This is a genomic window from Janthinobacterium sp. JC611, assembly GCF_018682595.1.
Taxonomy (GTDB): Bacteria; Pseudomonadota; Gammaproteobacteria; order Burkholderiales; family Burkholderiaceae_D; genus Janthinobacterium.
Genome location: NZ_JAFLJN010000021.1, coordinates 563,765 through 619,950 on the forward strand (window position 1 = coordinate 563,765; position 56,186 = coordinate 619,950).

General features: G+C 63.2%; 54 protein-coding genes and 2 tRNA genes (2 of these 56 running past the window's edge). 24 read left to right on the top strand and 32 right to left on the bottom strand.

Going from position 1 to position 56,186, the window contains the following annotated elements:
- From prpC to J0O65_RS16965, 4 genes are all read right to left on the bottom strand, one after another.
- A protein-coding gene (prpC, locus tag J0O65_RS16950; RefSeq protein WP_215408445.1) for a bifunctional 2-methylcitrate synthase/citrate synthase crosses the window boundary here: on the bottom strand, positions 1-568 show its start. The gene continues 587 nt to the left of window position 1, outside the view; 568 of the gene's 1,155 nt are visible here — the first part of the coding sequence; it begins with the start codon at positions 566-568; its stop codon lies off the left edge, out of view.
- Between the two features lie 76 nt (positions 569-644).
- Positions 645-1,532, bottom strand: coding sequence for a methylisocitrate lyase (gene prpB, locus J0O65_RS16955; RefSeq protein ID WP_215408446.1), 888 nt, complete (start codon positions 1,530-1,532; stop codon positions 645-647).
- A 365-nt stretch (positions 1,533-1,897) separates the two neighbouring features.
- Positions 1,898-2,146 (bottom strand): hypothetical protein, encoded by a 249-nt coding sequence (locus tag J0O65_RS16960; RefSeq protein WP_100873472.1) that lies wholly within the window; start codon positions 2,144-2,146, stop codon positions 1,898-1,900.
- A gap of 112 nt (positions 2,147-2,258) precedes the next feature.
- Positions 2,259-2,495 carry a hypothetical protein gene (locus J0O65_RS16965; RefSeq protein WP_215408447.1) on the bottom strand — a complete coding sequence of 79 codons (237 nt, stop codon included), beginning with the start codon at positions 2,493-2,495 and terminating at the stop codon, positions 2,259-2,261.
- A 181-nt stretch (positions 2,496-2,676) separates the two neighbouring features.
- Here J0O65_RS16965 and J0O65_RS16970 point away from each other — a divergent pair, with 181 nt between their 5' ends.
- The 3 genes from J0O65_RS16970 to J0O65_RS16980 all read left to right on the top strand — a co-directional run bounded on the left by J0O65_RS16970 (position 2,677) and on the right by J0O65_RS16980 (position 7,262).
- A complete protein-coding gene (locus tag J0O65_RS16970) occupies positions 2,677-3,534 on the top strand; it encodes an MBL fold metallo-hydrolase (RefSeq protein WP_215408448.1) in 858 nt (285 codons plus the stop codon).
- 139 nt (positions 3,535-3,673) lie between these two features.
- Positions 3,674-5,803: a T6SS effector phospholipase Tle3 domain-containing protein gene (locus J0O65_RS16975; RefSeq protein ID WP_215408449.1), complete on the top strand. Its 2,130-nt coding sequence runs from the start codon at positions 3,674-3,676 to the stop codon at positions 5,801-5,803.
- 130 nt (positions 5,804-5,933) lie between these two features.
- Positions 5,934-7,262, top strand: a complete 1,329-nt coding sequence (locus J0O65_RS16980) for a hypothetical protein (protein ID WP_251373788.1) — start codon at positions 5,934-5,936, stop codon at positions 7,260-7,262.
- A gap of 12 nt (positions 7,263-7,274) precedes the next feature.
- Here J0O65_RS16980 and J0O65_RS16985 read toward each other — a convergent pair whose 3' ends face one another.
- Both J0O65_RS16985 and J0O65_RS16990 read right to left on the bottom strand, forming a co-directional pair.
- On the bottom strand, positions 7,275-7,505 hold the full coding sequence (locus tag J0O65_RS16985; RefSeq protein ID WP_215408450.1) for a hypothetical protein: 231 nt from the start codon (positions 7,503-7,505) through the stop codon (positions 7,275-7,277).
- Between the two features lie 56 nt (positions 7,506-7,561).
- Positions 7,562-9,010: a M20/M25/M40 family metallo-hydrolase gene (locus tag J0O65_RS16990; RefSeq protein WP_215408451.1), complete on the bottom strand. Its 1,449-nt coding sequence runs from the start codon at positions 9,008-9,010 to the stop codon at positions 7,562-7,564.
- 174 nt (positions 9,011-9,184) lie between these two features.
- Here J0O65_RS16990 and J0O65_RS16995 point away from each other — a divergent pair, with 174 nt between their 5' ends.
- The 4 genes from J0O65_RS16995 to J0O65_RS17010 all read left to right on the top strand — a co-directional run bounded on the left by J0O65_RS16995 (position 9,185) and on the right by J0O65_RS17010 (position 13,183).
- The gene (locus tag J0O65_RS16995) at positions 9,185-9,715 is read left to right on the top strand and encodes a GNAT family N-acetyltransferase (protein ID WP_215408452.1); all 531 of its coding nucleotides are present in this window, start codon (positions 9,185-9,187) and stop codon (positions 9,713-9,715) included.
- Positions 9,716-9,883: 168 nt separating this feature from the next.
- On the top strand, positions 9,884-10,282 hold the full coding sequence (locus J0O65_RS17000) for a glycine zipper 2TM domain-containing protein (RefSeq protein ID WP_502793570.1): 399 nt from the start codon (positions 9,884-9,886) through the stop codon (positions 10,280-10,282).
- 265 nt (positions 10,283-10,547) lie between these two features.
- A complete protein-coding gene (locus J0O65_RS17005) occupies positions 10,548-11,894 on the top strand; it encodes a hypothetical protein (RefSeq protein ID WP_215408453.1) in 1,347 nt (448 codons plus the stop codon).
- A 338-nt stretch (positions 11,895-12,232) separates the two neighbouring features.
- On the top strand, positions 12,233-13,183 hold the full coding sequence (locus tag J0O65_RS17010) for a PP2C family protein-serine/threonine phosphatase (protein ID WP_215408454.1): 951 nt from the start codon (positions 12,233-12,235) through the stop codon (positions 13,181-13,183).
- Here the strand turns inward: J0O65_RS17010 and J0O65_RS17015 are convergent.
- Positions 13,164-13,583 carry a DUF2177 family protein gene (locus J0O65_RS17015; protein WP_215408455.1) on the bottom strand — a complete coding sequence of 140 codons (420 nt, stop codon included), beginning with the start codon at positions 13,581-13,583 and terminating at the stop codon, positions 13,164-13,166. The two genes, J0O65_RS17010 and J0O65_RS17015, sit on opposite strands and share 20 nt — an antisense overlap.
- 352 nt (positions 13,584-13,935) lie before the next feature.
- On the opposite strand from J0O65_RS17015, the gene J0O65_RS17020 reads away from it, so the two are divergent.
- The 5 genes from J0O65_RS17020 to J0O65_RS17040 all read left to right on the top strand — a co-directional run bounded on the left by J0O65_RS17020 (position 13,936) and on the right by J0O65_RS17040 (position 20,673).
- The gene (locus tag J0O65_RS17020) at positions 13,936-15,474 is read left to right on the top strand and encodes an FHA domain-containing protein (RefSeq protein ID WP_251373789.1); all 1,539 of its coding nucleotides are present in this window, start codon (positions 13,936-13,938) and stop codon (positions 15,472-15,474) included.
- A 427-nt stretch (positions 15,475-15,901) separates the two neighbouring features.
- Positions 15,902-16,504: a metal-dependent hydrolase gene (locus J0O65_RS17025; RefSeq protein WP_215408456.1), complete on the top strand. Its 603-nt coding sequence runs from the start codon at positions 15,902-15,904 to the stop codon at positions 16,502-16,504.
- Between the two features lie 105 nt (positions 16,505-16,609).
- Entirely contained in the window at positions 16,610-17,119 is a 510-nt protein-coding gene (locus J0O65_RS17030) for a sigma-70 family RNA polymerase sigma factor (RefSeq protein ID WP_353056209.1), read from the top strand.
- Positions 17,116-18,084, top strand: coding sequence for a FecR domain-containing protein (locus tag J0O65_RS17035; protein ID WP_215408458.1), 969 nt, complete (start codon positions 17,116-17,118; stop codon positions 18,082-18,084). The genes J0O65_RS17030 and J0O65_RS17035 overlap by 4 nt, the downstream gene beginning before the upstream one ends.
- Positions 18,085-18,198: 114 nt before the next feature.
- On the top strand, positions 18,199-20,673 hold the full coding sequence (locus tag J0O65_RS17040; RefSeq protein ID WP_215408459.1) for a TonB-dependent siderophore receptor: 2,475 nt from the start codon (positions 18,199-18,201) through the stop codon (positions 20,671-20,673).
- A gap of 6 nt (positions 20,674-20,679) precedes the next feature.
- Here J0O65_RS17040 and J0O65_RS17045 read toward each other — a convergent pair whose 3' ends face one another.
- From J0O65_RS17045 to J0O65_RS17060, 4 genes are all read right to left on the bottom strand, one after another.
- On the bottom strand, positions 20,680-21,567 hold the full coding sequence (locus J0O65_RS17045; protein ID WP_215408460.1) for a pirin family protein: 888 nt from the start codon (positions 21,565-21,567) through the stop codon (positions 20,680-20,682).
- Positions 21,564-21,962, bottom strand: coding sequence for an OsmC family protein (locus tag J0O65_RS17050; protein ID WP_215408461.1), 399 nt, complete (start codon positions 21,960-21,962; stop codon positions 21,564-21,566). The genes J0O65_RS17045 and J0O65_RS17050 overlap by 4 nt, the downstream gene beginning before the upstream one ends.
- 119 nt (positions 21,963-22,081) lie before the next feature.
- Complete coding sequence (locus tag J0O65_RS17055; RefSeq protein ID WP_215408462.1) at positions 22,082-24,424, bottom strand: SUMF1/EgtB/PvdO family nonheme iron enzyme; 2,343 nt, start codon at positions 24,422-24,424, stop codon at positions 22,082-22,084.
- Positions 24,425-24,443: 19 nt separating this feature from the next.
- Positions 24,444-26,765 (bottom strand): coiled-coil domain-containing protein, encoded by a 2,322-nt coding sequence (locus J0O65_RS17060; protein WP_215408463.1) that lies wholly within the window; start codon positions 26,763-26,765, stop codon positions 24,444-24,446.
- A 321-nt stretch (positions 26,766-27,086) separates the two neighbouring features.
- Here J0O65_RS17060 and J0O65_RS17065 point away from each other — a divergent pair, with 321 nt between their 5' ends.
- From J0O65_RS17065 to J0O65_RS17075, 3 genes are all read left to right on the top strand, one after another.
- Positions 27,087-27,344 carry a hypothetical protein gene (locus J0O65_RS17065; protein WP_215408464.1) on the top strand — a complete coding sequence of 86 codons (258 nt, stop codon included), beginning with the start codon at positions 27,087-27,089 and terminating at the stop codon, positions 27,342-27,344.
- Positions 27,345-27,543: 199 nt separating this feature from the next.
- Entirely contained in the window at positions 27,544-28,242 is a 699-nt protein-coding gene (locus J0O65_RS27930; RefSeq protein WP_251373790.1) for a YXWGXW repeat-containing protein, read from the top strand.
- 116 nt (positions 28,243-28,358) lie between these two features.
- Positions 28,359-29,387, top strand: a complete 1,029-nt coding sequence (locus J0O65_RS17075) for a transporter (RefSeq protein ID WP_215408465.1) — start codon at positions 28,359-28,361, stop codon at positions 29,385-29,387.
- 74 nt (positions 29,388-29,461) lie between these two features.
- On the opposite strand, the gene rnk is transcribed toward J0O65_RS17075, so the two are convergent.
- Together rnk and J0O65_RS28145 are read right to left on the bottom strand one after the other, a co-directional pair.
- Positions 29,462-29,869, bottom strand: coding sequence for a nucleoside diphosphate kinase regulator (gene rnk, locus J0O65_RS17080; protein ID WP_162835757.1), 408 nt, complete (start codon positions 29,867-29,869; stop codon positions 29,462-29,464).
- A 10-nt stretch (positions 29,870-29,879) separates the two neighbouring features.
- Entirely contained in the window at positions 29,880-30,005 is a 126-nt protein-coding gene (locus tag J0O65_RS28145; protein ID WP_285896799.1) for a hypothetical protein, read from the bottom strand.
- Positions 30,006-30,447: 442 nt separating this feature from the next.
- On the opposite strand from J0O65_RS28145, the gene J0O65_RS17085 reads away from it, so the two are divergent.
- Positions 30,448-32,340: a putative bifunctional diguanylate cyclase/phosphodiesterase gene (locus J0O65_RS17085; protein ID WP_215408466.1), complete on the top strand. Its 1,893-nt coding sequence runs from the start codon at positions 30,448-30,450 to the stop codon at positions 32,338-32,340.
- 48 nt (positions 32,341-32,388) lie between these two features.
- Here the strand turns inward: J0O65_RS17085 and J0O65_RS17090 are convergent, their stop codons facing one another.
- Positions 32,389-34,077: a peptide chain release factor 3 gene (locus J0O65_RS17090; RefSeq protein WP_502793571.1), complete on the bottom strand. Its 1,689-nt coding sequence runs from the start codon at positions 34,075-34,077 to the stop codon at positions 32,389-32,391.
- A 162-nt stretch (positions 34,078-34,239) separates the two neighbouring features.
- Here J0O65_RS17090 and J0O65_RS17095 point away from each other — a divergent pair, with 162 nt between their 5' ends.
- Together J0O65_RS17095 and J0O65_RS17100 are read left to right on the top strand one after the other, a co-directional pair.
- Positions 34,240-36,297, top strand: a complete 2,058-nt coding sequence (locus J0O65_RS17095) for a methyl-accepting chemotaxis protein (RefSeq protein WP_215408467.1) — start codon at positions 34,240-34,242, stop codon at positions 36,295-36,297.
- 226 nt (positions 36,298-36,523) lie between these two features.
- Positions 36,524-37,333, top strand: a complete 810-nt coding sequence (locus tag J0O65_RS17100; RefSeq protein WP_152250965.1) for a Crp/Fnr family transcriptional regulator — start codon at positions 36,524-36,526, stop codon at positions 37,331-37,333.
- Between the two features lie 71 nt (positions 37,334-37,404).
- Here the strand turns inward: J0O65_RS17100 and J0O65_RS17105 are convergent, their stop codons facing one another.
- The 12 genes from J0O65_RS17105 to J0O65_RS17160 form a co-directional block, all read right to left on the bottom strand.
- Positions 37,405-38,820 carry a sensor histidine kinase gene (locus J0O65_RS17105; RefSeq protein WP_215408468.1) on the bottom strand — a complete coding sequence of 472 codons (1,416 nt, stop codon included), beginning with the start codon at positions 38,818-38,820 and terminating at the stop codon, positions 37,405-37,407.
- 144 nt (positions 38,821-38,964) lie between these two features.
- Positions 38,965-39,597, bottom strand: coding sequence for a response regulator (locus J0O65_RS17110; RefSeq protein WP_215408469.1), 633 nt, complete (start codon positions 39,595-39,597; stop codon positions 38,965-38,967).
- Positions 39,598-39,798: 201 nt separating this feature from the next.
- Entirely contained in the window at positions 39,799-40,203 is a 405-nt protein-coding gene (locus J0O65_RS17115; RefSeq protein ID WP_215408470.1) for a MerR family transcriptional regulator, read from the bottom strand.
- A gap of 10 nt (positions 40,204-40,213) precedes the next feature.
- Positions 40,214-40,561 carry an integration host factor subunit alpha gene (locus J0O65_RS17120; RefSeq protein WP_010399205.1) on the bottom strand — a complete coding sequence of 116 codons (348 nt, stop codon included), beginning with the start codon at positions 40,559-40,561 and terminating at the stop codon, positions 40,214-40,216.
- A gap of 170 nt (positions 40,562-40,731) precedes the next feature.
- On the bottom strand, positions 40,732-43,158 hold the full coding sequence (gene pheT / locus J0O65_RS17125) for a phenylalanine--tRNA ligase subunit beta (protein WP_215408471.1): 2,427 nt from the start codon (positions 43,156-43,158) through the stop codon (positions 40,732-40,734).
- 78 nt (positions 43,159-43,236) lie between these two features.
- Positions 43,237-44,253, bottom strand: coding sequence for a phenylalanine--tRNA ligase subunit alpha (gene pheS, locus J0O65_RS17130; protein ID WP_215408472.1), 1,017 nt, complete (start codon positions 44,251-44,253; stop codon positions 43,237-43,239).
- Positions 44,254-44,523: 270 nt separating this feature from the next.
- On the bottom strand, positions 44,524-44,883 hold the full coding sequence (rplT, locus tag J0O65_RS17135; RefSeq protein WP_010399214.1) for a 50S ribosomal protein L20: 360 nt from the start codon (positions 44,881-44,883) through the stop codon (positions 44,524-44,526).
- Between the two features lie 26 nt (positions 44,884-44,909).
- Positions 44,910-45,107: a 50S ribosomal protein L35 gene (gene rpmI, locus J0O65_RS17140; protein ID WP_038493025.1), complete on the bottom strand. Its 198-nt coding sequence runs from the start codon at positions 45,105-45,107 to the stop codon at positions 44,910-44,912.
- A 227-nt stretch (positions 45,108-45,334) separates the two neighbouring features.
- Positions 45,335-45,895 (bottom strand): translation initiation factor IF-3, encoded by a 561-nt coding sequence (gene infC / locus J0O65_RS17145; protein WP_205711303.1) that lies wholly within the window; start codon positions 45,893-45,895, stop codon positions 45,335-45,337.
- A 12-nt stretch (positions 45,896-45,907) separates the two neighbouring features.
- Positions 45,908-47,815, bottom strand: a complete 1,908-nt coding sequence (thrS, locus tag J0O65_RS17150; RefSeq protein WP_215408473.1) for a threonine--tRNA ligase — start codon at positions 47,813-47,815, stop codon at positions 45,908-45,910.
- A 213-nt stretch (positions 47,816-48,028) separates the two neighbouring features.
- Positions 48,029-48,105 (bottom strand) — tRNA-Val (locus J0O65_RS17155).
- A gap of 80 nt (positions 48,106-48,185) precedes the next feature.
- A tRNA-Val gene (locus J0O65_RS17160) sits at positions 48,186-48,262 on the bottom strand.
- A gap of 148 nt (positions 48,263-48,410) precedes the next feature.
- On the opposite strand from J0O65_RS17160, the gene J0O65_RS17165 reads away from it, so the two are divergent.
- Positions 48,411-48,875, top strand: a complete 465-nt coding sequence (locus tag J0O65_RS17165; RefSeq protein ID WP_215408474.1) for a hypothetical protein — start codon at positions 48,411-48,413, stop codon at positions 48,873-48,875.
- Position 48,876: 1 nt separating this feature from the next.
- Here J0O65_RS17165 and J0O65_RS17170 read toward each other — a convergent pair whose 3' ends face one another.
- A complete protein-coding gene (locus J0O65_RS17170) occupies positions 48,877-49,989 on the bottom strand; it encodes an acyltransferase family protein (RefSeq protein WP_215408475.1) in 1,113 nt (370 codons plus the stop codon).
- Positions 49,990-50,128: 139 nt separating this feature from the next.
- Between J0O65_RS17170 and J0O65_RS17175 the strand changes: the two genes are divergently transcribed.
- On the top strand, positions 50,129-51,091 hold the full coding sequence (locus J0O65_RS17175) for a M14 family metallopeptidase (protein ID WP_215408476.1): 963 nt from the start codon (positions 50,129-50,131) through the stop codon (positions 51,089-51,091).
- On the opposite strand, the gene J0O65_RS17180 is transcribed toward J0O65_RS17175, so the two are convergent.
- Entirely contained in the window at positions 51,092-51,421 is a 330-nt protein-coding gene (locus tag J0O65_RS17180) for an SMR family transporter (RefSeq protein WP_215408576.1), read from the bottom strand.
- Positions 51,422-51,444: 23 nt separating this feature from the next.
- Positions 51,445-51,765: a quaternary ammonium compound efflux SMR transporter SugE gene (gene sugE / locus J0O65_RS17185; RefSeq protein WP_101481825.1), complete on the bottom strand. Its 321-nt coding sequence runs from the start codon at positions 51,763-51,765 to the stop codon at positions 51,445-51,447.
- A 208-nt stretch (positions 51,766-51,973) separates the two neighbouring features.
- On the opposite strand from sugE, the gene J0O65_RS17190 reads away from it, so the two are divergent.
- The 3 genes from J0O65_RS17190 (at position 51,974) to J0O65_RS17200 (ending at position 53,908) form a co-directional block, all read left to right on the top strand.
- Positions 51,974-52,336, top strand: a complete 363-nt coding sequence (locus tag J0O65_RS17190; RefSeq protein WP_502793572.1) for a DUF1304 domain-containing protein — start codon at positions 51,974-51,976, stop codon at positions 52,334-52,336.
- Positions 52,337-52,490: 154 nt separating this feature from the next.
- Positions 52,491-52,787 carry an ArsR/SmtB family transcription factor gene (locus J0O65_RS17195; RefSeq protein ID WP_215408478.1) on the top strand — a complete coding sequence of 99 codons (297 nt, stop codon included), beginning with the start codon at positions 52,491-52,493 and terminating at the stop codon, positions 52,785-52,787.
- Positions 52,788-52,843: 56 nt separating this feature from the next.
- On the top strand, positions 52,844-53,908 hold the full coding sequence (locus J0O65_RS17200) for an alkene reductase (RefSeq protein ID WP_215408479.1): 1,065 nt from the start codon (positions 52,844-52,846) through the stop codon (positions 53,906-53,908).
- Between the two features lie 124 nt (positions 53,909-54,032).
- Here J0O65_RS17200 and J0O65_RS17205 read toward each other — a convergent pair whose 3' ends face one another.
- The gene (locus J0O65_RS17205; protein WP_215408480.1) at positions 54,033-54,254 is read right to left on the bottom strand and encodes a hypothetical protein; all 222 of its coding nucleotides are present in this window, start codon (positions 54,252-54,254) and stop codon (positions 54,033-54,035) included.
- A 248-nt stretch (positions 54,255-54,502) separates the two neighbouring features.
- Here J0O65_RS17205 and J0O65_RS17210 point away from each other — a divergent pair, with 248 nt between their 5' ends.
- On the top strand, positions 54,503-55,114 hold the full coding sequence (locus tag J0O65_RS17210; RefSeq protein WP_152250980.1) for a 1-acyl-sn-glycerol-3-phosphate acyltransferase: 612 nt from the start codon (positions 54,503-54,505) through the stop codon (positions 55,112-55,114).
- Here J0O65_RS17210 and J0O65_RS17215 read toward each other — a convergent pair.
- Both J0O65_RS17215 and ureG read right to left on the bottom strand, forming a co-directional pair.
- Positions 55,111-55,671 carry a HupE/UreJ family protein gene (locus J0O65_RS17215; RefSeq protein ID WP_251373792.1) on the bottom strand — a complete coding sequence of 187 codons (561 nt, stop codon included), beginning with the start codon at positions 55,669-55,671 and terminating at the stop codon, positions 55,111-55,113. The genes J0O65_RS17210 and J0O65_RS17215 overlap by 4 nt on opposite strands.
- Positions 55,668-56,186 carry the 3' portion of an urease accessory protein UreG gene (ureG, locus tag J0O65_RS17220; protein WP_215408481.1) on the bottom strand. 120 nt of this gene lie beyond the right edge of the window, so 519 of the gene's 639 nt are visible here — the last part of the coding sequence; its start codon lies beyond the right edge, outside the window; it ends in the stop codon at positions 55,668-55,670. Before ureG ends, J0O65_RS17215 begins: the two co-directional genes overlap by 4 nt.

A 56,186-nucleotide genomic window follows, 5' to 3' on the forward strand; every position in this document is an offset into this window, starting at 1 on the left:
TCAGCGAGGTGTGCATGGCTTTTTCCCACGACGCCGACGGTTTTTCGCCGTGCAGCAGGTGCAGGAAGTGGCCGCCGATCGAGTCGTCGTCCGTTTCCACTTCGATGCGCTTGCCGTTATGGCTGTAGTGGTACCAGTACAGCAGCATGGAGCCGAACGATGCCATCAGGCGGTCGGCGATGTCGCGCGCGCCCGGCGCGTTATGGTCGTCCTTTTCCGGCAGGGTGCAGCCCAGCACGGACACGCCCGTGCGCATCACGTCCATCGGGTGGGCGGCGGCAGGCAGCGCTTCCAGCGCCAGTTTCACCGCCGACGGCAGGCCGCGCAAGGACTTCAATTTGGCCTTGTAGCCTTTCAATTCGGCGGACGTCGGCAGCTTGCCGTGCACCAGCAGGTAGGCGATTTCCTCGAACTCGCAGCTGTCGGCCACGTCCAGGATGTCATAGCCGCGGTAGTGCAAATCGTTGCCGGTCTTGCCGACCGAGCACAGCGCCGTGTTGCCGGCGGTGACGCCGGACAGGGCGACGGATTTTTTAGGCTTGAAAGTGGCGGCTTGCGGTGCGTTCATTGATTTCTCCAAAAATTGACTAGTCTCGGTTGCGTCACTGCGGGGCCGGCATGCGGCCCCTGCTTCTTTACTTTTCTTATTTCTTTTGCGCGGCGAACAGCGCGTCGAGCTTTTGCTCGAAGTCGTGGTAATTGATCGATTCATACAGCTCCATGCGCGTCTGCATGGTGTCGACGACGTTCTTTTGCGTGCCATCGCGGCGCAGCGCGCGGTAGACGTTGTCGGCCGCCTTGTTCATGGCGCGGAAAGCCGACAGCGGGTACAGGGCCAGGCCCACGTGGGCGCTGCGCAGTTCGTCCAGGGTGAACAGCGGCGTGGCACCGAATTCCGTGATGTTGGCCAGAATCGGCACGTTGACGGCCTTGGCGAACGTGGCGTACATCTCCAGGTCGGTGATGGCTTCCGGGAAGATCATGTCGGCACCGGCTTCCACGCAGGCGACGGCGCGCTCCAGTGCCGCTTCCAGGCCATCGACGGCCAGCGCATCGGTACGCGCCATGATGACGAAGTTCGGGTCCGTGCGCGCGTCGACGGCCGCCTTGATGCGGTCGACCATTTCTTCCTTGCTCACGATTTCCTTGCCCGGACGGTGGCCGCAGCGCTTGGCGCCCACCTGGTCTTCGATGTGCAGGCCGGCAGCGCCGAACTTGATCATCGATTTCACCGTGCGCGCCACGTTGAAGGCGGAGGAACCGAAGCCCGTGTCGGCATCGACCAGCAGCGGCAGGTCGCACACGTCGGTGATGCGGCGGATGTCGGTCAGCACGTCGTCCAGGCTGGAAATGCCCAGGTCGGGCAAGCCCAGCGAGCCGGCCGCGACGCCGCCGCCGGACAGGTAGATGGCCTTGTAGCCGGCGCGCTTGGCCAGCAAAGCGTGGTTGGCGTTGATGGCGCCGACGACTTGCAGCGGGGATTCTTCCTGGACGGCCTTGCGGAACGCGGCACCTGCGGAGTATTGAGTCATGTGTTCACCTTATGGGTTTCGGATGGTCGCGAATGTTTCACGGAGTGGCTATGAACATGGGTATTGCAAATGCCGTGCCAGGCCGGCGCGGCGCGGCGGAAAACCCGTGGCGGCAGAGTGAAAACAGGGGATAAAGGGCCAGCCAGCGCCGCTCCAGGACTGTTCCGCCAGGGAACAGCGAAGTCACGTTTAACCCGCACAATGTTTCATTTTTGTTTCAATATTTCATTTTGAAACATCGTATTGAAACATGCAACACAGCTGGCGGGCAAGGAGGCAGGCAGGCCGACGTGCTGCCGGTCGCGCGCAAAAAAACAGCCGGCGGATGCCGGCTGCGGGAACACAATGAATGAAGGAATAAAGAACTACGCCAGCCGCACCAGCGGGTTGGCGATGATGTTGTCGATCTGGCGCACGGCTTCCTCGCAGGCGGCGGCAATGGCGCCGTCCTCGTCATCGCGCACGAATTGCATGGTCGAGCCTTCGAACACTTCCAGTCCTTCCGCGGTGGCGCGTTCGATGTCGCAACTGGCCGACCATTTGCCGTCGGTGGTGGGCACGGCCAAGGGAACGATTTCCCAGCCTTTATAGTGAATTTTTGAACTGCTATCCATGGGGTGCCTCCTTCGTGACTGACTCAATAGTGGAAATCGTAGCATGAAGCGCCGCAGGCGGCGACGAGTTTCACGCGCCGCGTCGCAATCAGGCTAAACGATTTACGCTGGCTCAAGGACGCAGCAGATTATCCACTTCCGTCCTGGCCACTTCCAGGCCGGCCGTGCAAGCCGTCTCGGGCGCAGCATAACCACCCAGGGTGCGGCTGCGCGTGATCGCCCGCGCCTCGGACTCACCGTCGCGCTGCAGGCGGTAGGTAAAATCCCAAAGATCGTCGTTATCTTTTTGCGGGGTCACGGAAATCGTAAAACCACGGTACTGTTCGCTTCGTGCAGTGATATCGTTCATGAATTCCTCCTTGGAAAAATGAGGTTACCATGCTGCAAGCGGCAGGGTGCGCACGACTGTGACGGGCGCTTATCTGTTTTTTGCATGTCAAATGTCAATTTGCAACATTTTTTCAGCGAACTCTGGCGCTATAATGCCTTTCCCAGTCCCGTCCATCCCTTGCCCGTTCCTTGCCGCCGTGATGACTCCACAAATACAAGCTTTCTTCGACCCCGCCACCTCCACCGTCACCTATGTTGTATACGAGGCCGATGGCCGGGACTGCGCCATCATCGATTCCGTGCTCGACTACGATCCGAAGGCGGGCCGCACGTCGACCGCCTCGGCCGACAAGGTGATCGCCTTCGTGCGCGAACACGGCTTGCAGTGCCGCTGGCTGCTGGAAACCCACGCGCACGCCGATCATCTTTCCGCCGCGCCCTACCTGCAGCAGCAACTGGGCGGCGACGTCGCCATCGGCGCGGCCATCCAGACGGTACAGCGCGCCTTCGCCCAGGTTTACCACCAGGACGGCGCCAGGGCCGACGGCTCGCAGTTCGACCAGCTGTTCGCGCCCGACCAGGTGTTTCATATTGGCAAACTGGAGGTGCGCGCCCTGCACGTACCCGGCCACACGCCGGCGGACCTGGCGTACCAGATCGGCGACGCCGTGTTTGTCGGCGACACCCTGTTCATGCCGGACGTGGGTTCGGCCCGCTGCGACTTTCCCGGCGGCTCCGCTTCCCTGCTGTACCGCTCGGTGCAGCGATTGCTGTCGCTGCCGCCGCAGACGCGGCTGTTCATGTGCCACGACTACCCGCCCAACGGCCGCGCGCCGCGCTGGGAAGTGACGGTGGCCGAACAGCGCGCCAACAATATCCACTTGCGCGACGGCATCACGGAAGAACAGTTCGTGGCCATGCGCACCAGCCGCGACGCCACCCTGGACATGCCGACATTGATCTTGCCCGCCATCCAGGTCAACATCAACGCGGGCAAGCTGCCCGAGCCGGAAGAGAACGGCGTGCGCTACCTCAAAATACCGCTGAACGCCATCTGACCATCCCGGCGGTCCCCGCCCGCCGCGCCGCCTTTCTTGACACCACGCAAGTTCCACCTCAGGCAATCCGCATACAGTGCAGATTGCCTGAGTTCGCTTGGGCGCCGCCCTTCCTCTTTCACGTTGACGGAGCGCCCGCATGTCGCCCGACCCTACGCTGGATCGCCATTGCATCCTGCTCGCCGAAGCCGAAGACACGACCTTGTTCAGCCATGCGCTGCTCCAGGCCGTCACGCGCCTGCCCCGCCCCGGCATCGTCATCTTCGTGCATGGCGTCAATTCCGACGGCGAATGGTATGAGCAGGCCGAACAAGGCCTGTGCGCCGGCCTGAATGCGCGCCTGAAACGCCGCGACGAGGATCTGGCGATCCCGGGCCCGGCCGCCGGGCAGATGCAGGCCGCCACTTACGCGCGCGAATTGACGGATGACGGCTTCCTCAACCCCAAGCGCAACGCCACCACCTTCCTGCAGGCGGACAACGCCAATTCCCCCGTGATCCGCTTCCGCTGGGGCTACAAGGCCAACGGCGAGGAATTGCAAGCGTTTGGCGACGGCATCTATCTCAACGAAAAGAATTACTGGGGCGGCGGACCGTTCGCCAACGGCTGCAGCGCCCTGCCCGATCTATGGGGCAAGGGATTGTCCGAGGAACTGTTCCTGTGGATGCATATCCAGCACATGAACCCGACAAATGACCGACAAGTGTATGCCTGTCCGCCGCGCCCGTATTTCGTGTTCGCCGCCTGGCGCCTGGCGCGCCTCGTGCAATCGATCAGGGCTTGCCAGCACGACGCGCCCGTCACCATCGTCTGCCATAGCCAGGGCAATATGGTGGCCATGGCGGCCGCCTTTCTCGGCGAAACGCTGGGCGCTTCCGCCGTGGCCGACAGTTACGTGCTGTGCAACCCGCCCTACAGCCTGCTCGACAGCAATTTCACGGAAAACTGGGTCAGCGGCCATTTGACGGACGAACATGGCAACACGGGCCGGCAAAAATACGCGGCGCGCACGCAAACCTTGAAAGCGTTTTTCAACATCCTGCGCACCCGCTCCGCCATGCAGCAGGATGCCGCCTTGGTCGACGAATTCAGCGCCAATCGCAAGCCTGAACGCAAGGACAGCTATACGGCCGCGTTCGACCGCGCAGACTACGGCTTGCACGGCTCTACCTATGGCAGGGTCACCCTGTATTTCAATCCGCACGACCAGGTGATTTCGGCCACGCCCGTGCAGGGCATAGGCTGGCGCGGCATGTCGGCGCAGGAAATTGCCGATACGGGTGGCGAAGGCGTCTTCACGCAGCGCGTGTTTGCGCAAAACCACTTCGTCGGCCAGGAAAATGAACAGGACTACGATATCTGGCAGCGCAATGGCCAGCCCTTGACGCCGGACAGCCCCGATTTCTGGCACCCGCGTTCGCTGCTCGCCGAGTACTCGATCGCAAAGGGCATGCGGGCCAGCAAAGGCATCGGGCGCAAGATACTGACTTTTTTGTTCGCGCCCATCGTCATCATTCTCGCCAAGACTGCCGGCACGCGCATCAACGCCCTGCCACCCAAGTCCTGGCGGCTGCCGATGAAGGCACCCAGGCTGCCCGAGGCATTCCTGCCGCACTCGAAGCGCTTCGCCGACATCAGCGAACAATTTGACGAAGGCTGCGATGCCCCGGCCGACTCCCTGCACAAGGAACGCGCCGCCGATGCCGATGACGCGTATGCGCCTTACCGTTCCCAGGGCAAGGGCGATGTGCACACCGAGGCGGCGCTGCGCTACGAACAGAACGGCATGCTGCGCATGCAGGCCAGGCGCGACGGCTGGGTGGAAAAAGGCAAGCCTGAGACGCCGGTGGACCAGTCGGAGGAGGCTTCCAAGGAATTCAAGGCCTGGCGCAAGCAGGAAATCCGGAACTACCTGGCCGCCAATATCGACACCCACGCCACCGATCACTCGACCATCATGACCAATCCCGAGCATGCGGAAAAGGCGCTGGCGTATGACGTGGCGGTGGGGGTGTGCACGATCAGGCAGGAGGATTTGCGCGAATTAAGGGTTGCGGCGGATTGGAGCCTATTGAAAGGCGCCTCTTTCGAGTCTAGCGAGTTCTTTGAGTACTACGACAATGGCACATTTAAAACTGTCCCTTTATTTACTTGGGCAAATGACAAAGACAGCCCCGCCAGAAAGCCGAAAGGCATCATAGACGAACGCCAGAATGCCAAGCCCGCCAGCACTCCCAGCAACTTTGCGCTGAGGACTGACGGTGCGTAAATTCATTGCCACGCCGCGCCAGCGACTGGCCTGGGCCCTCGTCACATTTCTCTTCGTCATTTTCCTGGCATGTTGGTCCATCTGGGCGGGCTATGCCGATCACCAGAATGTCCATTCACCTGGAGACTTCATGAAACAGTTCCTCGCGCTGCCCACGCTCGCCGCCTGCTCCATGTTTGCGCTATTGACGGCCTGCGCCATGAAGCCGACGCAGAAAGAAGACGGCCTCCCAACAACCACTGTCCAAGCTCCCTTCCGGGCACAGGTCGTGGGCCTGCAGTGGCTCAACCCTCTGCAACGGCGCGACTATCCCACCGAGTGGCAACTGCTCTGGACGCTTGGCCTGGCCAAACCCAACATGAATGACGATATGGTCAGGACGGATCCCAGGGGTTTCAGCACCTTGCAGGCCGTCGCCCCCATTGCCCACGATCTCGATGGCAGGGAAACGTTCAAGGGCTATCACCATAAATATCTGCGCGAGCTAATGAGCAATTTCCACGACATTTACTATTCCAGCCCCACCTACTTCTACCATGTCTACCCCAAGGATAAAAAACAGAACTGGCGCGAACTGGCAGGCATCCGCGTCGAATATGCTCTGCCTGAAGGAAAATTCGATCTGGCAGAAGTGCACCAATTCACGCAGCAAACCATCACCAACACCTTCAACATCGGCAACCCCCACTTCCCCACCCTCTGGACCCGCGCCACCCCGCCCGACGTGCGCATCACCCTGGGCGGCAACAATGCGGGCTTCGTCTCCCTGCAAGCCGCGCTGGCCTACCTGAAAGCGCATCCGGATCAAACCGTGTGGGTCATGAACTGGGATGCGCCGAGCCGGCCGAAGACCATGCAAATCAATGAAAACCTGGTGCTGCTGGTGCTGGCCGGCCCCGATTACAAGACGGAGCGCGCGGCGCTGGCGTGGATAGGCTATCCGGCCACGAAGAACGTGGCCGATTTTGAAACGGGCAAGGACCAGCCTCCGCGCGCAGTGCAGGCGTGGCAGGCCGTGTTTGCCGAGGCGGCGCGCCATGGCGGCAAGACGGAAGAAGACATCGGCTACGTCATCCACGATGCCAATAAAACCCTGCCCACCTCCTCCGACCGGCTGGGCCAGCTGGCGCACGCGCTGACCCTGGAAGTGCCGGACGTCGACTTCCTGCCGCAGACCTTCAATACGCCGGCCCTGCTGGGCGAAATGGGCGCCGGCACGGCGCTGACCAACGTGGCCCTCGCCATCGCCCATGCGAACCACGTCGGCAAGGCCGTGCTGGTGGCGGGCACCAGCGATCCTGACGGCGTCACGGGCGTGCTGGTCACGCCGCCGGCCAGCGTGCGCCCCATCGATCACGACCAGCCCTGGTTCCGCGCGCGCGGGGAGAATAACGCCTATCTGCCCTGGTGGGGCATCCGCCACGACACGGCGGACGACATGCAGGGCTATTCCAAATAAGGCGCTGCGGTGCTACACGGCCCGCACGCCGCGCCACAGCTGACGCTGGCCCATGTTCACCCGTTCCATCTCGCCCGAGGCCAGCAGCCGTTCCAGCGCGGCCTCGACCACGTCCGGCGGAAAACTGCCGCCCAGCCACCACTGCGCCACGCCTTCGGGCGTGTCGACGCCGTGCGGGCGGATGGCCAGGTAGGCGCGGATCTGGCCGCTGGCGGTCTCGATGTGGGTGTCGTTTTGTGTCATATCAATCCTTGTGGGCAAAGTTGCGAAGATTCCGGCAAGGCAGTCACCCGCGTCCCTTACTCGCCCTGCTCCGGCGCCCGCCCGATCTCGCCATCGAGATTGGCCAGGAACCACGCCAGCGACGACATCAGCGCCACGTTGCGCTTCAGGTTATCCGGGTCGACCTTGTCCAGCGTGTCGGCCGGCGTGTGGTGGTAGTGGAAGTAGCTGTGGCTGTCGACCAGCGGCTCGAAACTGGGCACGCCGCCCGTTTCCAGGCGGTGCAAGTCGCCCGTGCCCAGCGCGTCGCGGCGCGTGAAGGCGTGCGCGCCCATCGGCTGCAGGGCGGCGCGCAGGGGCGCGAACAGTTTTTCCGACTTCGGCCCCACGCTGGCGAGGATGCCGAACGGGCGGCCGGCGCCGCTGTCCATCTCGATGGCGGCATACTGCTTGCCCAAAGCCTGCTTGTGCGCCTCGAAATACGCCTGACCGCCGCGGCCGCCATTTTCCTCGTTCATCCAGGCGATCACGCGAATGGTGCGGCGCGGCCGGTAGTCGAGCTTTTTCAGGGTTTCCACCACGCCCATGGCCGCCACCACGCCGGCGCCGTCGTCGTGCGCACCCGTCGCCAGGTCCCAGGAATCGAGGTGGCCCGACACCACCACCACTTCGTCGGCCTTGTCCGTGCCCGGCCAGTCGGCGATGACGTTGTAGCTGTCGGCGTCCGGCAGGTTTTGCGGCGTCAGGGTCAGGTGCATTTTCAGGGGGCCGCGCGCGGCCAGGCGGCCCATCAGCAAGGCGTCTTCCACGGTGACGGCGGCGGCGGGAATGCGCTTGTTCTCGTCCAGGCCCGTGGCGCCCGCGTGCGGGATGCGGAAATTCGCGCCGCCGACCGAGCGCACCAGCGCGGCGGCCGCACCCAGGTCGGCCGCCGCCTTCGGCCCGAGGAAGCGCGCGCGCGAACCCTGGCCATAGGTGACGCCGGCCAGGCCCCGCTCGGCCATCTCCTGGTCGAACGGCGTGTCGATCAGCACGATGGCGCCCTTCACTTCCGCCGCGCGCGCCTTGAGGTCTTCCAGGCTCTTGACGATGATCACGGGCGCCGTCAGGCCGGCGGTCGGCGTGGCGCCCGAACCGCCCAGGGCGGTGAGCACCACGCGCTGCGACACGCCCTGCGGACGGCCCGCGTAATCGACGATTTCCGCCGTTTCCACGCCGCGCACCCAGTGCGGCACTTTCACGGGCTGCAAGGTGACGGTGGCGCCCAGCTGGCGCATGGTGTCGGCCACCTGCCGCACGGCGGCGGCCGCGCCGGCGGAACCGGACAGGCGCGGGCCGATCAGATCCGTCATGTCGGCCAGGCGGGTGTACGCCCAGTCGCTTTGCAGCGCGGTGTCGCGCACCTGCGCCAGCGCCTGCGGCGCATTGCCTGGCGCGGCGGCAAAGGCGCCGGCGCTGACGATGCAGCCAAGGGCAAGGGATACGGCGGAACGGCGCAGTGGGGCGCCAGTCAGGATGCTATGCATGTGTTCAAATCCAGTCAACGAGGTCGAAGCGGGTACGCCGTGGCCATGGGCAAGGCGCGACTTTTTCCACGATAGCGTATTTATTCTGTCATTGCAGCAACTTTTAAGGGATCGATTGCCTGTTTCCCCCGGAGTCGATTACCATGCAGATCGTGATCGCTACCGGATACCGCCATGCTCAAGGGAACACTCTGTACCGTCAGGCATTTGCAGGCCGCCGACCTGAACACCTATATTTCCCTCGTCAACGACCTGCCCTCGCGCGGCGAGTTTTTCTCGATGCAATTCAAGTCGCCCGAGGCCATGCGGCGCGACTTCCTGCAATCGGGCTTCGTCACCGAGGACAGCGAACTGTTCCTCATTGAGGACAAGGCCCAGCACATCATCGGCACGATCACGCACTTCAAGAGCCGCACGCCAGCCGCGCGCGAGATCGGTTACCGCCTGTTCGACCGGCAGCGGGACGGACAGGGCTACATCAGCGAAGCGACGCGCCTGCTGGTCGACTACCTGTTCAAGGCTTATCCGTATCACCGCCTGGAGCTGCTGATGGACCCGCTGAACGTCGGCTCCGAACGCATCGCGCAAAAGAACGGCTTTACTCAGGAAGGCTTGATGCGCCAGGCCTTCTTTATCAACGGCGTGATGCGCGATGTCAAAATGTACAGCCTGCTGCGCCCCGAATGGCAGGCGCGCCTGCGCTGACTTGTTACCGCCGGGGCGGGATTGTAATAAGTTGTATTAGACGTGGAACAAGCGGGTAGCAGCAGATATAGTCCAGTTCATGCAGATCATTGTGATCTCGCCGGAATGGAAGGAAATGCCATGTTGAACAAGAAACTCCTGGGTGCGGTAATGGTAGCGGCAGTGGCTGTGTCTTCGGCCGCAGTCGCCGGTGACCGCGACTTCAATACCGTTGCGGGCGCCGTAGTCGGAGCGGCCATTGGCAACAGCACCGGCGGGCGCAATGGCGCGATCGTCGGTGGCGTGCTGGGCGCCGCCGTCGGCAACAGCATCAGCACGAATGACCGCTATTACGACCGTGGCGGCTATCGCGGCGGTTACCGCGAAACCTATTATGCGCCGGCGCCGCAACCGGTGTACTACGCCCCCGCCCCGCAGCCCGTGTACTACGCGCCGCCACCGCGCTACTACGGCCCGCCGGCTGTCGTCTACGTGCAACCGGGCCGCGGCTACTACCGCGACTATGACCGCCGCGACTACTATGACCGCGGCCACGGCCACGGTCATGGCTGGGGCCATCGCCGTTAAGCGCCGCCCTGCGCCTGCACCATGAAAAACCTGCGCCAGCCTGCTGCCGCAGGTTTTTTTGCAATGAAAAAAATTTGGCAAATTCCACACTACGGATGCGCCGTGCATCCGGTGACATCCCGATAAAGTTCCAATTTCTCCGGACGCAATACGTATATTTGACGCCACACTGATTTAACGCAGGCGGTATTGGACCAGCAATGGCGTCATCTGCCAGTTGCTCCTAATCTGGAAGCTGGCTTTGACTGCCTCCCGGATAACAGCCATGTGGGACCTCTCCTCCATCCGTACGCACCTTGTTTCATTGAGCAACGATTTTTTTGCAGGCCTGCCGAGCTATAGCAAGAGAGTGCGCGTCAAAGGCAAACACAAGAGCCAGCTCCGGCGAAGAGTCGACGGGTATCAGCTGGCGCGCTTCGTCCACGCCTATTTTTCCCTCTATTTCGAAGGCATCGAAGCCTATGGTGATGCTTTCAACGGGACAGCGCACTATTCTCACGTTGACTTCGGCAACCTGGATGTCAAGGGCGCATTCGAACTCACGGAACTCCCTGCCCATTTTGTCCGGCACTACGGCATGCTGCTGCAATTCCATGCCTCTCATTTTGACACCTTCGACGCCAGATACCCTGAAGAGGCAGGCATCGTCATGGATATCGCCTTTGATGGCGGCCATATCGAACGTCTTTGCACTGTACGCTGCCATTTCAATGCCCGCGACACCTGGATCGGCACGGTACATCCGGATACGTCGTTCCAGCTTAGCGCTTGCAAAATTGAGTTGCTGTACGCATCCAGGGTGCGGTTTTCCTCCTTGAAACTGATTGATACGGTGGTTGCCGACGAAATCCAGCTTAACTATTGCATAGTCGAAGAGGCCGTTTTTGACCGGCTCAGCGTCAACAGGCGCGCCGCCTTCCTTGCCTGTACATTCTTACAGCCGCCCAGCACGCATGGGGCGACTTTCCCCGGCGATACGACGTTTCATGCCAGTGAATTTGGTCCCCACGTCGGATTGCTTTCCCCATTTCGGCGCTATGGCGCCTGGGATGGGCTGTATCAGCGATACCGGGCCCTGCGTGTGATCATGAAGACTGCCGGCGCTGTCCGGGAAGAGGCAATGTTTTTCGGTATGGAAATGCGCATGCGGCGATTGGCATTCGCCGCACATGGCAATCCGTACGTCAAGCTGTTGCAAATAGATTTTTTGCTCTCTTATCTATATGACGTCGTGTCCGGCTATGGCATCTCGATCAGGCGGGCCATCGTTACACTGCTGAGTTGGAATCTTCTGTTCTTTTTAGCATTTCTGTTGCTCTTGCCTGCGAACTGCGCTAACACTGCAGAGTGCGCGAATGCCGGAGGATCCTGCCGGGCAATCGAAGTGAAGGACGGCAAGATCACCTCCGCTCAGGCTCCAGGAATATGTACGGCTGCAACGCTGGCAGTACAAAACGCTATCAGCCCTGCCTCGGTGTTAAGCAGCGGTTCGGCGGTGCGGGTACACAGCGGCCTCTTGATTGTTCTCTCTCTGCTGCAGTCCATCGGCTCATTGAGCATTGGCGCCCTCCTTCTGCTGGCGATTCGGAATAATTTCCATCGTGGCAGCTAAGTAATCTCCAGGAAATTATCGTGAATTTATAGCAAACAGAAGTGAATGTGATGCAAGGCGCCCGGCGCGACGCAGTGCGAGCACTGCAAGCGATGGGTAACGCAGCAGTGCGCCACTTATGGAAGCTAGAAAACACAAGAATTTATTGGGGCTTACTTAGCCTTGAAAAGAGCGGCCCGTCAATCAGCCGCCACCAATAAGATAGCGACACAAGATAGATACGCGCCAGGGAACGCGGCTTGATTATTTAATAGACAAGCAAGGTATCACCCCTGCACAATATCGGCTAAGCTGTATCCTATGATCAACATTGCTGGCCGCCCGGACCGCACCAACCGATGCATTTAATCAAAGACGCGCTCGATTTCGGCCCCTGGCTCGACGCCGCCGCCGGCAGCAGCGTGGGCGCCGGCCCCTGGCCGCGCCGCGAGAACCAGGACAACTTCCTGCTGATCGATGCGACGGGCCACGCCGTCTGCCTGTCGGGCCAGGCGCCGTTCCACTGCCAGGTACCCGGCTGGCCGCGCGGCCATGTGCGCGCCGCCGTGCTCGACGGCATGGGCGGCCACGGCCAGGGGCGCGAAGCGGCGGAAGCGGCCGTGCAAGGCTTGCTGGCCATCCCTGCCTGCCTCGACACGGCCAGCCTGGCAGCCAGGCTCGACGAGCTGCACACGCGGCTGCAGGACAGTTTCGCCAGGACCGCGCCCGACCAGGCGCGCCCGCCCGGCACCACCCTGACCTTGCTGGAAGTGCCGCCCGGCGAAGCGCCGCTGCTGTATCACGTGGGCGATTCGCGCCTGTATGAAATTGCCGACGGGGCGGCCGGCATCCTCACCGTCGATCACGTGCCGGCCACCGTGTACGCCATGCGCGGCGCGCTCGATGAGACGCGCTGGCGCGCCGCCGTGCACGGCGAACACCACCCGCAAATCTCGCAGGCCTTCATTTTAGGCAACGCCATCAGCGACAGCTTGCAGCTCGACAAGCCCCTGCGCGGCCTCGATGCGGCCACCCTGCCGCCCTTCCTCGCCCACCTGGGCGACCGCCGCGTGCTGCGCGTGCGCCCCGACGCCCATTATTTGCTGGCCAGCGACGGCTTCTGGGCCTGCGAGGACCCGCTGGCCCACACGGCCCGCTGGCCCGCCTTGTGCGCCGGCAAGACTGCGGCACAGGCCGTCAACGCCCTGTTCGACGATTTTCTTTCGCATCCGCCCAAAGGCTTGTATAGCGACAACATCACCATGCTGGCGCTGCGCTTCGATGCGGCGTTCAGCGCCCCAGGCGGCTAGCGGCCAGATAGCCGGCCGTCGCCGACACGGCCGACAGCACGGCGCCCCAGGCCATGTCGATCGCCGTCAGGGCCAGCGGCCAGTCGCGCAAGGTCGCATAGTTGCTCAAATCATAAGTTCCGTAGGCCAGCAGGCCGAGCAGCGCGCCCAGTGTTGCCGCCGTGCGTACGCGCCGCGCGCGCAGGCCTGGCAAGATGGCAAAGACCAGCAGCCCAGCCACGTACAGCAGATAAAACAGCACGGCCGGCGCCCAGCGGGGAGACTCCGCCAGCAGCGGCCCCAGCGCCGCGGCATACACGGGTTTCATCAGCACCGCCAGCCACAAGGCGTCGATGGCGAGGAAGACGCACAAGGTGGCGCCATAGGCAATGGCAAGCTGGAGCGGGCGTTGGACAGGCATGGTCATCTCTCGGCGTCAGGCCGCGCATGGGGGTAGCGCTTGCGCCAGCATAATGCAAAACGCCGCCACGCTGCCGGCGCCCCGCAAAAAATCAACCACGGCCACGGCGCACACGCGCATTGATGGGAAGCGACGCCATGCCATATCAAAATAACATATCCAGAAAGATATTAAATGTGCTTTTGAGCAATAGTTTCCATGGCATGCATGACCAGCTGTGACCAGGGGCATGAATTTGGGCAAAAAGAGCGCATTCCGGCGCTGCGGAAGTTGCCAAGCGGGCGCAAAAGCGCGTAAGCTCTCATGTATAACAGAGGGCAAAATATCGCCGCTCGATTCGAGTCAGAATGTCATGAAAAAATGCAGCAACCCGGAGCACCCGCACTGTACGTTCTGGGTCTTGCCTGGGGAAACAGTCTGCGCGGGCAACCACCCGCAAGCGACGACCGCCCCCAGCAGCTACGACCTGTTGACCGCACTGCGCAGCACCCGTTCCGAGCCCTCGGCAACGGCGCTTCCGCGCGCCCCTGCCCATGACGCCGTCTTGCAAGCCGTGAACCGCGATGTGCCAGCCTGCGCCGCGCCTGCGGCACCGGCGGCCTACCAGCCCGTGCAAGCCCATCTGCACATCAGCGGCTTCGATCCCCGCGCGGCGGGCGGACGGCAAACCCTGAAAATGGAACTGCGCGGCATGAGCGCCGCCTGCGCGCCGCAGCTGACCTTGCGCCTGCGCTCTGACCTGATCCCGCGCGGTGCCGTCCAGCATGATTTCCTGCGCACCACACGCGGCGACTGGCGTCCCGTGTTTGTCGAGTTTTCCTCACGCAACAAGGAACACGGGCAATATCAGATCGACGTGGAAGTGCGTAGCCATGTCGATGGCGCCGTGGCGCAAAAATGGGTATGCACCTTCGTCATCCTCGTGCCGCGCCGCGACGCCACCCTGACGGAAATCCACCAGATCTTCCTCAGCACGCACAAGAACGTGCGCGTGATGGCCGACGACGCCTCGATCGCCCGCGTGACGGGCGGCGACGGCTGCAACCTCGACGTGACGGCGCGCAATGCCGGCATCGCCCACGTGGATTTATCCGCGCCGCAAGGCAAGATCGACATGGGCTTTACCACCATCGCCTGGGACGAGGAGCTGATCGAAGTCGACCTGCCCGCCGCCAGCCACTGCCATCCGCACCCGAGCCAAGCCGCCTGCCTCGTCAATGCGGCGCCGGAAGCGGGCGAGCAGCGCCAGATCCGCCTGTTCGCGCTGGAAGAATGCATGCTGGGCCGTTTCGAACTGGTGGACCCGGAAGCCGACGTGCTGCTCAGCCATTTCAGCCCGGACGGCCAGGATAACAATGGCTTGACGCGCCGCCTGTCAGGGCGCCATGCCATCATCCGGCGCGGCCAGCAAGGCTTTGAAATCGAGGACGTGTCGCGCTACGGCGTGCTGCTCGACGGCGTGTGGCCCGGCAAGCACAAGCCCGTCGCCCTGCGCCTGGGCATGCGCATCGAATTGTCGGCCAGCATCAAGGGCATCGTCGTGCTCAGCGTCACGGCCCTGCTCGCGCATGGCGTGATCCTGCACCGCATCGACCATGGCGCCCGCGCCGAGTGTTTTTATTTGCTGCTGCCCGAGGCCCAGCCTGCACCGGCCAGCCACCTGGCCACGCCGCAGGCCAGCTGCCTGCCCGTGCTGTTCCACCGCAACGGTGGTTTCTGGCATCTGGACACGGCCAGCGGCAAGGAAACCGCGCTGGCCCCGTCCACCGCGCTCGACAAGCTCAGCGGCTTCGCGCGGCACAAGCGCTTCGCCAGCGAACCGTATCCGGAATGCTGGATCATCCGCACCGAAGGTGCTGCGCTGTGCGAGAGCAGCGCGCTGACAGCATAGCAATCCCCCCATACGCCAGCGCCTGAAAAATAGTCAATGCAACGCAGCTATGGACCTTCGGACGCTAGCGCGGCACCAGTACGAGAAAAATCATCGACAAGCCCAGAATAAACACCGCTTCCAGCGTAAACACGATGGCGGGAATCTGCAGTTCGCGCGGGATTTTCATGGCGACACCTCTTCAAAACGTGGGACTGCCTTCAGCATAGCGCGCCGTGCGCCAATTGCATTATCAGCCACACAATAGACTTGACCGCCCGGCATGACTTGCCGCCTTAGCTGCCCAGGCCTTCGCTACACACAATTTAACAATTTCATAGCAGATATTCTGCAATTAGCACCCCTCCACCTCCCTCAATACTGTATATTTGTCCAGTTAATTTCCTCCCTGCATTTCACACAACGCCCGCATGGCGTTTTACATTTTATGGCTTCCAATAAAGCGCATCATGCGACCGGTTGGGCTGCCGGCGTGATCGCCGCGGCCCTGGTCGCGCACGCCGGCGCCGGTGGCCCCTATCAAGTGCTGAGCATGCTCGCCTTTATCATGGGCGCGCTGGGCGGCACGGCGCCGGACTGGCTGGAAGTGGCCTGGTGGGCGCGCACGCACCGGCTGTGGATCACGCACCGCACCTGGACCCACTGGGGCCTGGCCTGGATCGCCCTGCTCGTCTACACTTGGATGCAGTTGCCGCATCACCTGTGGGCGCCGCCCCTGTTCGGCTTTGCCGCCGGCGGCATCATGCATTTGCTGGCCGACTGGCCCAATCCGCTGGGCGTGCCGTGGATCTTCCGCCGTCACTCGCTGCGCTGGTGGAAAAGCGGCCGCCACGACATCATCGTCATCATCGCCGCCTGGCTGGCCGCCACCGTCGTGGCCGACCACGTGTTTTTTGACGGCATCCACCTGCGGCGCACCGTGCTGGCGTTGCAAGGCTTGCTGCACTGGTCCGCCACCGCGCTGCAGCAAGCCTGGGCGGATCTGCAACAGTGGCAGGAGCGCTGGCGCCTGGGCGGCGACGCCAATTGACGCCGGCGCCGTGGCAATGTGATAATGAGTATCATTCTCAAACAGCCCAGCCAGCCGGCACCCCGCGTTCCGTCAGCCCAGCCCTTCCCTTGCCTGGAGAACGCAGTGAGTACCGTCCGCCCCGTCCATGCCATCGACCTGAGCAAGCTGTACAGCGAGCACCACGGCTGGCTGTATGGCTGGCTGCGCGGCAAGCTGGGCAACCGCGCCGAGGCGGCCGACCTGGCGCAGGACACCTTTTTACGCCTGCTGGGCAAGCGCGAGGTGACACCGCTGCGCGAGCCGCGCGGCTACCTGGCGACCATCGCGCGCGGCTTGCTGATCGACCGCTACCGGCGCCAGGCGCTGGAACAGGCTTACCTGGAAGCGCTGGCGCAGCAAGCCGAGCCGACATCGATGTGCGCCGAAACGCATGCCATCATCATCGAAACCCTGCTCGCCATCGACCGCCTGCTCGACCGCCTGGGCGCGCGCACGCGGGCCATCTTCCTGCTGGCGCAAATCGAGGAGCTCAGCCATGCGGACATCAGCCGGCGCCTCGGCGTCTCCCTGCCGACGGTGAAAAAACACCTGGTGCGCGCCTACACGGAATGCCTGATGCTGGCGGCCACATGATGTCTGGCACGGTTACCGCTTCCGCGCCCATCGCCCGCAAGGTGCTGGCCGCCGCCGCCCACTGGCATGTGGAACTGCAGGGCGGCAGCGCCGACCCTGCCGCCCTGCAGGCATGGCGCGACGCCAGCGCCGAGCATGAACGGGCCTGGGAGCTGCTGCAACGCATGGATGGCCAGCTGGCCGCGCTGCAACCCGCGCTGGCCCTGCCCGCGCTGCAGGCGGCGCGGCAGCGCCGGCGCGCGGCCGCGAAAGTGCTGGCCATGCTGGTGGCCGCCGGCGGCGGCATCGCGCTGGGCCAGGCGGGCCTGCAGTCCGGCGCATGGCAAGCCCTGACGGCGTCCTTGCGCACGGCGCCGGGCCAGCGCCGCCACGTCACCTTGGCCGATGGCGGGCGCCTGGAGGTCAATACGGATAGCGCCCTGGACGTCGCCTACAGCGCCACGCAGCGCCGCATCCGCCTGCACCATGGCGAAATCATGATTACGACGGCGCCCGATCCGCGCCCCTTCCTCGTCGACACGCCGCACGGCGTGATACGCGCGCTGGGCACGCGCTTCGGCATACGCTGCGACGACGATGGCGGCACCGTCAGCGTTTTCGAGCACGCCGTGGAGGTGCGCTGCGCGGCGCGACCGGACGCCGTGCGGCGCCTGGAAGCGGGGCAGCATCTGCGCTTCGGCGCCACCGGCGCGCAGGAGATATCGAGCATGCCCGCGCACCAGGACAGCTGGCTGCGCGGCATGCTGGTGGCCGCCGACTGGCCGCTGCAACAGTTGGTGGCGGAGCTGGCGCGCTACCGGCGCGGGCGTCTCGTCTGCGACACCAAAGTGGCGCGGCGCCCCGTCACGGGCACCTACCGCCTTGACGATATCGACGCCGTGCTGGAAAGCCTGTGCGCCTCGCACGGGCTGCAAGTGACGTACTTCACGCGCTACTGGGCCACGGTGGCGGCCCGGCCGGCATAATTATTTGCAGTTTTTTTGCGCCAGGGGTTGGTGTTTCGCTGCGCTGCTTCGGCTTGACAAGTAAGACGCCGATTCATAGGCCAATTCTTATCCCTTAGAGCAGAAAGACCGAGCATGCAGCTGACCACCCCCGTCCTTCATCCCGCCGCGCGCGCCATCCGCCTGGCCATCCTCGCCATGGCGTGCACCGTCCCCGCCGCCTTCATCGCCGCGCCCGCACTGGCGCAAGGCCAGGCCGCCGCCGCGTCACAAAGCTACGCTATCAACGCCGGCCCGCTGGCCACCGCCCTCAACGATTTTGCCGTGGCCGCCGGCGTCAGCCTGTCGACCGATCCGGCGCAGACGCGGGGACTGCGTTCGTCCGGCGTGCGCGGCAGCCACACGGTGGCGCGGGGTTTCGCCCAGGTGCTGGCCGGCAGCGGCCTGGAAGCCGTGCAACTGCCGAACGGCGCCTACGTGCTGCGCCAGGCGGCGCCCTCCTCCGCCTCGGCATCCAGCGTGGAAAAGACCATGGCGCCCGTGACGGTCAGCGCCAGCATGGAGCGCGACCCCGTCAGTGAACACAGCAACTCGTATGCGGCGCGCGCCGTCACCGTCGGCAAGGGCGTGCAAACCCTGCGGGAGATTCCCCAGTCCGTCAGCGTCGTCACGCGCCAGAAGATGGACGACCAGAACCTCAACACCATCGACGCCGTGCTGGCCAACACCACGGGCATCACCATGTACGACAGCCCGATGGGCGGGCGCTACGTGTATTCGCGCGGCTTCATGGTGGAGACGTACCAGTTCGACGGCGTGAACCGCGCCATGTACTACCCGCAGGCGAACAGCTTTACCAGCAATACGGCCATGCTCGATCGCGTGGAAATCGTGCGCGGCGCCACGGGCCTGTTGCAGGGCACGGGCTCGCCCGGCGCCGCCATCAACATGGTGCGCAAGCGCCCGCTGGGGGAAAAGCAGGTGCAGCTGGCGCTTGGCGCGGGCCGCTGGAACGACGTGCGCGGCGAAGTCGATGTCACCGGTCCGCTGAACGCGTCGGGCAGCATGCGCGGCCGCGCCGTGGCCGCGCATGAGCAGCGCGATTATTTCTATGACGTGGCCGACAGCCGCACGGACGTGCTGTACGGCGTGCTGGAATTCGACCTGGCGCCGGGCAGCAAGCTGACGACGGGCGCCAGCGACGAAAAGCTGCACTCGACGCCGTTCTTTTCCGGCATGCCCCGCTACCTCGATGGCAGCGACCCGAAGCTGCCCCGTGCAACCTTCCTGGGCGCCGACTGGAACCGCTGGAACAGCAAACAGACGGCCGTCTTCGCCGAATTCGAACACCGCTTCGATGCCGACTGGTCGCTCAAGGCCAGCGCCAACTACACGCGTGAGCGGCATGACGTGAAATACATGTTCAGCCAGGGCGCGCTCGATCCCGCCACCCTGGCCGGCATGATGATGTACGGCGGCGTGTTCGACTACGGCAGCACCAACAAGGGCATCGACCTGTCGCTCGATGGCAAATTCAACGCCTTCGGCCGCCGCCACGGCTTCAGCGCCGGTATCAGCACGAACCGTCTGGAAAGCGACAGCGATTTCAGCCTGGCCCTGCTGCAGCAAGCGAACAAGCCGCTGCAGCCGAATCACGGCGTGGCCGAGCCGGGCGACGCCTGGTTCCGCGCACACAGCTACCGGGGCGACCCCAGTGTGACGAAGATGACGCAGACGGGCGCCTACGGCGTGGCCCGCTTCAGCGTCAGCGATCCGCTCACCGTGGTGGCCGGCGCGCGCGTATCGAACTACAAATGGAGCAGCGTGTACCGCGACACGGGCGAGGTGTACATCGATCCCTACCGCGAAAACGGCGTCGTCACGCCGTATGGCGGCGTCATTTACGCGTTTGACAAGCGCTGGTCCGGCTACGCCAGCGTCTCCGACATCTTCCAGCCGCAGAACCAGCGCACGGCCGACGGCGCCCTGCTCGACCCGCTCAAGGGCCGCAACCTGGAAGCGGGCGTGAAAGGTGAACTGTTCGACGGCAAGGTGAATGCCTCGCTGGCGCTGTTCCGCATCGAGCAGCGCAACCGCGCGGAACTCGACCTGGTGAATACCTGCTCGTCCGGCACGGAATGCTATTTCTCGACGGGCAAGGTGCGCAGCGAAGGCCTCGATGCGGAAATCAGCGGCGAAGTGGCGCGCGGCTGGCAGCTGTTCGCCGGCTACACCTTGAACAATTTTAAATATCTGGACCAGACGTCGAGCGCGGGCGTGATGTTTGCCAGCACCTACTCGCCGCGCCACATGCTGCGCGCGTGGAGCGATTACCGCCTGCCCGGCGCCTTGCAGCAGTGGAGCGTGGGCGGCGGGGTGAATTTCCAGACGGAGAGCTCGCGCATCACGCGCGACGTGACCGTGGCGCAAGGCGCGTACGCCTTGTGGAGCGCGCGCGCCGCCTGGCAGATCGACCGCAACTGGACGGCGGCGCTGTCCGTGACGAACCTGCTCGACAAGCGCTACTACCAGACGGTGGGTGCACCGGCCTGGGGCAATTTCTATGGCGAGCCGCGCAAGGCCGCATTGACCTTGCGCGCGCGCTTCTGAACGCCGTCAGGTCGCCGGGCGCAATGGCGATTTCGGCAACGGGATGAATTCCGTCTCGCCCGGCACCTGCCCCATGCGCTGGGCGCTCCAGTCGTCGGCCGCCTGCGACAAGCGCTCCTTGCTCGACGAGACGAAATTCCAGAACAGGAAGCGGTGGCCGTCCAGCGGCTCGCCGCCGATCACCACGAACTGCGCCGGGCCGCCGCCCGCCGTCACGACCGGCACGGCGCCCGCCTCGATCAAGGCCATGGTGTGCGGCGCGAGCGCCACGCCGTCGAGCAACACTTCCCCGCTGATCGGGTAGATGGCCGCTTCCGCCGGCAAGCCTTCCAGCGCCAGCGCCTTGCCCGCCTGCAGCGCCACGTCCAGGTACAACGTCTGCATGTAGGTGCGCACGGGCGAGGTCCGGCCGAACGCCGCGCCGATCAACACTTTCACGACGGCGCCATCGAGCGGCACGACGGGAATGTCGGCTTGCGGCGTGTGCGTGAAACTCGGCTCGTCTTCTTCATGCGCCTTCGGCAGCGCGGCCCACAGCTGCAAGCCGTGCGTGCGGTGCGGCTGGCCGGCCAGGTCGTGCGGCGTGCGCTCGGAATGCACGATGCCGCGCCCGGCCGTCATCCAGTTGATGGCGCCCGGCTCGATGCGCTGGTACGAACCGATGCTGTCGCGGTGGTCGATCGCGCCCTCGAACAGATAGGTGACGGTGGCCAGGCCAATATGCGGATGGGGGCGCACGTCGTGGTTGGCTTCGGGCGCCACGTCGATGGGGCCGAAATGGTCGAAGAAAATGAAGGGGCCGACGGCCTGTTTTGCCGCGGAAGGCAGCAAGCGCCGCACGACGAAGCCGCCGCCGAGGTCCTTCTCGTGGCTTTTCAGGATGGCCGCGCTCATGCCAGCACCGTCGTGATTTCCGTGGTGACGGCCGTCATCAGCTTGTGGATCGGGCATTTGCCGGCTACGGCCAGCAACTCCTGGCGCTGCGCATCCGTCAGGTCGCCCGTCAGGTGCAGCGTGGCGGCCAGGCGGTAGACGCCCTTGCGCTCTTCGCTGGCGTCGCGCTCCGTGCTCACTTCCACGTGTTCCAGGGGGATGCCCTTGTGTTTGGCGTACCAGACGACGGTGAGCGCCTTGCAGGCCGACAGGGCGGCGTCATACAGGTCGTGCGGCGACGGGCCGGCGTCGCCGCCGCCCTCCTCCACCGAGGCGTCGGCGGAAATGATGTGATCGCGCACGTGCACGATGTGGCGCATGGCTTGCGACTGGTCGCGGATGGCTTTGATGGTCATGGCGTTCCTTGGGGCGTTTGGAAAGCCACAATTTACACCGTTTGCCCGCTTGGCGCAGCCTGCTGCCCGGCTACCTGGTCATTTGATACGGAACCGGGCGTCGACCGCCCGCGCCATCTTCAGGCCAGGGCGCCTGACTTGACGCTTTCACCGCCCCCTTGATCGAGCGTGCGCGCCACCCGGAATCCCACGATGTCGTTCGACAGCACGGTGGAAAAGCCGTTGCGCAGGGCCGAACGCAGGTAGCGCGGGTGGTACAGCCAGGAGCCGCCGCGCAGGATGCGCCGGCTGCTGTCGCTGCCCTCTTCCCAGGCGCTGCCATCGACGGGCGCGCCCTCGTAATTGTCGTGCACCACGTCCTGCACCCATTCCCACACATTGCCGTGCATGTCGAACAGGCCCCAGGAATTCGGCGCGAAGGTGCCCAGCGGCGTGGTGCCGCCCCGGTACACGCCGCGCGGGCCGCCGTTGTAAACGTACAGGCCGTCATAGTTGGCCTGTTCCGTGCTGATGGTGTCGCCCACGTTGAAGGCCGTGCGCGTGCCGGCGCGGCAGGCGTATTCCCATTCCGCCTCGCTGGGCAGGCGGTAATGCCGGCCCGTGCGCTCGCTCATCCACGCCAGGTACAGCTGCGCGTCATTCCAGCTCACGCCCACCACCGGGTGCAGGTCGGTCTGCACGAAGCCGGGATTGTCCCAGTCCGTCTCGGAACCGCCCGCCCATCCCGTCGCCTTGACGAAGGCGCGCCACTCGCCCACGCTGACGGGGTGGCGCGCCAGCGCGAACGGGCGCTCGATGCCGACCCAGTGCCGCGGCGTTTCGCGATCCAGCCATGACTGCTGCGAGCCGGCCTGGATGGCCGCCTTGTGTTCCGTCTCGTGCGCGCCCATCTGGAAGCGGCCGCTGGGAATGAGCACCAGTTCCGGCCCCTGTCCCGCGCCATCGAGAAAATCATCGCGCAAGATGCCTTCCGCATCGGCCACCGGTTCCACCCGTTCCGCGGCCGCTGCCGGCGCAGCCGCGGGGACAGTTGCGGCGGCGCGGCTGGCCTCTTCGCGGCGCGCGCGTTCCTGCTCGGCGCGATAGGCCGCCTCCGCCTTGGCGACGATGGCCTTGCGCTGCAATTCCTGGTGTTCCTGCAGTGCCGTGGCGGCATCGGCTTCGCGGCGCGCGCGCAGCTGGCCGCGCAGCGCTTCCTTGCGCAGCTTGCGCGCCTCTTCCGCTTCGAAATGGCGCTGCGCCTCCTGCTCGCGGCGCAGCTTGTCCTGCCGCTGCTTTTCCAGCGCCGCCGCCTGGATTTCCGCCTTGCGGCGCTGGTCCAGCTCTTCCTGGCGTATGCGGGCCTGCTTGAGCTCTTCCTCGCGCGCCTGTTCGGCGGCCAGCGCCGCCTGCCGTTGTTGCTGCGCCACGCGCGCCTGCTGCTGGCGCGCCTGTTCCGCCAGTTCTTCGGGCGACGGCCCGGCCGCGCGCTCCAGCCCTTCGAGCAAGGCTTGCACGGATTGCGGCCGCAGTTCCGCCGTCAAGGAAAACCCGTTCTGCAAGACTTGCCACTGCTGCGCGTTGAGCGCCTGCGGCGCCGACGGCAGATGGCTGGCGCTGCGCGCATCGTCGAACGGCATGCGCGCTTCGAGCATCTGGTAAATCATCACGGCCACCGCATATACGTCCAGGCGCGGGCTGGGCTGGCGCTGGTTGGCGCCGGCCTCGGGCGCCCGATAACCGTGCGTGCCGGCGTTCGGCATGTCCAGCGCCAGGCTGCTGTCCGCATTGCGCACGCGCGTAGCGATGCCGTAGTCGAGCAGCTTGACGTCGCCCTTCGCCGTCAGGAAGACATTGCCCGGCTTGATGTCGCGGTGCACCAGCTTGTGCTTCTCCCACGCATACGACAGGGCCTCGGCCACCGGCTGCAGCAATTGCTGCACGGTGGCCAGCGGCAGCGCGCCCTCGCGCGCCAGATAGTGCTCGAGGTCTTCGCCATCGAGGCATTCCATGATGATGAAATAGCTGGCCGTGGCCGGGTCCTGCGCCCACTCGTAGACGCGCACGATGTTTTCATGCGCGAGCTTCCGGGCCTGGGTCGCTTCCTCGATCAGCAGCTTGGCGTGCGTGGCGCTTTGCGTCAGCTGCGGCGGCAAGATCTTCAGCGCCACCATTTCGCTGCTGCCCAGCTCCGCGTGCGTGGCCAGGTCGGTCGCTTGCCACACCTGCCCCATGCCGCCCGTGCCGATCAGCCGTTCGAGCCGGTAGCGGCGGTTTTGCGGGCCGATTTCCTGGCCCGTCATGAAGCCCAGCTCCGTGCCCTGGCGCACGGGCGGCGGCGCGGGCGCAGCTGCGGTACCGGGCGGCGCGTACTCGGCGTCGAGGATGGCGTTCTTGCGGCGCTCAAATTCCTGCTCGCTGAGCAGCCCGTCGTCGTGGAGGGCGCGCAGTTCCCGCAGTTTGTCTCGTGCTTTTTGCATCATCGGGGGCGAAACGCTTCCATCAAGGCTGCAGGGCGACGCCGCAGGCGGCGCAGAATTTATCTTCCGGATGGCCGGCGCGCAGCGCATGGCCGTTCTTGCAGCGCAGCGGCGCGCCGGCAGCGGAAGCCGCGCCTGGCTGCAGCGCCTGCGCCACGGCCACGCCCAGCTGCGCCTGCGCCGACAGGCCGTGCGCATGCGCCGCGTTCTGCAGGTTGATCAAGTCCAGCTGCTGGCGCCGTTCCCGCTCCGCCTGGCCTTCCAGGTAGCTGCGCTCCCGCGCCACGCCGTCCTGCGCCATGCGCATGGCCTCCAGCGGCGCGACGCTGTTCTCGGCCGCCGCCAGCGCCGCCAGCGCGTGGATCTGCTCGGCGCTCATGCCCGCCTGCAGCTGCACTTTCAGCACCTGCGCCAGCCCGGCCGCGTTCTGTCCGGCGGCCATGGCCACCTTGCCCGTGTCGCTCAAGCTGCCGATCTTTTCGATGCGGTCGATGTCGATGCGCGCCAGTTCGGCCGCATGCGCCTGCTGCGCCAGCAGGGCTTCATACTCTCCCTTCCAGCGCGCGTAATCGCTTTCGCGCTGCTGCGCCATGGCCAGCAGGTCACGCTGCCATTGCGCTTCCTGTTCCAGCTGGCGCAGCTGCTGGCGCTGTTCCTCGATGGCCAGCGCGTCGAGCTGCGCCAGGTGCGCCTGCTGCTGCAGCTGGCGCGCATGCACGCCGTCGGCCTCGATGGTGCGCAGCAGCTTTTCCTGCTGCGCGATGGCGTCCTCGCGCACGCCGCCGCGCCGCAGCGCCGCGACCTTTTCCGCGATTTCCGCCGCCTGCACCTGGGCCGCTTCATCCTTGTGCGCCTCGGCGCGCAGCAATTCGCGCTGGCGCGCCAGCTGCATCTGGTCTTCCCACTCCTGCACCCGCTCCGCCTCGCGCTTGCGCGCCGCGTTGGCCAGCATCTGGCCCTGCCAGGCGGCCTGGTGCTGTTCCGCCTCCAGTTGCGCCTCGCGCTGGGCCGCATCCGCCTCCGCCTGGCGCAGGCGCGCCAGCTGGGTGCGGCGGCCCGTCTCGTCGTCGATCAGCAGCGCGCTTTCCACTTGCTGCGCGATCGACTGCAAATGCACCTGGTGCGTAAAGCGCTGCTGCGCCAGTTGGATCTGTTCGCGCCCGTGCAGCTGCGACAGTTCCAGCTCGCTGCGCATCTTGATGGCGGCCAGCGCCCGCACGTGTTCCCAGTTGGCCGCTTCATCTGCCCGCTGCGCGCCCTTCTGCGCCAGTTCCTGTTCCAGCTCGCCCAGCGCCAGCGCGGCGCCATGGTCGAGCGCCTGGCGCCGCGACTTCGCTTCCAGGATGCGGCCGTACAGGTCGATCTGGCGGCCGCGCAGCGCTTGCAGGCGCTCCGCTTCCTGGTGGCTCAGTTCCGCCTTTTCCACCGTCGCGTCCTGCAGCAGTTCGGCGCGGCGCTGCGCATGGCGCGCCGCCAGTTCCTCGCGGCGGATGCGCTGCCACTCTTCCTCGTCATACAGCTGGTCGAGCTGCTTCATGCGTTCCAGGCTGTGCTGCTCCAGTTCCTGCGCCGGCAAGCCGCCCAGCCACAGGGTGCCGATGCTGGCGCCGGCCTCCCCCTCGCGCTTGTCGTGCCGCAGGGCCAGCGTCTCCACGCGGGCCACGGCCAGGCCGCTGGGCGCCAGGCGCTGCGTCAGCGCCGACTGCAGGCGTTCATTGAGTTCGGGGCGCAGGTCGGCATGCGCGTCCATCTCGCGCAGCGCGCGGCTGCCGATGAATTCCAGCGCAATCTGGCGCACGGACGGCAGCAGCAAGGCGTGCAGATGGGCGCGCGTGACGGCGCCCGGCGCGCGCATGAACTGGCGCGCGAACGCGTCGGGCTGGCCCAGCGCGATGTCCACGCGCAGCGACGCGGCGACGTTCAGCAGTTCCGTGCTGGCCAGACCCGGCAGGTCGAATTCCAGGCTGACGGCGTCGGCGCGCGCGATCAGCACTTCGGCGGCGCGCGCCGGCAGCAGCGCGGGCAGGCGCGCGAAGAAGGCGGCGCTGTCGTAGTCGCCGGCCGGTATCAAGGTGAAAGCGTCCGATTGCACGATCCAGGCGCGCGACTGGGCGGGTACCTGCAGGCGCCGCGCGGCGCTGCCAAACAGCGAGGACAGTTCGCGCACGCCGAAAAACAGGGCCAGTTGCCCATCAACAAGTTGCCATTGATTGGCATGCAGCACCGCGTCGCTGTCGGGTGCCCCCAGCGACAAGCCGCATTGCGCGCAATAGCCGGCGGCGGCACCGTTCTTGTGCTCGCAGCGCGGGCAGCGGGCGCCGCCAAAACCAAACAATTGGAACATGTGTGACTCCTGATGATATTTTTATCCACGCGACGGGGCCGCCATGCCGATTCTAGCAGGACAACTGGCCCTGCACTTGCCGCGCGCGGTAGTGTGCAGTGTCAAATAATGCCACGCGGCAATTACATTCATATGCCCGGATACAGGGCGAATTAGGCCTCAATTCAAGCGGTCGCCCGCCTGGCCCGCGCACAGGCATTTCAGCGCCGTTTTTTTGCAGGCCATGCCGCCAAAACCACGGCTGGTCGCATGCGCATGGCGGTCAAGCGCGCGCATGGCTACAGTGCATGCATACCCACCCGCCACCCGAAAGGAAGCATCATGAACACGCCAAAAAGCGCCCTGAAAAACATGGAAGCCATTTTCACCGTCGCCGTCGCCATCGCCTGCGGCGCCAGCTATGTCAGCTTCATGCAGCCATCGGCAGCCAAAACGGCCGAAGCGGCCGAAGCAGCACAAGCGAACGCCATCCCCGTGGTGGTGGTCAGCGCCAAGCGCCTGACGGAACAGGAAAAGAAAATCTCGCTGATCGAGGAACGGCAAGCCTTGCTGGGCAATGCCACCGCCAGTACCCTGTGAGCCACCGATGCCGACCCCACGCCGCCTGGCGCACTGCGGATAGTCGCCGCGCCAGGCCGCCATGTGCATCGCATTTGTATCGGCCACGGATACACGGACGCACAGCATTGTGTCAAATGTAATAAGTTGAATCAAAGGCGAAAAAACGCCAGCAAGTGTCTATAGTCCATTTCACGCAATCACCGGAATGGAGCACACAATGAAACCCATCGCACTCTACGCAGCAGCCATGCTTGCCATCAGCACCGCGGCCTTCCTGCCCGCGCAAGCCATGGCGCAGAATCAGCTCGGCGTCAGCATTGTCGTCGGCAACGCCCCGCCCCCGCCACGGTTTGAAAGCGTGCCAGCGCCGCGCGCCGGCTATGTCTGGGCGCCCGGCTACTGGAACTGGGATGGCCAGCGCCACGTCTGGACCGGCGGCGAATGGCTGCGCGAACGGGGCGGCAACCAGTACCGCCGCGCCGCCTGGATACAGGAAAACAAGCGCTGGCGCCTGGACCGTGGCGGCTGGGTCGCCGCGCAGGTGCAGCCCGTGCGCTATGACGAGATCCGCATCGCCCCGCCGCCGCCGCGCCGCGAAGCCATCCCGCGCGCCCGCCATGGCTATGTCTGGGCCCCGGGCCACTGGGAATGGCGCAGCCAGCGCTACGCCTGGACACCGGGCGTGTGGATCGCCGAACGCCCCGGCTACGTGTATGCGGCGCCCGCCTGGAACCAGCGCGACGGCCGCTGGCAGATGGAGCAAGGCCGCTGGTCGCCACGCGGACCGAATGGCGACCGTGACCGCGACGGCATCCCGAATCGTTATGACCACGACAATGGCAACCGCCGCGACCGCGACGGCGATGGCGTGCCCAACCGCGACGACCGGCGTCCGGACAACCCGAACCGCAGCTGACACGCGGCTGTAGTGACCGGCAAGGCCTCCCATCGCGGTGGCCTTGTCATTTTCCGGACACATCCGTGTATTAACATCGCGCGACGATCAATCACACTGCGCGAGAAAGATTCACGATGGCGATGGAAACTGCCGGTTTCACCTACGGTTCGGACACCTCGGGCCTGGTCTGGGGCTTCCTGTTTGGCCGCGAGGCGCAGCCGCTGGCGCTCGACTCGACGGCGGCCCTGGCCTGGCTGGCCGATGGCGCGGCGCGCCCGGCGCAGGAATTCGTCTGGCTGCATTTCAATTTATCGCATGCGGCCAGCGAAAAATGGCTGATGACGCATACGCGGCTGGCCGACGAATTCTATGAAACCCTGCACCAGGGCTCGCGCTCGACGCGCATCGAACAGGCGGAAAACACCCTGATCGCCGTGGTCAACGATGTGGTGCACAATTTCTCGTTCGAGGCCTCCGACATTTCCACCATGTGGGCCAGCGTGGCGCAAGACCTCGTCATCACGGCGCGCCGCGCGCCGCTGCAGTCGATCGAGCGCCTGCGCCAGGCCGTCATCAAGAACCACGAGCCGATCCGCTCGTCGGTGGAGCTGCTGATCCACCTGCTGCGCGACCAGGCCGACGTGCTGGTCAACATCGTGCGCGACGCCGTGGCGCGGGTCGACGATATCGAGGACCACCTGCTGGCCGGGCGCCTGGTGCCGAAACGCGAAGACCTGGGCGCCATGCGGCGCGTGCTGGTACGGCTGCAGCGCCTGCTGGCGCCGGAACCGGCCGCCCTGTTCCGCCTGCTGCAACGCCCGCCCGTGTGGGTCTCGGAACTGGACAGCCTGGAATTGCGCCAGTCGACGGAGGAATTTTCGGTGGTGCTCAGCGATATGTCCTCGCTACAAGAACGCATCAAGCTGCTGCAGGAAGAGATCGCCGCCAGCGTCAACGAGGAAAACAGCCGCAGCCTGTTCGTGCTGACCATCGTCACCGTGCTGGCCTTGCCGATCAATATCATCGCCGGCATGCTGGGCATGAATGTGGGGGGAATTCCGCTGGCCCAGCACCCGCAGGGTTTCTGGATCATCGTTGCCATCATCGTCACATTCACGGTCGTGGCGGGATGGCTGGTGGTGCGCGTGCAACGCAATAGCTGAGTATTTAGCTGACTATCGGAAACACGGCCTGGCAGGCGAACGGCAGGCGCCGTCCGCCATCACTGCTTGCGCGCTTAGCGGTGGTATTCGCCAGCCCGCTCAGGCTGGTAAACGATTTCCTCGATCTTGACCTTTACCACGCCGCCCGGCATGGGCCAGGCGATGCTGTCGCCGACGGACAGGCCCAGCAGCGCGCTGCCGACGGGCGCCAGCACGGAAATGCGGTCGGCCTGGCCTTCCACATCCTTCGGATACACGAGCGTCAGGCAAAACTCTTCCTTGTTTTCCACCGTGAAGCGCACGGTGGAATTCATCGTCACGACGGTCGGCGGAATCTCTTGCGGCTCGAGCACCTCGGCGCGGCCCAGCTCATCGAGCAAGGCGGCCTTGTCCGGAGACAGATTATTACCCAAGGCATACAACAACGCTTCCAGTCGTTCCAGGTCTTGTGACGACAAAATAATTTTTGGTTTTTTTTCCAAGATATCCTCACTATTGATCATTAGGGCGACGTCCGGTTTTGCTGGCGGCAGCTTGCTTGGCCGCGGCAGACAAAACAAACAGCAGCAGAACGTCCATCATCAGCGGATTATGGACGAACTCGCGGAGCAAGGCCATAGCGTTCTCGCATTCTTCATTAAAATTTATTAAAATCAATGACTTGCAATGCGCCATACGGGCAAGAAAGTTAATCCGCGCCGGGATGGCGGCGACATGGAGTTATTCTTGATGACACTTTGTTTATTGTCAGCATGTTTTTAAAGAAAAAAACGGCTGGCAAAAAAAGGATTAGAATTCAGCTTGGATTATTATTAGAAAGACACGCCTGCCTTTTTCCGCCTGTCTTGCCACCTTGTCCGCTGCCACCGGTGTGCGGCATGGACACTAAATTGCCGCGCGCCCTGTACTTTCACGCTGCAAAATGACAATATGTCGGCCTTAACAACACGTTGAGAGTTCCGGCTCACTTCGGTTTTCATCAGACTGGAACGTAAAGTATGGCAGGGCGAGGCGGGATCACAAGGGGCGGTGGCAAGCGGGGCCGGCAGGAGAATGCGTCATGATGGCGCCGTTGATGCTGCCGTCGGCGCAATTGCGCGGCGACCGGATCGCCAAGCTGAACTTGCTGGCCGCGGCGGCCATGCTGGCCATGGCCAGCCTGCTGCTGATCCTCTTCCAGTTGTTTTCCCTCCAGGCATCCTTCCAGCGCGCGCTGCGCATCCAGGCCGACATGCTGGCGCCCGCCGCCACCCAGGCCATGCGCGAGGACAATCGTCTTGCCGCGCAACAAGTCCTCGCCCCCCTCGCCGCCGCCCCGCATGTCCGGCAAGCAATCCTCTACAGCCCCTATGGCACGCCGTTTGCCCGCTACGCGCGCAGCAGCGCCGATGCCGCGCCCGCGGCGCCGCGCAACGGCCTGCACTTCGATTACCTGGACGGCAGCGCCGCCATCCTGACGGCCTTGCCCGGCGGCGGCGCGCTGTACCTGCGCGCCAGCCTGGCGCCGCTGTGCGCCAGCCTGGCGCAATTTGCCGCCTTCGCCCTGCTGGTCTGCCTGTGCGCGTTCGGCCTGACCTTCCTGATGGTGCGCCGCACGCGCACCGCCGCCCAGGATGCGGAACGCCATTTGCATTATCTGGCCCATGTCGACCCGGTCACGCAACTGCCGAACCGGCATGAATTCAACGACGCCCTGGCCTACGCGCTGGCGCGCGCCGACCGCCAGGACAGCAGCGTGGGCTTGCTGCTGCTGGACCTGGACAACTTCAAGATCGTCAACGATACGCTGGGCCACCACTGCGGCGACCAGCTGCTCAAGCTCGTCTCCGAGCGCCTGGTGGCCATCCTGCGCGGCACCGACATCATCTGCCGCATCGGCGGCGACGAATTCGTCGTCATCGTCGAACCGGCCGACGACGCCTCGGAAATGGCCAGCGTGGCGCGCAAGATCCTCGCCGTGCTGGCCGCGCCGTTCGACCTCGAAGGCCACCAGCTGTATGTCAGCGCCAGCATCGGCGTGAGCCTGTATCCGTTCGACGCGCAGGACGTCGCCACCCTGACGCGCAATGCCGATACGGCCATGTACCACGCCAAGCACCAGGGCAAGAACCGCTACGCCGTGTTCAAGGCGGAAATGGAATTGCGCGCGCAGCGCCGCCTGCGCATGGAAGCGAACCTGCGCCGCGCGCTGCAAAACGAGGAACTGTATCTGCACTACCAGCCGCAGATCGACTTGCGCAGCGGCCGCATCGTCGGCGTGGAAGCGCTGATACGCTGGAACTGCCGCGACATGGGCCAGCTGAGCCCCGCCGAATTCATCCCCGTGGCCGAGGAAAGCGGCATCATCGTCGACCTGGGACGCTGGGTGCTGCAAAGCGCCTGCCGCCAGGCGGCCCTCTGGTGCAAGGCGGGCCTGCTCGATTCGCTCGAGCACGTGGCCGTCAACCTGTCGGCCTGCCAGGCGCGCGACCCGGGCCTGATGGACGATATCCGCGCCATCCTCGACGAAACGCAACTGCCGCATGGCTTGCTGGAGCTGGAAATCACGGAGGGCGTCCTGATGGACAATGTCCACGCCAACGTGGAACTGATGCGGCGCCTGCAGGAAACGGGCATCCACCTGTCGATCGACGATTTCGGCACCGGCTATTCGTCGATGTCGTATTTAAAACGCCTGCCGATCGACCAGCTGAAGATCGACCGCAGCTTCGTGCACGACCTGCCCGGCGAGGGCGAGGCCATCGTCACGGCCATCATCGCCATGGCGCACAGCCTGCATCTGAAAGTGGTGGCCGAAGGCGTGGAAACGCTGCAGCAGGTGGAGTTCCTGAGAAAAGCCGGCTGCGACAACGTGCAGGGCTTTTTCTTCGCCCGCCCCATGACGGCGGCGCAGTTGACGGCCTTGCTGCTGGAGCGGCGCGACTGGAGTACGCGCACGATCCTGCCGGCGTAAAAAAGGGCAGAACTGCCTGTTCTGCCCCTGGTCGCTACGTCAGAGTCATCAGGCCAGCTTGGCCGAATGCTCGCGCGTGGCGTGGAATTTCAGCTTCGGCCAGCGCTCTTCCGTCAGGCGCAGGTTCACGCCCGACGTGGCCAGGTAGGCCATGTTGCCGGCCGCATCGTAGGCCACGTTGTGGCCCAGCGCGTTTTCGAAATCCTGCAGGATGCGCTTGTCGTCGCAGCTGACCCAGCGCGCGCTGCTGATGCTGGTGCCTTCGAACACGGCGTCCACGCCATACTCGTTGAGCAAACGGCTGGCCACCACTTCGAACTGCAGCACGCCGACGGCGCCCAGTACCAGCTCGCCGCCCTGCACCGGCTTGAAGACCTGCACCGCGCCCTCTTCGCCCAGCTGCTGCAAGCCCTTGTGCAGCTGCTTGATCTTCAGCGGATTACGGATGCGCACGGAGCGGAAGAAGTCTGGCGCGAAGTACGGGATGCCCGTAAACGTCAGCATCTCGCCTTCGGAAAAACTGTCGCCGATCTGCATGTTGCCGTGATTCGGCAAGCCGATGATGTCGCCCGCGTACGCTTCTTCCACCTGTTCGCGCGACGACGCCATGAAGGTCACCACGTTCGACACCTTGATCTCGCGCCCCAGGCGCAAATGCTTGACCTTCATGCCGCGCTCGAAACGTCCCGAGCACACGCGCAGGAAGGCGATGCGGTCGCGGTGGGCCGGGTCCATGTTGGCCTGGATCTTGAAAACGAAGCCGGTGAATGGCTGCTCGGTCGGATCGACGGAACGCACGGTGGCGTCGCGCGGGCGCGGCGCCGGCGCCCAGTCGACCAGCGCCGAGAGAATCTCGCGCACGCCAAAGTTGTTGATGGCCGAACCGAAGAACACGGGCGTCTGCACGCCGGAGAGGAATTCCTCCAGGTTGAACGGGTTCGACGCGCCGTGCACCAGTTCCACTTCCATGCGCAGCTGATCCATCTCCAGCGGGAACATCTCCTGCAGGCGCGGGTTGTCGATGCCCTTGATGATTTCGAAGGCGCCGTCGGCCTTTTCCTCACCGGCCTTGAACAGCATGATCTCGTCTTTCAGCAGGTGATACACGCCGCGGAAGTTCTTGCCCATGCCGATAGGCCAGGTGACGGGCGCGCACTGGATCTTCAGCACCGATTCGAGTTCGTCGAGCAGGTCCAGCGGATCGCGCGTCTCGCGGTCCATCTTGTTCATGAAGGTGACGATGGGCGTATTGCGCATGCGGCACACGGCCAGCAGCTTGATCGTCTGCGCTTCCACGCCCTTGGCCGCATCGATCACCATCAGCGCCGAGTCGACCGCCGTCAGCACGCGATAGGTATCTTCCGAGAAGTCCTGGTGGCCCGGGGTGTCGAGCAGGTTGACGACGTGGTCGCGGAATTCGAACTGCATCACCGAGGAGGCGACGGAAATGCCGCGCTGCTTCTCGATCTCCATCCAGTCCGAGGTCGCGTGGCGGCCCGACTTGCGCGCCTTGACGGTACCGGCCATCTGGATCGCGCCCGAGAACAGCAGCAGTTTTTCCGTCAAGGTGGTTTTACCGGCATCCGGGTGGGAAATGATGCCGAAGGTGCGGCGGCGCTGCACTTCGCGCGCGATCACGGCCGGCGCCTTGCTGCTGACCGACGCTGCGGCGATGTCCGCGTTGTCAGTGGAATCGGGGGTGTTGCTGTCGTTCTCGTTGGCCATATTGGTGACCATAATATGGCCCTCGCAAAAAACCCTCGATTTTACAGAAGGATCGGCCTTCCGTGTGAACTGCTTCACTGTGGCGACCAGCAAAATCGCCCACTTCATCAAGGGGTCACAATCCGCAGGCAACATTGCACTGCAGAAATGTTGTCACCCTACCCTGGAAACCCGATGAAAATGCTCCTCACCCCCGCCATCCGACTCATGCAGCGCTTGCGCCTGCTGCCCAAATTCATGCTTGTCTGCCTGGTCTTCCTGCTGCCGCTGGCGCTGGCGACCACCCTGCTGATCTCGGAGCTGGGCAAATCGCTGGCCCAGGCGCAGGATGCGCAACGGGGCGTGGCCTATGTGCGCCAGCTGCAGGAAGGCACGCGCCTGCTGCAGCAGCGGCGCGGTCTCGAGCACTTGCGCCTGAGCGGCAAGGCGGGCATGGACAACACGGCGCTGAACGCGCGCATCACGGCCGCGCTGGCGGCCCTGGCGCGCCTGCCGGCCGGCGCCGGCCTGCCCCAGGCGGCCGAGCTGACGAAACAGTGGCAAGCCCTGCTGGGCCGCCAGGCGGGACTCGCCGCGCGCGACAGCTACGCGGCGCACACGGCGCTGCTGCGCCAGGCCGCCAAACTGGGCCAGCTGGTGGCCGACCGCTCGCACCTGAGCCTGGACCCGGACGCGGGCGCCAACCACCTGAGCGCCGCGTTTACCGCCACCCTGCCCGACCTGGCCGAGAGCCTGGCCGACATCGCCGGGCGCGGCGCGGCCTACATCGACACGGGCCTGTTCGAAGCGAATGAAGATCAACTCGTCAACGCCAACGCCCTGATCGCGCGCCATGAGCTGGAACGCCTGCCGGCCCGCTTCGACGAAATCCTCGCCGCCAAGCCGGCGCTGCGCGCCAGCCTGCAGCCGGCCCTGAAAGCCGTGCCGGCCGCGCTGGCCTTCCTCGAACGGACAAAAAATGAAGTGACGAATTCCTACGACCAGACGTCGGGCGCGCAATTCCACGCGGCCGGCATGCAGGCGATCGACGCCCTGCAAGCGCTCTCGGGCGCCTCGGCCACGGCGCTGGACGGCTTGCTGGCGCAGCGCATCGCGCGCGACGAGGCGCGCCGCGCCCTGATCCTGGCGGCCATGCTGCTGGTGCTGCTGGCCGCCGCCTACCTGTGCGCGGGCTTCTATGCCGCGTTCGCGCGCGACGTGACGCAATTGCGCGTGGCCGTCGGCGCGGCGGCGGCGGGCGACCTGTCGCAGCGCATCACCTCGCAGGCGCACGACGAGATCGGCGACCTGGTGCGCGACTTCGGCGCCATGACGCATGGCCTGGCCACGCTGGTGCAGGAAATCCGCGGCGGCGCGGCCGTCATCGCGGCGGCCGGCGCCGATATCGCCCAAGGCAACGCCGCCCTGTCCGGCCACACGGCCACGCAGGCCGATGCGCTGGGCGCCACCGTGGACTCGATGCGCGAGCTGACGGCCACCGTGGGCCGCAACGAAGCCCACGTAGGACAGGGGCGCACCCTGGTGGCGACAGCGGCCGACGTGGCCCTGCGCGGCGGCCAGACCGTCGGCGCCGTGGTCGAGACCATGGCCTCGATCAAGGCCAGTTCGCACAAGATCGTCGACATCATCGGCGTCATCAACGGCATCGCCTTCCAGACGAATATCCTGGCCCTGAACGCGGCCGTGGAAGCGGCCAGGGCCGGCGAGCAAGGGCGCGGCTTTGCCGTCGTCGCATCCGAAGTGCGCAGCCTGGCGCAGCGCTCGAACGAGGCGGCGCTGGAAATCAAGCGCCTGATCGGCGATTCGGTGGCCACCGTGGATGCGGGTGGCGAGCTCGTCAATGCAGCCGGCGCCACCATGCGCCAGGTCGTCGATGCGGTGCAGCAGGTGGCCGTGGTGATCGGACGCATCAGCAGCGCCGGCGCCGAGCAGAATGGCGAGATCGCCCGCATCAACGGCGCGCTGGCGCAAATCGACGACATGACGCGCCAGAACGCGGGCCTGGTCGACGAGGCGCGCGCCGGTTCGCAGCGCCTGCACCAGGAAGGCGAGGCGCTGACGCAGGCCGTCAGCCGCTTCCGCCTGGGGGAACACGAGCTGCCCGCCACGCGCCAGGCACCGGCCGCGGCCGTGCGCGACGGCTTGCCCAGCGTGCGTCCGGCCGGCCTGTGGAGCGCCAACAAGCCACGCGTCATATCACAAAATCGCGCGGAACGGCGCAAGGCTAGCTAGGCTAAAGTGTGGATGTAGGACAAGGACTACAATTTCGCCTCAAAAGAGACTACAAAGTGGCGACTGCTAATCTTATGTTCGCCACTTACATAAGCTTTTAAAGTAGCTACATCGCGATCTGCACCGCGCGGCCGAAAAAAACACCGTACCCAGATGGAGCCGGCAAGTTTTTTTGACCAGCAACGCGGCAATCGCACTCCGATGTAAAAAGCCTGTGAGGAATACTATGAGCCATGTTCAACTTATCGCCCCGGTCCAGAAGAACCAGCTGCTGCCGCGCGCCATGCCGGCGGCCGGACGCGAAATCAAGCTTGCGTCGCGGGTTAGCCTCAGCAGTGCCCAACAGAATGAATTGCTGGCCGCCCTGCCGCGCGCCGCGCTCGAATCGCTGTTCGAAGACCTGGAGCTGGTGGAACTGCCGTTCGGCAAGGAATTGTATGCCTACGGTAACAACCTGGAATACAGCTATTTCCCTACCACCGCCATCATTTCGCTGCTGTACGTGATGGAAGACGGCGCCACAACGGAAATCGCCGTCGTCGGCCATGAAGGCGTGGCTGGCGCCTCGCTGCTGGCAGGCGAGCGCGCCATGTGCACGGCCGTCGTGCAAAGCGCCGGCTATGGCTACCGCCTCAAGACGCAAAGCTTGCGCGACGCCTTCAACCAGGGCGGCGCCCTGCCCCAGCTGCTGATGCGCTACACGAATGCCCTGTTTGCGCAGATGGCGCAGAACGCCGTTGGCGGCCGCCACAGCTCGATCGAGCAAAAGCTGTGCCGCTGGCTGCTGGACCGCCTGGACCGTTCGCCATCGAACGAATTGAAAGTCACGCAAGAGCTGATCTCCATCATGCTGGGCGTGCGCCGCGAAAGCATCACGGCGGCCGCCGGCAAGCTGCAGGAGGAAGGCTTGATCCATTATCGCCGCGGCAATATCACGGTGCTGGACCGCGCCGGCCTGGAATGCTATGCGGGCGAGTGCTACAAGGTGGCCAAGACGGAATACGACCGTTTGCTGCGCGACGTCTCGCGCTGCTGATGAACGAAATCAAAGCGACATAAAAAAATGGCCGGGCTGCATGCCCGGCCATTTTTTATACTCGGAAGAATTCAGACGCTGGCGTCTTCATTGATCTCGTCCGGCTCCGGCGCCAGCGGCAAGGGAATCACGGCTTCCACGCAAGTACCCTTGCCGGCCGGCCCCTGGCGCACGGTGAGGGTGCCGCCGAGCAGCAAGGCGCGCTCGCGCATGCCCAGCAAGCCGTGCGACATGGGCTTTTGCAGCGCATCTTCCGTGATGCCGATGCCGTCGTCGATCACGCGCAGCACCAGGCCGTGTTCATTGCGTTTCAAGGTCACGCTGACCATGCCGGCACGCGCATATTTGAGGATATTCGTCAGCGATTCCTGCACGATGCGAAACAGGGCGATCGTCAAGGTGGCTTCGCGGTTGTCGATATTGATGGCCACGTCCGTTTCGCAGCGAACCGAACTCATGCGAGCAAAATCCTCGCAATAGCTTTCGATGGCGGCGCACAGACCCAGGTTGTCGAGCAGGCTGGGGCGCAAATCCTCGACGATGCGGCGCTTGAGTTCCACCGTTTCCAGCAAGGTCGCCTTGGCGCGACGCAATTGCGCGGCCAGTTCCGGCTGCGTGTGCGCCAGTTGCTGCGTGACGGCGCCCAGGTCCATGCTGATCGACGTCAAGTTGGCGCCCAGTTCATCGTGCAATTCGCGCGCCAGGCGCGCCTTTTCCACTTCATTGACGCTGATTAAATGACGCGACAGCACGGATAACTGCTCGGTACGTTTGCTGACCGTCGATTCCAGGGTGTCATTGGCGTTTTGCAGCGCATACTCGACGGCCGCGCGGTTCTGGAAGCTGCGCCGCACCAACTGGTAAAACATGATCAGCACGAGGATGGCCAGGGCATTGATGCCGATGCCGAGCAGCACGGCTTTCTGGTACTCATGGTAAAAGGCGGCGCTGCCCGACGACAGCGCCTCATTCTGCTCGCGCGTCATGATCACCACTTGCAGGCGGATCTCGTCCATGGTGGCGCGGTCATCGGTCACGCGGGAAATGTTGACGATCTCGGCCAATCCGCCCTGCTTGTAGACGTCGATCGATTGTTGCAGCATCGCCATCTTGCGACGGATCAAACTTTTCAGCTGGCCCAGGTTTTTCAGTTGGGTGGGACTGCCCGCGAGCAAGGTCTGCAGCTCGTTGAATTCATTCTCGATTTCGGTGGCGGCGGTCTTCGACGGCCCAAGATACGTTTCGGAGCCGGAAATGAAATAGCCGCGCAAGCTGCTTTCCGCATCGAGCACGAGCACGTTCAAATACTGCAGGCGGTCCGCCACGCGGGCGCTCTGGCTAAGCAAGGCGTTCGTGCCCTTCAGCGACTGCAAGTTATGATAGAGACTGAAACCATTGAGTACAAGCAGCAAGGCACACGTGACGCACAGGATCGTCTTGTACAGGGGCAGGCGGTGATGCGGGGCCGGTTCAGCGGTGAAATACATCCTGATGTGCATCCTTAGCAAGGTTCGGCGCGGGAGAGAGCGCCAGCGCCGGCCAATTATAGTCCTCGCCACAAACTGCTGCACTGCACAAGTCGTGCTGGCCAGCTGGCTGAGCGATCATGTTTCCATGATCGCACCGCAGCGCTAGTCAAGCAAATTGTTTTTCATTGCGTAATAGGTCAAGTCGCTGTTGGATTGCAAGCCCATTTTTTCCATGATGCGCGTACGGTAAGTACTCACCGTCTTGATGCTCAGCGACAAGGCCACACCGATATCGGACACGGTGGCGCCGCGCGCCAGGCGCAGGAAGACCTGGAATTCGCGGTCCGACAATTCCGTATGCAGGGCGGCATTCGTGTCGCGGTCGAACGACTGCGCCAGCAATTCGCCCACGGTGGAGCTGACATAGCGGCGCCCCTGGAACACGGTGCGCACGGCCATCATCAGCTCGTCGGCTTCGCATTCCTTGTTCAGATAGCCATTCGCGCCCATCTTGAACAGGTTCAGCGCGTATTGCTGCGCGGGATAGCCGCTGAGTATCAGCACGGGCAATTCCGGCTGTCCCTGGCGGATCGTGCGCAAGGTATCGATGCCGCTCTGATCGGGCATGGCGATATCGAGCAACAGCACATCGCAAATTTCGCGGCGGGCGATATCGAGCGCTTCGCGCCCGGTACCGGCTTCCGCCACCACACTGAAATCGCTCGACGACGAAAAAATCTGTTTGAATCCAGCTCGTACTATTTGGTGATCATCACAAATGGCAACGCGTATCATTGTTTCCCCTTAAATTTTCCTGGCCTGGGAAAGACTACCGGAACCTGAACGCTGCTCCGGCCTAGCGTCACTAACAAAAACGCAACATTAACAGTATATTCAAAATATGGCGCGCCGCATGGCTGCGTCAGCGCCGGGGCGGAGCGCCCAGGCAGTATCGTCAAGCGGTACCGGACAACCCCACCTATATTGGTACAAATCTTATTTTAGCAAGTTTAAAATCGCAATTAATTCATTGCGTATCCACACGCGGTCCAGCGGCGCTTCCTGCGGCACGGCAGGCATCGCCGGCAGCACGGGCAGCTCGTCGGCGATGGCATGCGATGCGCCACGGCTATCGAGCTTGTTGCGCGCGCCACTGATGGTAAAACCTTGCTCGTACAGCAATTCGCGGATGCGGCGTATCAGCAGCACCTCATGGTGCTGATAATAACGGCGGTTGCCACGTCGTTTGACCGGTTTGAGCTGGGAAAACTCCTGTTCCCAGTAGCGCAACACGTGCGGTTTGACGCCGCACAACTCACTCACCTCGCCGATCGTGAAATAGCGTTTCGCCGGAATGGGCGGCAAGGCGATCAACTCGGTTTTACTGATGCGCTCGTTCATCGCCACTCACTCAGGCAGCACGTGCCAGCGGACTGGTCTCTTCGACCATGCTCTTCAGCTTCTGGCTCGCATGAAAGGTCACGACACGGCGCGCCGTGATGGGAATCTCTTCGCCCGTCTTCGGATTGCGGCCCGGCCGCTGCGGCTTGTCGCGCAACTGGAAATTGCCGAAACCGGACAGCTTGACGGCTTCGCCACGCTCGAGCGCATTGCGGATCTCGTCGAAGAAGGTCTCGACCATATCCTTCGCCTCGCGCTTGTTCAGGCCCACTTGCTCGAACAACAGTTCGGCCAGTTCCGCCTTGGTCAAGGTGGGTAAATCTTTTTCCGCTTCCTGGCGCACTTTGGCAACCAGCATGGCCCGATGCAAATCGGCGGCCAGTGCGGATTGCAGTACGGCGGAATCAACGTCGCTGTTATTAATTTTCCTGCCCTGCCTTTTCTGTGCGCCCGAGCCCGCCACATGGCAAGCTCGTCTACGGTTGACGACGGAAAGGCCGTCACGCAAGGCGACGGCCAGTCCGGTAATTACGAACGCAGTTTCGCGTCGTGGCCCTGCTTGGCCGCATCGATGAGGACAGCCATCAGGCCATCGACGACATCGTCTTGCAGGGTGTTTTGAGTATCTTGCAAGCTAATCCGGAAAGCAAGGCTTTTTTCATCCGCTTCCAGACCTTTTCCACGATATTCATCAAATAAAACAATGGCTTGCACGATACGCGCTGCCGGGCTCGACTTGGCGGCGGCATGGAAGCTGTCGAGCAGATCCTGCACGGCCACCGATTGCTTGACGACCACGGCCAGGTCGCGGCTGGCGCCAGGGAATTTCGAGATTTCCTGGTACACGGGCACGACTCTTTGCGTCAAGGCGGCGGCGTCGACTTCGAACAGCACGGGCGCCAGCGGCAAGTCGTACTTTTGCATCCAGCGCGGGTGCAATTCGCCGATGAAACCGATGACCTTGCCATCGAGTTCCACGTTCGCCGAACGGCCAGGATGCAGGGCCGGATGTTCCGCCTTGGTGAAACGCAAGACCAGCGGCGCGAACAGCGCTTCCAGGTCCGCCTTCACGTCGAAGAAATCGACGGTGCGGGACGGCTGGCCCCATTGCTCCTCAGCCACCGCGCCGTAGGCCATGGCGGCCACGCGCTTCGGCTGGGCGTAACCGGCCACCGACAGGGGACCGTTCTCCACGCTGTCGTCGCGCTGGTAGATGGCGCCCACTTCGAAGATGCGCACGCGGTTCGTCTTGCGGTTCAGGTTGTAGCGCACATTGGCGATCAGGCTGCCGATCAGCGACGAACGCATCACGCTCATCTGGCTGGCGATCGGGTTCTGCAATTTGATCGGATTGGTGTTGCCCGAGAAATCGCGCTCCCATGCCGTATCGACAAAGCTCATGTTAACCACTTCCTGGAAGCCCAGGTCGGCCAGCGCATGACGTACCGCAAACAAGGAGCGGGTATTTTCCGGGGCGATTTGCATCACGTTCGCGGCCACGGGCGGCAAGGTCGGGATGTTTTCAAAGCCGTACACGCGCGCCACTTCCTCGATCAGGTCTTCCTCGATCTCGATGTCGAAACGGTAGCTGGGCGAGGTCACGGAAAACACGCCGTCGGCCAGGGTGAATGGCAGGGCCAGGCGCGTGAAGATGTCGGCGATCAGCTCGTCGTTGAGCGGCACGCCGATGACTTTTTGCGCGCGCGCCGTGCGCATGGTCACGGGCTGGCGTTGCGGCAAGTTCACCACGTGGTCGTCGACGGGGCCGACGGTCGTGGCCGGCGTGCCGCAGATTTCCACGATCAGGGCCGTGATGCGCTCGATGTGCTCGACGGTGGTGGCGAAATCGACGCCGCGCTCGAAGCGGTGCGCCGCATCGGTCGAGAAATTCAGGCGGCGCGCACGGCCTTGAATGGCGTTCGGCCACCAGAAGGCCGCTTCCAGGTAGATGCTGTCCGTATCGTCCGACACCGAGCTGGCGTCGCCGCCCATGATGCCGGCCAGCGATTCGATTTCCTGCTCATCGGCAATGACGCCGAGCCACTCGTCGACGGCAATGGTGTTGCCATTCAACAGCTTGACGGATTCGCCCGCCTTGCCCCAACGCACGTCGAGGCTGCCGTGGATCTTTGCCAGGTCGAACACGTGGCTGGGACGGCCCAGTTCCAGCATGACATAGTTCGAAATATCGACCAGGGCCGACAGCGGACGCTGGCCGCTGCGCTCGAGGCGCTGCTTCATCCAGTCCGGCGTGGCCGCACGGGCGTTCAAGCCGCGGATGACGCGGCCCGTGAAACGGCCGCACAGGTCCGGCGCGCTGACTTTCACGGGCAGGATTTCATCGCTGGAAACCGGCACGGTGCGGAACTGCGGCGCATTCAGGGGCACGCCCGTCAATGCCGACACTTCGCGCGCCACGCCCAGCACGGACAGGCAGTCCGCCTTGTTCGGCGTCAACTTGATGGTGAATTTCAAGTCGTTGAGCGCAAAGTAATCGCGGAAATTCTGGCCGATCGGCGCGTCGTCCGGCAACTCCAGCAAGCCGGCGTTTTCTTCCGACAATTTCAATTCGCGCGCGGAGCACAGCATGCCTTGCGACTCGACGCCGCGCAGCTGGCCCACCTTGATTTCAAACGGCTTGCCATCGGCGCCAGGCGGCAGCACGGCGCCGGCCATGGCGCAGACGACTTTCAAGCCCGGACGCACGTTCGGCGCGCCGCAGACGATGTTGAGCATGGTGCCCGTGCCGACATCGACCTGGCACACATTCAGGCGGTCCGCGTTCGGATGTTTTTCCATCTCCAGGACCAGGCCCACCACCACGTTCGAGAACGGCGGGGCGACAGGATCGACGTCCTCGACTTCGAGACCGGACATGGTCAGCAGATGGGCCAGTTCGTCCGAAGTCATCTTCGGATCGACCATGGTACGGAGCCAGTTTTCGGAAAATTGCATAATCAAGCCTTCAAAGGGTCAAAGCTCACAGCGCGAGCGCACAGGCGCTCAAGCGCCATGAATCAAACGGAACAACGCTTAGTTGAATTGCTTCAGGAACCTTAAATCGCCTTCATAGAACAGGCGCAGGTCGTTGATGCCGTAACGCAGCATCGTCAAGCGTTCCAGGCCGGAGCCGAAAGCAAAACCGATGAATTTCTCGGGATCGAGGCCGAAGTTCTTCACCACGGTCGGATGCACCTGGCCGGCGCCCGACACTTCCAGCCAGCGGCCTTTCAAAGGACCGGAGCCGAAGGCGATGTCGATCTCGGCCGACGGTTCCGTGAACGGGAAGTACGACGGACGGAAGCGCACCTGCAGGTCGTCCGTCTCGAAGAAGGCCTTGACGAAGTTCAGGTACACGCCCTTCAGGTCGGCAAAGCTGATGTCTTCGGCGATCCACAGGCCTTCGACCTGGTGGAACATCGGCGAATGGGTGGCGTCGCTGTCGACGCGGTAGGTGCGGCCCGGCGCGATGACCTTGATCGGCGGCGTGTGCGTGCGCGCATAGCGCACCTGCATCGGGCTGGTGTGCGTGCGCAGCAGCAAAGGCTTGCCATCGGTGTCGTTGCCATCGATGTAGAACGTATCCTGCATGGAACGGGCCGGGTGGTTTTCCGGGCTGTTGAGCGCCGTGAAATTGGTCCAGTCGTTTTCGATTTCGGGGCCGTCGGCCACGTCGAAGCCGATGGAGCGGAAGATTTCCTCGACCCGCTCCCACGTGCGCATCACGGGATGGATGCCGCCGGGCATGCGGCCACGGCCTGGCAGGGTCACGTCGATCGCTTCGGCGTTCAGGCGGCCTTGCATCTGGGCATCGGCCAGCGCATCACGGCGCGCCGTCAGCGCGTCCTCGATCCGCACTTTGACGGCGTTGATCAGGGCGCCCTGCGCCTTGCGCGCATCCGGATCCAGCTTGCCCAGGCCCTTCATCATTTCGGTAATCTGGCCAGTCTTGCCCAGGTAGCGGGCTTTGGCGTTTTCAAGTGCGGCAGCGTCTGCGGCGGCGATAAAGTCAGCCTGGGCCGAGACGACGAGTTCTTCTAGGGAGTTCATGCGGCATTTCCTGTTTTGGACATCAATTCTGGACTCAGTTATCTAAAATCCAATAATCAAAAACGGAAACGGGGCATAAGGTTCACACCCCTGCCCCGCTCTTGATGACAACCGACCTAATCTGCTGCGCGTCGTGATTTACGGTGTGCGATGCTCACCGTACCTCCGTACGGTTGCGCTTCTCGACCGCAACTCCCTTCCGCTCGCGACGATTCTGTCGGTCGCCGTTCTAACGTCACCCTGCGGATGACGTTGTGCAATGACCGATGCTTACGCAGCGATTTTTGCTTTCACTGCGTTGACAATCGCAGCGAATGCTGGCTTGTCCATCACAGCCATATCGGCCAGGACTTTACGGTCCAGTTCGATATTTGCTTTTTTCAAGCCGTTCATGAATACGCTGTACGTTACGCCATGCTCACGGGAAGCGGCGTTGATACGGGCGATCCACAGGCGGCGGAAAACGCGCTTCTTGTTGCGGCGATCGCGGTAAGCGTATTGGCCAGCGCGCATAACTGCTTGCTTGGCAACACGGTATACACGGCTGCGGCGACCACGGTAGCCTTTAGCTTGAACAAGAATCTTCTTATGACGGGCACGAGCTGTAACCCCACGTTTTACTCTAGGCATAGTAACTCCTTAAATTGAGTGTGAGATTAAGCAGTCGGCATCATACGCATGACGGATGTGACATCCGATGCGTTGATGTTACGGGTACCGCGCAACTGACGTTTGTTTTTGGTGGTTTTCTTGGTCAGGATGTGGCGTTTGAACGCGTGACCCGACTTGACTGTTCCACCTGGACGCACGCGAAAACGTTTTTTCGCGGAGCTTTTGGTCTTCATTTTAGGCATAGCAATCTGTCCTCTTACGGACAGCTCCATTTATAACAGGATTGCAGGTGGCAACACGACGCTGCGCTTAGATGCCTGCTTTCACATGTTGTGCAGCGGATGCGAGTCCGCTACAGTTCACGCGGCCCGGACATCACTGGCCGGGCCGCGCAAATTCTGCCTGGGGCTTGACGCCGCGCCAATGCTGGCACGCGCAGTTTCCACCCACAGTAAAACGCTATTGTAACTTACTTCTTCTTCTTAGGCGAAAGAACCATGATCATTTGGCGGCCTTCCATCTTCGGGAACTGCTCGACCTGGCCGTACGGCTCCAGATCGGCTTTCAGACGTTCCAGCATGCGGAAGCCAATATCCTGGTGCGCCATCTCACGACCGCGGAAACGCAAGGTGATCTTGGTTTTATCGCCGTCCTCAAGGAACTTGATGAGATTACGCAACTTGATATTGTAGTCACCATCATCAGTCCCCGGACGGAATTTGACTTCCTTCACGAGGATGATCTTTTGCTTCAATTTGGCTTCGTGAGCTTTCTTTTGCTCCGAATACTTAAATTTGCCGTAGTCCATCAAACGGCACACCGGTGGCTGCGCGGTAGGCGCAATTTCCACCAGGTCGACGTTTGCCTCTTCCGCCAGGCGGAAGGCTTCGGCCAAACTTACGATACCGAGTGGCTCGTTATCGACCCCGCTTAAACGCATTTCAGGGGCAGTGATTTCGCCATTGATGCGATGTGACTTGTCAGTAGCTATTGTAATTTCCTTTAAAAATCTTGTAAGACGGTCGTGCAGCGAGTTTCCTCGTCAGGCCTTGGTGTCGACTTCCTGCTTGAGTCGCTCTATCAGGGCATCGACGGACATGACGCCCAGATCGACATTGCCCCGCGCCCGCACGGCCACTGTATTCGCATCCCGCTCTTTGTCGCCAATCACTAAGATATAAGGCAATTTTTGTACGGAATGTTCACGTATTTTATAGGTAATCTTCTCGTTACGCAAATCAGCCTGTACGCGCAGCCCCGCTTTGCGCAGTTTTGTTGTAACTTCCTGTACATAGTCGGCTTGAGCGTCGGAAATATTCAACACCGACACCTGCACTGGCGACAACCACAGCGGCATGGCGCCCGCATAGTGTTCGATCAGGATGCCGATAAAACGTTCCAGCGACCCGACGATCGCGCGGTGCAGCATGATCGGCACCTGGCGCGTGTTGTCCACGGCCACATATTCGGCGCCCAGGCGGCCCGGCATCGACGGATCGATCTGCACGGTGCCCACTTGCCATGCGCGGCCCAGGCTATCCTTCAGGTGGTATTCGATCTTCGGACCGTAGAACGCACCCTCGCCCGGCAATTCCGTCCATTCCACGCCACAGGCGCGCAGGGCCGAACGCAGGGATTCCTCGGCGAAATCCCACGACTCTTCCGTGCCGATGCGGTTATCCGGGCGCAAGGCCAGCTTCACATCGATGTTCGTGAAGCCGAACGCCGTGTACACATCCATCGCCTGCTGGTGGAAGGCCGTCACTTCGCCGGCGATCTGCTCTTCCAGGCAGAAGATGTGGCCGTCATCCTGCGTGAAGCCGCGCACGCGCATCATGCCATGCAAGGCGCCCGACGGCTCGTTGCGGTGGCATTGGCCGAATTCGCCGTAGCGCAATGGCAGGTCGCGGTAGCTGCGCATGCCGTTGTTGAAAATCTGGATATGGCCAGGGCAATTCATCGGTTTCAGCGCATAGGCGCGGTTTTCCGATTCCGTGATGAACATGTTTTCACGGTAATTATCCCAGTGACCCGTTTTTTCCCACAGGCCACGGTCGAGAATTTGCGGCGCCTTGACTTCCTGGTAGCCATTGACCTGGTACACATTGCGCATGTATTGCTCGACTTGCTGCCAGATCGACCAGCCTTTCGGGTGCCAGAAGATCAGGCCCGGCGCTTCTTCCTGGAAATGGAAGAAATCGAGCTGCTTGCCCAGTTTGCGGTGATCGCGCTTTTCCGCCTCTTCCAGGTTATGCAGGTACAGCTCCTGGTCTTCCTTCCTGGCCCAGGCCGTGCCATAGATACGCTGCAGCATCTCGTTTTTCGAGTCGCCGCGCCAGTAGGCGCCGGCCAGCTTCATCAGCTTGAACACTTTCAGCTTGCCCGTCGATGGCACGTGGGGGCCGCGGCACAAGTCCGTGAACTTGCCTTCGGAATACAGCGACACTTCCTGGTCGGCCGGGATCGAACCGATCAGCTCAGCCTTGTAGGCTTCGCCGATGCCCTTGAAGTAGTCGATGGCTTCGTCGCGCGCGACCACCTTGCGCGTCACCTGCTCGTCCTTCTTGGCCAGTTCGGCCATTTTCTTTTCGATCGCGACCAGGTCTTCCGGCGTGAACGGGCGCTTGTAGGCGAAGTCATAGTAAAAACCGTTGTCGATCACGGGACCGATGGTCACTTGCGCTTCCGGGAACAATTCCTTGACGGCATACGCCAGCAAGTGGGCCGTCGAGTGGCGGATCACTTCCAGGCCATCGGCGTCCTTGTCCGTGACAATCGCCAATTCCGCGTCTTGCTCGATCAAATAGGAGGTGTCGACCAGCTTGCCGTCGACCTTGCCGGCCAAGGCAGCCTTGGCCAGGCCGGTACCAATATTGGCCGCAACCTGGGCCACGGTGACCGGGCCGTCAAATTGACGGGCGGAACCATCGGGAAGTCGGATTGTAAGCATATTGATCTCCATGTCGGCGCTGGCGCCAGGTAAAACTGCAATGTGTGATGGGTAAAATAACTGAAAGGAAAACGCAGACGCAAAAAAACGCGGACTAGCCGCGTTTTTCACTTTCTTGAGACAAAGGAAACCCGTTCGACTAGCGTCACTCCCAAAGCCTGGTAGTAGTTCGCGGTGTCATAACCGGTTTACCCTTTCTCTCTAACTGCATTCTGGTGGGCGGTGAGGAATTCGAATCCCCGACCCCTTGGATGTCGACCAAGTATTCTAACCAGCTGAACTAACCGCCCGTAAAACTTTTGTTGATCATTGTATTTCAAATGACCGCTTGCGGCTTGCGCCAGCTTAAAAACCATCTACTGCAAAATTCTGGTGGGCGGTGAGGAATTCGAATCCCCGACCCCTTGGATGTCGACCAAGTATTCTAACCAGCTGAACTAACCGCCCCGAAGACCAGCATTATAGAGAGGCTTTCCCAGAATGACAAGGGCTGTTTTACAGGAAACTTTAATCTGTTTTTCATCCGCTTCCCGGGCGTCAGCCTTCTTTATATAGAGTCGGCCCGGGGCACGCGGAATGCCGCTAGAATCGGGGCATGAACTCCACCTTATTAACCTGGCTGAAAACCCTGAGCCGCATCTGCGGTTTTGAAACGGCCGACTCCTTCCCGCCCAATCACCCCTATGCGCGCACGCGCTGGGATGCCGCGTATTTCGATATCGCTTCCGACGTGAAACCCGACGAGATCGAGCGGCGCATCTGCGCGGCCATCGCCAACACGCCGAGCGTCTTCGCCTATATCACCAATCCCACGCCGCGCATGCAGCGCGCGCTGCTGAACGTGATCCACGACCGGCTGCGGCGCCAGCCCGGCGCGGGCGCCACGGACCTGGTCTTGTTGTTGATCAATGCCTACGCCAGCGAGCACATCACGGAAGCCGTGCCCGGCCTGCGCGCGCTGATCTACAACACGCAGCATGAAGAGACGAACCTGCGCGTGCATGCCATCCTGGAATTACTGGTGGCCACGCCGCGGGGACTGGACGTGATCGATATGTAGTTCAAACATGGTTGGCGGGCACATGGCGCGCCCGCCAACGCATGAACGGCGTTTCCACCACTCTATATAAGAGCCAGCCCGTGGCGACGCTGACAGCGATACTGGCCAGTATCGCCGGCGCACCGTCGGGCCCGTAGCCAAGGTCTTGCAACCAGGGCCGCAGCAGAATGCACACCTGCTTGTGCAGCAAGTAAATCGCATACGACCACAGGGCCAGGCTGGCCGCGCCCGGCACGCGCAGTTGATACAAAGCACAGGCGGGGCTCAGCGCGGCGACCAGCAATAAGGTAAAACTGGCGGCCAGGGCCGGATAGCCGAATACCGTCACCCAATAGCCGTAGTAATCGGTGAGAAACACATAAAACATCAGCGCCGTGCCCGCGATTCCCGCCAGCAAGGTGCGGTTGCCATGGGATGTCAGGCGCGCCCAGACGGCCGGATGCCAGTTCTTCAGCAAGGCCAGCGCCACGCCCGCCACCAGTTCGTCGAAACGGCACCACGAGGCATAGTAGATATACTTGTAATAGCCGAGGCCGCCGCGCGGCAGGTGCACATACTCATCCCAAAGATACGCGCGCACCAGCATGCCGGCGATAAAGCTGGCGGCCACGGCCAACCACGCCCACAGCAGCGACTTGCGGCAAGCTGCAATCAACAATGCCACGGCCGGCAGCAGCACATAGAACTGCTCTTCCACGCACAGCGACCACGCATGGGAAAACGCCGTCCCCGGCGTCAGATTGATGTTTTGCGTAAAGGTCAGGAATTTCCACAATGGCAGCAGTGGGCTATCGCCGCGAAACGCTGGCCACAAATAATACAGGGCCAGCACGACATAGAAGCTGGGCAAGGTGCGCAGGAAACGGCGCGCATAGAAACGCGGCAAGGAAAAGCCGCGTTCGCTGCGCAAGGCCGCAAAGATCTGGTTGCCGATCAGGTAGCCGCTGAGGGCAAAGAACAGGTCGACGCCGACCCAGCCGATTTCGCCCCAGAAGCCGAACGCCCCGCCGTCGCTGACGAACAGCAAATAATGGTTCATGAAGACGAGCACGATGGCCAGCGCGCGCAGGGTATCGAGGCCGTACAGGCGGGAAGAAGAGGAAGAAAACGACATGGATCTCGGCAAGGAAAAACAACGGTGGCGCCGATCATGCCACGGCGACGCCTGCCATGGCCACATTTTTACGGGCGCGCCGCGGGAATCCCGCTAAAATATGCCGACCCCGCTTTCCCCTCCCTGATACCAATAGGATATGTCCAGCATGAGCAGCGCACTCCATTTCAAATCCATCAACTACACGGGCCAGGGCAGCGGCCCGCGCCTGATCGTCACCGGCGCCGTGCACGGCAATGAAACCTGCGGCACCAAGGGCATCCAGCGCGTGATGGCTGAACTCGACAGCGGCGCCCTCTCGATTCTCGCCGGCAGCGTCACCTTCGTGCCCATCACCAACCCGCTCGCCTACGCCAAGGGCGTGCGCAGCGGCGACCGCAACCTGAACCGCAACCTGTTCCCGAACGACCATCCGCAGGATTTCGAAGACCGCATCGCCAACTGGCTGTGCCCGCTGCTGGGCCAGCACGACGTGCTGCTGGATTTGCACTCGTTCAACGCCGACAGCCAGCCTTTCGTCATGGTCGGACCGCGCAACAACGATGGTCCGCTGCAACCGTTTCAACACGAAGACAAGGAACGCGCGCTGGCGCGCCGCCTGGGCGTGCGCCGCTTCGTCGACGGCTGGCTGCATGCCTACGGCCAGGGTGTGCAGCGCCGCCTGGGCAATAGCGACCAGGTGGGCCTGGTCTTGCGCTATGGCGTGGGCACCACCGAATACATGCGCTCGACGGGCGGCTACGCCCTGACCCTGGAATGCGGCCAGCATGCGGACCCGGCCGCGCCGGATGTGGCCTACCGCGCCATCATGAACACCCTCGCCTTCCTCGGCTTCATCGACGCGCCGCAACCGGAGCCGATCGCCGACGCCGACATGGAAGCGCTGAACATGGTCGTCGTGCACGACAAGCTGCATGCAAGCGACCGCTTCATCAAGACCTGGTCCAGCTTTGACAAGGTCAAACAGGGCGAGCAGATCGGCGTGCGCGCCGATGGCACGCTCGTGACGGCCGAATTCGACGCCTATATCCTGTTTCCGGACGTCAACGCGCAAGCCAATGCCGAGTGGTATTACCTGGCGCGGGTGGCCAGCAGCTTTTGATTAATGTCCGACGGACTTTGAAAACAAATTGATCACTAACACGCCGGCAATGATCAGCCCCAGGCCGATCAAGGCTGGCGTGTCCAGGCTTTGCTTGAACCAGAACCAGCCGACGGCGGAGATGAGCACGATGCCCACGCCGGACCAGATCGCATACACGATGCCGGTAGGAATGACCTTCAGGGTCAGCGACAAGCACCAGAAAGCGATGCCGTAGCCGACCACGGTGATGATGCTGGGCCACAAGCGGCTGAAGCCGTCGGACGCCTTCAAGGCGCTGGTGGCGATCACTTCGGCGATGATGGCGATGGCCAGGTAGAAGTACGTCATGGCGAGGCTCATGCTGGCGTCCTTTATTGGGGGCTGAGCAGCTTCAAGCCCAGGATGCCCGACACGATCAGGGCGATGCAGGCGATGCGCGCGGCGCTGGCCGGCTCGCCCAGCACCATGATGCCGAAGATGGCCGTGCCGACGGTGCCGATGCCCGTCCAGATGGCGTACGCCGTGCCCAGCGGCAAGGTGCGCAAGGCCAGGCCCAGCATCACCACGCTGCCCAGCATGGAAACAGCCGTCAGCGCGGAGGGCACGAGGCGGGTGAAGCCGGCACTGTATTTGAGGCCGATGGCCCAGCCGATTTCCAGCAAACCAGCCAATACTAAAATAATCCACGCCATACATTTCTCCCGAGGCGGCAGGGTCGTCCCCGCCATGCAGCCCCCACATCGAGCGGGGTCGTCCCCACAGGAGCAAAGGGAAAAGTATACCATTGGGTGAAAAGTCTTGCCTCCAGCACATTTTCCTGGTGCGGCCGCTCCCATCGAAAGTTGCCAAAGAACCTGCACATGGCGGCATAATTGCCGTATTCATACACTCTCGGGAACAATGATGCTGCTACTGGCCCAACTCCTTACCGCCCTCATCCTGCTGCTGCACGTGTATATCGTGCTGCTGGAAACCGTGCTGTTCGATGCGCGCGGACGCAAGGTGTTTGGCCTGTCGAAGGAAAAAGCGGAGATCGTGCGTCCCGCCATGTCGAACCAGGGTTGCTACAACGGTTTTCTCGTCGCGGCGCTGGCGCTGGGCTTTTTCCACCCGGACGCGGCCATCGCCCATGCCTTCACCGTGTTCGGCCTGGCTTGCATCGCCGTGGCCGGCGTGTGGGGCGCGGCCACCGTCATGACGCGCATCCTCTACCTGCAAACGGTGCCTGCCGTCATCGCCTTGCTGCTGTTCCACTTCGCCTGATTCCTGCCGGGGCGGCCAGCAGGCCGCCCTCCCCTCCTTGAACAATCCACGCCGCCAGCAGCTTGTGCATTTATATCGTATTATACCGATATTGAAATTCACAAAAGACGATCCATATATCGTCTACAGACGAACATCGATCAGGAGAAACACCATGGACATCGACGCCATCCACAAGGCGCTGGCCAATCCCGTGCGGCGACAGATCCTGCAATGGCTGAAAGAGCCGGAGCAGCATTTTGCCCAGCAAGACCATCCGCTGGAATTCGGCGTTTGCGCCGGATTGATCGACCGCAAGCTGGGCCTGTCGCAATCGACAGTCTCGGCACACCTGGCCACCTTGCAAAAGGCTGGCTTGATTTCCCCCAGAAAAGTCGGGCAGTGGAGCTTCTTCAAGCGCAATGAAGCCACCATCCAGGCTTTTCTGGAGCACATGCAGCATGGTTTGTAGCAGTAGCCCCATCCATATCGCCGTCCGCGGCACTCTCGACAGGAAAAATAGCAATCATGGCAACTTTATTCGACCCCATCACCATTGGCAGCCTGCAACTGAAAAACCGCATCATCATGGCGCCGCTGACGCGTTCGCGCGCCGGCAATCCGGGCCGCGTGCCCAACGCCCTGATGGCCGAGTACTACACGCAGCGCGCCTCGGCCGGCATGATCATTTCGGAAGCGACGGCCGTCACGCCGCAGGGCGTGGGCTATGCCGACACGCCGGGTATCTGGTCCGAGGAGCAGGTGGAAGGCTGGAAACACATCACCAAGGCCGTGCATGACGCAGGCGGCCTGATCGTACTGCAACTATGGCATGTAGGCCGCATTTCCGCCCCCGTCTTCCTCGATGGCGACTTGCCCGTGGCGCCCAGCGCCGTCAAGCCGGCCGGCCACGTGAGCCTGGTGCGACCGAAACAGGAATTCGTCACGCCGCGCGCGCTCGATACGGAAGAAATTCCCGGCATCGTGGCGGCCTACCGCCTGGGCGCCGAAAATGCGAAAAAAGCGGGCTTCGATGGCGTGGAAATCCATGGCGCCAACGGGTACTTGCTCGACCAGTTCCTGCAAGACAGCACCAACTTGCGCACCGATAACTATGGCGGTTCGATTGAAAACCGCGCCCGCTTGATGCTGGAAGTGACGGACGCGTGCATCGAGGTCTGGGGCGCGGACAGGGTCGGCATGCACCTGGCGCCACGCCGCGACGCGCACGACATGGGCGATTCCGACCCGCGCGCCACCTTCGGCTATGTGGCGCGCGAGCTGGGCAAGCGTGGCATCGCCTTCATCTGCGCCCGCGAAGCGCTGGGCGAAGACCGCCTGGGCCCCTACCTGAAGCAGGAATTCGGCGGCGTGTACATTGCCAACGAAAAAATGGACAAGGCGGCGGCCGAAACCCTGCTGGCCAAGGGCGAAGCCGATGCCGTCGCCTTTGGCCTGTGGTTCATCGCCAATCCCGACCTGCCCATCCGCCTGCACCGCGACGCGCCCTTGAATCCGCTGAACCCGGATACCCTGTACGCGCCGGATGCCTCCGGCTACACGGATTATCCGGCACTGGTGGCGCAAGCCTGAACGGCACCCTGAAAGCACGCTGAGCGACACTACGCCGCTCAGCCCTTGGCGGCAGGCGCAACGATACCAACGCAACTGACTGCGTGACGATCGCGGCGTCCGCCGCGGCGCCGCCACTCCCCCTTCAGCGCCATCGGCGCCGTACCGGCCGCGCCGGACGACGCGCCTGCACGCTGCTGAAGACGCGGCGTATCACCTCGACCGGTACCGCGTGCTCGCGCAAATAGGCGGTCGCCACCGTCCGCCCCAGGGTGTGATGGAAAGCGACACCCCGCTCGACGAGCTCGGCCATCACTTTGTCCGTTCGCACATGCTCCCCAGTTACATCGTCGCTGCTGTTTTTCATGCCCTGGCTCCCCGTCCGGTGGATCAACACTGCATCAAGTTTTGACCACACTGTGCGCATTTAGTGCCCGACAGAGTGACAAAGCATCGTTAAAATAGCGGCAGCAAGCACCGCGACACCGCATGAATAGCGGCCTCGGCTGCTTGTCGCCATCGCCAGCCCCGTATAGAATGCCTGCGCAGAATTTTGCTTCAAGGAAAATGGCCACCAGCGCCATCCCATTAGAACAGTGTCACTGAAGGGTATCAATGGACGATTTATTTGTACAAGCGGGCGACTTGCCGACCTGGCACCAGCGCTGCGCGCTGCGCGTGCTGCACCTGTTTGGCTGGCGCATGCGCTTTCGCCCCCTGCCCGGTCCGCGCGGCATCGCCGTCGTCTACCCGCATACCTCGAACTGGGATTTCATGGTGGGCCTGTTCGGCAAATGGGCGCTGTCCCTGCCGTTCCGCTGGCTGGCCAAGGATTCGCTGTTCCGCGGCCCGATGGGCAAGGTGCTGCGCTATCTGGGCGGCGAACCCGTCGACCGCAGCACCACCAGCGGCACCATCGGGCGCCAGGCCGAACGCATGCTGGCCGCCGACTGGTACTGGCTGGCCATCACGCCGGAAGCGACGCGCAGCTACCGGCCGAACTGGAAAAGCGGCTTTTACCACCTGGCCCTGGCGGCCAAGGTGCCCTTGCTGCTGGTCTACATCGACTACCCGAACAAGGTGCTGGGCGTCGTCGACCATTTATATTTGACGGGCGACAAGGAGGCCGACATGGCCGCCATCGCCGCCGTGTATGCGGGCCACCAGGGCTTGCACCCGGAAAAGGCGGCGCCCATCGTGTTGTCCGACAAGCGCCCTGGCGCTTAAGCTAGCCCCAGCAACACCACGCCGGCGGCCGTCAAGGCCACGCCGGCGCCACGCAGCATGCGCTCGGCCAGCACCTGGCCGAGGAAACGCCCTGCACCCAGCAGGACAACCGAGGCCAGCATGAAACCGCATGCGGCCGCTGTTGCCGGCAATTCCTGGCCATGCGCATTGCCATGCGCCAGCGCGAACAGGCCCACCAATCCCATGCCGAGCCAGTTCGGCAAGGCCAGCGCCAGCGCGATGACCAGTCCCACCAGCGCCACAGTGGCGGCGATACCCGTTTCCAGGCCGGGCACCGTCAAGCCCGCCATGCCGGCCAGCGCGCCCAGCAGCATCATGCCGAGGAAAGTGGCCGGCTGGCCCCAGCCGCGGCGCTGCTGGCCGCCCCAGATACCCACGCCCAGCATGGCCAGCAAATGGTCGACACCCGTGAACGGATGGGCGAAGCCGGCCAGGAAGCCGGCGCTCCCGCCGTGACCGGGGTGGGCCATCGCTGGCAGGGCCAGCAGGCACAGCGCCGCCACGGCGGCCGTTTTCTTCATCAGTGTTGCGCTCATTGCAGCTCCTTGCCTGGTTGATCGAGCAAACCTTGCTCGCGGATAAAATCGATGACGAGCTGCACGCCGTCGCCGCTGCGCAGGTTGGTGAACACGAAGGGGCGCTCGCCGCGCATGCGTTTGGCGTCCTGCGCCATCACGTCCAGGTTGGCGCCCACGTAGGGCGCCAGGTCCGTCTTGTTGATAATGAGCAAATCGGAGCGCGTGATGCCGGGCCCGCCCTTGCGCGGGATCTTTTCGCCGCCCGCCACGTCGATCACGTAAATGGTCAAGTCCGACAATTCCGGGCTGAAGGTGGCGGCCAGGTTATCGCCGCCCGATTCGACCAGAATCAAGTCGAGCTCGGGAAAATCGGCCTGCATGCGCGCGATCGCTTCCAGGTTGATCGATGCATCCTCGCGGATGGCCGTGTGCGGGCAGCCGCCCGTTTCCACGCCCATCAGGCGCTCGGCCGGCAAGGCGTCCGCGCGCAGCAGGATTTCCATGTCTTCCTTGGTATAAATATCATTCGTGAT

Coding starts and splice junctions, on each gene's coding strand:
- J0O65_RS17020 (WP_251373789.1), top strand. CDS start 13,936: ATGAAAAAATGCAGCAACCCGGAGCACCCGCACTGTACGTTCTGGGTC.
- J0O65_RS17200 (WP_215408479.1), top strand. CDS start 52,844: ATGGCAACTTTATTCGACCCCATCACCATTGGCAGCCTGCAACTGAAA.
- J0O65_RS17065 (WP_215408464.1), top strand. CDS start 27,087: ATGAACACGCCAAAAAGCGCCCTGAAAAACATGGAAGCCATTTTCACC.
- J0O65_RS17190 (WP_502793572.1), top strand. CDS start 51,974: ATGATGCTGCTACTGGCCCAACTCCTTACCGCCCTCATCCTGCTGCTG.
- J0O65_RS17105 (WP_215408468.1), bottom strand. CDS start 38,820: ATGTATTTCACCGCTGAACCGGCCCCGCATCACCGCCTGCCCCTGTAC.
- J0O65_RS17205 (WP_215408480.1), bottom strand. CDS start 54,254: ATGAAAAACAGCAGCGACGATGTAACTGGGGAGCATGTGCGAACGGAC.
- J0O65_RS16960 (WP_100873472.1), bottom strand. CDS start 2,146: ATGGATAGCAGTTCAAAAATTCACTATAAAGGCTGGGAAATCGTTCCC.
- J0O65_RS17040 (WP_215408459.1), top strand. CDS start 18,199: ATGCAGCTGACCACCCCCGTCCTTCATCCCGCCGCGCGCGCCATCCGC.
- thrS (WP_215408473.1), bottom strand. CDS start 47,815: ATGCTTACAATCCGACTTCCCGATGGTTCCGCCCGTCAATTTGACGGC.
- J0O65_RS16985 (WP_215408450.1), bottom strand. CDS start 7,505: ATGACACAAAACGACACCCACATCGAGACCGCCAGCGGCCAGATCCGC.
- J0O65_RS17060 (WP_215408463.1), bottom strand. CDS start 26,765: ATGTTCCAATTGTTTGGTTTTGGCGGCGCCCGCTGCCCGCGCTGCGAG.
- rpmI (WP_038493025.1), bottom strand. CDS start 45,107: ATGCCTAAAATGAAGACCAAAAGCTCCGCGAAAAAACGTTTTCGCGTG.
- J0O65_RS17115 (WP_215408470.1), bottom strand. CDS start 40,203: ATGAACGAGCGCATCAGTAAAACCGAGTTGATCGCCTTGCCGCCCATT.
- J0O65_RS17005 (WP_215408453.1), top strand. CDS start 10,548: ATGTGGGACCTCTCCTCCATCCGTACGCACCTTGTTTCATTGAGCAAC.
- J0O65_RS17085 (WP_215408466.1), top strand. CDS start 30,448: ATGATGGCGCCGTTGATGCTGCCGTCGGCGCAATTGCGCGGCGACCGG.
- J0O65_RS17170 (WP_215408475.1), bottom strand. CDS start 49,989: ATGTCGTTTTCTTCCTCTTCTTCCCGCCTGTACGGCCTCGATACCCTG.
- J0O65_RS17175 (WP_215408476.1), top strand. CDS start 50,129: ATGTCCAGCATGAGCAGCGCACTCCATTTCAAATCCATCAACTACACG.
- J0O65_RS17215 (WP_251373792.1), bottom strand. CDS start 55,671: ATGAGCGCAACACTGATGAAGAAAACGGCCGCCGTGGCGGCGCTGTGC.
- J0O65_RS17100 (WP_152250965.1), top strand. CDS start 36,524: ATGAGCCATGTTCAACTTATCGCCCCGGTCCAGAAGAACCAGCTGCTG.
- J0O65_RS16975 (WP_215408449.1), top strand. CDS start 3,674: ATGTCGCCCGACCCTACGCTGGATCGCCATTGCATCCTGCTCGCCGAA.
- J0O65_RS17025 (WP_215408456.1), top strand. CDS start 15,902: ATGGCTTCCAATAAAGCGCATCATGCGACCGGTTGGGCTGCCGGCGTG.
- J0O65_RS16970 (WP_215408448.1), top strand. CDS start 2,677: ATGACTCCACAAATACAAGCTTTCTTCGACCCCGCCACCTCCACCGTC.
- J0O65_RS17050 (WP_215408461.1), bottom strand. CDS start 21,962: ATGACCATCAAAGCCATCCGCGACCAGTCGCAAGCCATGCGCCACATC.
- J0O65_RS17180 (WP_215408576.1), bottom strand. CDS start 51,421: ATGACGTACTTCTACCTGGCCATCGCCATCATCGCCGAAGTGATCGCC.
- J0O65_RS17015 (WP_215408455.1), bottom strand. CDS start 13,583: ATGCCTGTCCAACGCCCGCTCCAGCTTGCCATTGCCTATGGCGCCACC.
- J0O65_RS16965 (WP_215408447.1), bottom strand. CDS start 2,495: ATGAACGATATCACTGCACGAAGCGAACAGTACCGTGGTTTTACGATT.
- J0O65_RS17120 (WP_010399205.1), bottom strand. CDS start 40,561: ATGCTGGTTGCCAAAGTGCGCCAGGAAGCGGAAAAAGATTTACCCACC.
- sugE (WP_101481825.1), bottom strand. CDS start 51,765: ATGGCGTGGATTATTTTAGTATTGGCTGGTTTGCTGGAAATCGGCTGG.
- J0O65_RS27930 (WP_251373790.1), top strand. CDS start 27,544: ATGAAACCCATCGCACTCTACGCAGCAGCCATGCTTGCCATCAGCACC.
- J0O65_RS17045 (WP_215408460.1), bottom strand. CDS start 21,567: ATGAGCGCGGCCATCCTGAAAAGCCACGAGAAGGACCTCGGCGGCGGC.
- J0O65_RS17110 (WP_215408469.1), bottom strand. CDS start 39,597: ATGATACGCGTTGCCATTTGTGATGATCACCAAATAGTACGAGCTGGA.
- J0O65_RS16990 (WP_215408451.1), bottom strand. CDS start 9,010: ATGCATAGCATCCTGACTGGCGCCCCACTGCGCCGTTCCGCCGTATCC.
- J0O65_RS16980 (WP_251373788.1), top strand. CDS start 5,934: ATGAAACAGTTCCTCGCGCTGCCCACGCTCGCCGCCTGCTCCATGTTT.
- J0O65_RS17075 (WP_215408465.1), top strand. CDS start 28,359: ATGGCGATGGAAACTGCCGGTTTCACCTACGGTTCGGACACCTCGGGC.
- J0O65_RS17210 (WP_152250980.1), top strand. CDS start 54,503: ATGGACGATTTATTTGTACAAGCGGGCGACTTGCCGACCTGGCACCAG.
- J0O65_RS17010 (WP_215408454.1), top strand. CDS start 12,233: ATGCATTTAATCAAAGACGCGCTCGATTTCGGCCCCTGGCTCGACGCC.
- J0O65_RS17090 (WP_502793571.1), bottom strand. CDS start 34,077: ATGGTCACCAATATGGCCAACGAGAACGACAGCAACACCCCCGATTCC.
- J0O65_RS16995 (WP_215408452.1), top strand. CDS start 9,185: ATGCTCAAGGGAACACTCTGTACCGTCAGGCATTTGCAGGCCGCCGAC.
- J0O65_RS17095 (WP_215408467.1), top strand. CDS start 34,240: ATGAAAATGCTCCTCACCCCCGCCATCCGACTCATGCAGCGCTTGCGC.
- pheT (WP_215408471.1), bottom strand. CDS start 43,158: ATGCAATTTTCCGAAAACTGGCTCCGTACCATGGTCGATCCGAAGATG.
- J0O65_RS17055 (WP_215408462.1), bottom strand. CDS start 24,424: ATGATGCAAAAAGCACGAGACAAACTGCGGGAACTGCGCGCCCTCCAC.
- pheS (WP_215408472.1), bottom strand. CDS start 44,253: ATGAACTCCCTAGAAGAACTCGTCGTCTCGGCCCAGGCTGACTTTATC.
- J0O65_RS17165 (WP_215408474.1), top strand. CDS start 48,411: ATGAACTCCACCTTATTAACCTGGCTGAAAACCCTGAGCCGCATCTGC.
- J0O65_RS28145 (WP_285896799.1), bottom strand. CDS start 30,005: ATGGCCTTGCTCCGCGAGTTCGTCCATAATCCGCTGATGATGGACGTT.
- J0O65_RS17035 (WP_215408458.1), top strand. CDS start 17,116: ATGATGTCTGGCACGGTTACCGCTTCCGCGCCCATCGCCCGCAAGGTG.
- prpB (WP_215408446.1), bottom strand. CDS start 1,532: ATGACTCAATACTCCGCAGGTGCCGCGTTCCGCAAGGCCGTCCAGGAA.
- J0O65_RS17195 (WP_215408478.1), top strand. CDS start 52,491: ATGGACATCGACGCCATCCACAAGGCGCTGGCCAATCCCGTGCGGCGA.
- rplT (WP_010399214.1), bottom strand. CDS start 44,883: ATGCCTAGAGTAAAACGTGGGGTTACAGCTCGTGCCCGTCATAAGAAG.